This window comes from Pseudomonas amygdali, from assembly GCF_002699855.1.
In the GTDB taxonomy this organism is placed as follows: Bacteria; Pseudomonadota; Gammaproteobacteria; order Pseudomonadales; family Pseudomonadaceae; genus Aquipseudomonas; species Aquipseudomonas amygdali.
In genome coordinates this window covers 1-44639 of the sequence record NZ_LKBW01000260.1, presented here as the reverse complement: position 1 = coordinate 44639, position 44639 = coordinate 1, and the positions used below count along the sequence as shown (strand labels likewise).

Below are 44639 nucleotides of genomic sequence, written 5' to 3'. Positions count from 1 at the left end.
CCGAGCTGGTAAAACAAGGGCCTGCCTGACGGCAGGCCCTAACCAGCCCGAACACAAAAAAACTGATACTCCCGCGTTCGACCAATCCACTGTCCTCTCAGCTTACTCTTGCAAGTCCAACCATCGCCTCTGCTCTATGCTCTAAGTGGAGCTCAGCGCCTCGTTCGTACCCTGTGAGGGCTTGCTTTGGCCCTTTGGCTAAAAATACGTAACACCGCTCATACGCCTCCGGCGTTAGATCCAATCAGGTCAATACGTTGGTTTCGTGCATTTCCTGCCACTGCTCTGACGCGGCACCATTTGAACTACCGATAGGCTTACAGCTGTCATAGGCTACACCTGTAGCGCGTGTCGGCGTGTCAAAATGTAGCCCGCTCGCCGATCTGCATCAGCACGAAGGCCAGCGTTTACCATTTGAGATATCGAGCAGAATTTGACTTCTATCCCACTGGCCCTTGACCTAAGCCACCTACTGCACTCCACAGCCTGCCTTCCTGTTAAACTGCCGCGCATTCCTGACAATCCGTATCTGCGCCGTGAGACCAGTGGTTTTACCTTCGCGTTTACGTGCTGTGATCGTACCCATCTCAAATTGCAACATTTCCAGCGTCGATTGCTACATTGTGACGACCGCTTGCTGAAAATGAATCAACCCGGGTAGAAGCGGCTGCATAAAAGATCAATTCACATGACAACTGAAAACCACGAAACCCCTACAACCATTAGCCAATCAGCCACCACACTGTCCCGCCGCTTCTCCATCGCCCCGATGATGGACTGGACCGACCACCATTGCCGCTACTTCATGCGCAAGCTCTCAAAGCATGCCTTGCTCTACACCGAAATGGTCACCACCGGTGCCTTGCTGCACGGCGACCGCGAGCGGTTCTTGCGTCATGACGAGACCGAGCACCCGCTGGCGTTGCAGTTGGGCGGTAGCACGGCGGCGGACCTGGCTGCCTGTTCCCGGCTGGCTGAAGAGGCGGGCTACGACGAGGTCAATCTGAACGTCGGTTGCCCGAGTGATCGGGTGCAGAACAACATGATCGGCGCGTGCCTGATGGCGCATCCTGAGTTGGTGGCGGATTGCGTGAAGGCGATGCGCGATGCGGTTGGTATTCCGGTTACGGTCAAGCACCGGATAGGTATCAATGGCCGCGACAGCTACGCCGAGTTGTGTGATTTCGTTGGCAAGGTTCAGGAGGCGGGTTGCGGGAGTTTTACGGTTCACGCCCGTATCGCGATTCTCGAAGGACTGTCTCCCAAGGAAAACCGCGATATTCCGCCGCTGCGTTATGACGTGGTCGCGCAACTGAAGTCTGACTTTCCTGACCTGGAGATTGTACTCAACGGTGGCATCAAGACGCTGGAGCAGTGCAGCGAACATTTGCAGACCTTCGACGGCGTCATGCTGGGCCGTGAGGCTTATCACAACCCGTATCTGTTGGCGCATGTTGATCAGCAGTTGTTCGACAGCACTGCGCCGGTTATCAGTCGTTACGATGCGTTGGAGTCGATGCGGCCGTACATTGCGGCGCATATTGCCAGCGGTGGCAACATGCACCATGTCACTCGGCACATGCTCGGGCTTGGTTTGGGTTTCCCCGGCGCACGGCTTTTCCGTCAGTTGCTGTCGGTTGATATACACAAGGCCGAAAATCCCATGCTGTTGCTGGATCAGGCAGCGGCGTTCCTTGAGGGGCATTGAGTTAATCGGACGAGCTGAACGGGTGTATTTGGCGGACTGATCTATGCTCAGGTCTACCGCCCACCAGATCTACCCCCACCAGGTCACTTCCCACCATGTTGAATCGACGAAACTTTCTCGAGTTTTCTTCGATATCTGCTCTGTTGTTCGTATCAGGTATCCCTTCTTCCTCACAGGCTGACGAGCCGCTGAAAATGGGCGATAGCGAGCCCTTTTCGTTTGATCTTTTAGTGCAGCGCGCAAAAGAGGCCGCCTCACAGCCGTACATTGTGCCGTCAACTCTTTCGGCGGAGGTACTGGCGAAACTGGACTACGACGCTCACGGCAAGATTCGCTTCAAGCCGGAGTACGCATTGTTCGCGGAGGGACCGGGCCAGTTTCCTATCACTTTTTTTCACCCGGGGAAGTTTTTCCCCAAGCTGGTGCGGCTCTATGTCGTCGATAAGGGTGCTGCCAAGGAAATTCTCTACGATCAGGCGTATTTCGACATGCCCGAAGACAGCCCTGCGCGTCAGTTGACTCAGGGTGTTGGCTTTGCCGGGTTTCGCTTTCAGGAAAGTCGAACAGGCGATCAGCAAAAACTGGATTGGCGTAATAACGATTGGACGGCTTTTCTCGGCGCTGCGTACTTTCGTGCCATTGGCGAGCTGTATCAATATGGACTTTCCGCACGTGGTATCGCGCTGGATGTCGCCCAGCCCGAGCGTGCGGAAGAATTTCCCGACTTCACTCACTTCTGGTTTGAATCGCCGGACAGCAATACATCCGACTCAGTCGTTGTCTATGCACTGCTTTACGGGCCGAGCATCTGTGGGGCGTATCGCTTTGCCATACAGCGGGGCAAAGGGGTGGTCATGGAGGTCGAGGCCGCACTGTTCATGCGCGGCGAAGTGCAAAGGTTCGGCATCGCGCCGATCAGCTCAATGTACTGGTTCAGTGAACAGACCAAGAAAACAGCTGCTGACTGGCGGCCCGAGGTGCATGACTCCGACGGACTGGCGATCTGGACCGGTGCAGGCGAGCGAATATGGCGACCGTTGAACAACCCGCCGAGAACCATGGCATCTGCCTTCAGCGACAATAACCCGCGAGGTTTCGGTCTGCTGCAGCGGGATCGCGAATTCAGCCATTACCTGGATGGCGTGCATTATGAACGGCGGCCGAGCCTGTGGGTCGAGCCCTTGGGCGATTGGGGGAAAGGCGCCGTACAGTTGGTTGAAATTCCTACAGACGATGAGATCCACGACAATATCGTCGCCATGTGGGTACCTGAAAAACCGGCAGGCCCTGGAACAGATTACCGGCTGCGTTATCGTCTGCACTGGCTGGCGGACGAGCCATGCCCCGGTGAGTTGGCTCATTGCGTAGCGACTCGTTTCGGTAATGGTGGCCGGCCAGGACAGACGCGGCCGCAAGGCGTGCGAAAATTTGTCATCGAATTGTCTGGCGACCTCACCAAATCGCTTGAGGTGCATATCCTCAATGTGCAGGCCAGCCCCATTGATTACAGCCTTTATCTGGCCCCCGACATGATTGATGGTGTGAAGGCCGGGCTGACCAATGAAGGCAAGCGGGTGCTCGATGATGCGATTGCGCTGCTGACCGCAGCGGGCGTGCCGTTCCAGGCCCATGTCGAGCTGGGCAACGTCGCCGAGCAGGTAGAAGCCGAGGTTCAGCGATTGGGGTGTGATGCTGTGGTCATGGGCACCCGCGGGCTAGGCAACTTTGGCGGCCTGCTACTGGGCTCGGTAGCCACGCGGGTGATCCATGAAGTGTCAGTGCCGGTGACGCTCATCAAGTAAAGACGCCTCACTGCTGCGCCAGCGTCCGTGGCTGGCGCAACAGCTCGATGTTTTCCGGCGGCACCAGCTTGCGCAGCGATTTATACAGCGCGCGGGTTTCCAGCAGGTTCCAGATACGCAGCATGGTTTCCAGCGCATCCAGCGGCTTGCTGATGAAATCCCGTGCGCCCAGCGCCAGTGCGCGTAGTCGGGTATCGCGTGTCGCGTCGGCGGTCAGCACCATGATCGGCAGATAGTCATTGGCCGGAATGCGCCGGTTGAGCTGTTCCAGAACCGCAAAACCATCGAATTCGGGCATGTGTAGATCAAGCACCACCAGGTCCGGCTCAAAGCTGTTGAACAGGTCCAGCGTGCGCAACGGCTCGGTGCTGCTCAGCACATTGGTCAAGCCCTCGCGGGCAAGCAGTTGCTCCATCAGATCAAGGTTGGGCCGCTGGTCGTCAATGATCAGAATGCGAAAATCTCCGGTCATGTTGGCTCCGGTAAATACTGGTCCAGGAGGGCAAGAAACACCGGCACCTGAATGGGTTTGGTCAGAATGGCCGTTGCACCGGCCTGTTTCAGTTCGCAACTGGCTTTATCACTGGTGTCAGCTGTAATCATCAGGACGGGGGTATTGGCCGTAGCCGGCAAGCGCCGCAGACGATGCAGCACCTCAAGGCCTTTGATGTCCGGCAGGTTCAGGTCCAGCAGAATCAGCTGAGGAGCATGCTGGCGGGCCAGATCCAGCCCCAGCTGCCCCTGCATGCTCGACAGCAGCTGGATACCGGGCCTGCGCTGCATCAGCGTCTCGATCAAGGCCATGCTCGAAAGGTTGTCTTCGATGCACAGCAGCTTGCCGTGATAAGCAGGGCGAGCAGGCAGGCGGGCGACAGGGGCGGCGTCAGCAGGCATGCCAGTCTGTGGCAGGGGAGCTGTGGGGGCGTGCACCAGAACAAGTGGCAGCTCGAGTATGAAGCGGCAGCCTTCAGCCGGTGTGTTCTGCACTGACAGGGTACCGTGCATCATTTCCAGCATGCTTTTGCTCAGCGCCAGCCCCAGCCCGGTGCCCTCGACGCTCGGGTTGGCATCCAGTCGTTCGAACGGTTTGAACAACTGCCCGATACGCTCTGGCGCAATTCCGTAGCCTGTATCGATTACGCTCACGGTAACGCGCTCGTCCGACTGCTCGACTTCAATCCGCACCTGACCTTTGGGACGGTTGTATTTGATGGCGTTGGACAGCAGGTTGAGCAACACCTGAATCAAGCGCTGGCGGTCCGCGACCACGCCAAGCTTGTCAGGCAATTGCGGCAACGCCTTCAATTCGATGTTGGCATCAGCCGCCATCGGCGAGACCAGCACCAGCGCTTCTTCAAGTACGCTCGACAGTGATACCGGTTCCAGGCTCAGGGACACATGCCCGGCTTCGATTCTGGCGATGTCGAGCACTTCATTGATCAGTTTCAGCAGGTGCTGGCCGGCTCTCAGGATATGGCCGATTTGCGGTCGCTGGCTTGCAGGCGAGTCCATGTCCAGCAACTGGGCAAAGCCCAGAATCGAGTTCAGGGGCGTGCGCAACTCGTGGCTCATGCGCGAGAGAAACTCGCTTTTCGCCCGGCTGGCCCGCTCGGCTTCCTCGCGGGCCGTACCCAGGGCTATTTCGGCGACACGACGATCACTGATGTCACGGGTGATCTTGGAAAAGCCGCGCAGTTCATCATTGCCATCGTATTGGGCGGTAATCACCACGCTGGCCCAAAAACGGCTGCCGTCCTTGCGTCTGCGCCAGCTTTCTTCTGTGTAGCGGCCGTTGACCGTTGCTTCACGCAATGCCATGTCAGGGTGTTGCGGACATTCCTCCGGCAGGTAGAAAACAGAGAAGTGCTTACCGATGATCTCTTGCTCTGTGTAGCCCTTGATGCGCTCGGCACCTGCGTTCCAGGTGGTGACATAGCCGTTGCGGTCCAACGCAAATATGCCGTAGTCCTTCACGCCTTCGATGATCAGCCGCAAACGTTCTTCATTGTCGCGCAGCGCGCGTTCGCGTTCGGCGAGCAATTGACCGGCTTCGACCAGTCGGGTGCCGAGCTGGCCTATTTCGTCCTTTTCCGGGGGTTGGGGCAGCAACGGGTGCCCGAGCGCCAGCCGCTGAGCATTGCGTTGCACCTGATGCACCCTGGCCACGATGCCTTTGGACAGCATCAGCACGGCAAGAATGGCTCCGAATATTCCGCAGGCGGCTGCCAGCAGGGTCGAGAGCAGCAGGCGTTCGCGGGTGGCGGCCGCGGCTTCGGTACGCTCGGCGAGCAAGGCGTCTTCGCGCTCGCGCATGATGCCGATCCGTTCGCGCAACTGGTCGAGCACGTACTTGTTTTCGACCAGAATGCGGGCAACGGTTTGTTGATCTTCCATGCTCATCGAGCGCAGCTTTTCCAGGCCGTCGACCTTGGTGTCGATCAGCGGCTCGATGGCTTTGAGGTGTTCGCGCATCTGCTCATCGCGCACATTGTCGTTGAGTCGCGCCAATGCCGCCCCGATCAGCGGCTGTGCATTGATGTAGCCGGGCAGGAAGTCTTCCTGATGAGTCAGCAGGTAGCCACGCACACTGGCCGCACCTTCTGCGATCTGGGTATGCAGTGTCTGGATGTCGCCTTGCACCAGCAGCACCCGACGTACATCTTCCTCTGCCTGAGCGGTCTGGCGTTCAGCGATATAGATGAGCACCAGCGAGAACATGAGAATCGCCAGCGGCAAAGAAATGGCCACCAGCGCCTTGCCGCGTAACGGAAGGTCTTCCCAGCGACTGCTTCCGGCTGTCGTCATCGCCACTCGCTCGTCGACTGGCTCACCAGGCCCAGCGCCACGCCACGCACGGCGGCCTGAGTACGGTCCGAGGCACCCAGTTTGCCGATGACCTTTTCCACGTGTGCCTTGGCGGTGCCGGTAGTAATACCGAGTTTTTCGCCGATTTCACGATTGCTGAAGCCGCCCGCCACCAGTCCCAGTACCTGACGTTCGCGAGGTGTGAGGGATTCCGGCAGGGCTGCGCCACTGGTGTTGCGCTCGGTCATGCGCCGCAGCAGGCGCGCACTGACGGTGCTGTTCAAGGCTTCTTCGCCACGGGCCACACGTTGCAAGCCGGCAATTACTTCGTCGCGACTGGCGTCCTTGAGCAGATAGCCCACCGCCCCCGCGCTGATCGCGGCTTCCAGATGATCAGTGCTGTCGTCCATGGTGAAAATCACCACTTTCAGGTCCGGCATGCGCTGCTGGAGAATTCGCGCAGCGCCCAGTCCGTTGAGCACTGGCATGCGAATGTCGAGAATTGCGATGTCCGGTTGCAGTTCCTGGCACAGGTCGATGGCTTGCTGGCCGTCTGCGGCCTGGCCGACCACTTCGAATTCCGGATGCCCCGCCAGCAGCGAGACGAACCCGGTGCGGGTCACTTCATGATCGTCCGCCAAAACCAGTCGCACAGTGTCAGTCATGTTGTTGCCTTGTCTGCGGTAAAAGGGACGATGGCGCGCAGCCGGGTGCCGCGCTCAAGGCGGCTGAAGCAGGTCAGGCGACCGCCCAGAAGGCTGGCGCGTTCCTGCATGGCCACCAGGCCCAGCTTTTGAACGCTACTGCCGTTACGCGGCTTTTCGGTGATGAAGCCCCGGCCGTTGTCTTCCAGGCTTAGTGAAACATTGTCGTTACTCAGTTCCAGCGCCAATTCTACGCGGCTGGCACCGGCGTGTTTGAAGACATTGTTGATGCCTTCCTGAGCGATGCGGAATAACGCAATTTCCAGGTGGCTGGGCAAGCGTGCCTGGGAACGCGACGTCCACTGCACGGCAATGCCCGCTTCACGCAGCCGGTCGGCTTCCTTGTCGACTGCCTGCAACAGCCCGAAATCATCCAGCACGCTGGGTCGCAGACCGCTGATCAACTGCCGACCTTCACCGACGCAGTGCTGCGCCAGCTTGAGAATGGCTTGCAGGTCGGCATCCAGCGGCTCAGGCAGTTCCGGACAGCGACCGGCAAAACCCTGCAGTCGCTGGTGCAGACCGGCGAGTGTCTGGGCCAGCCCGTCGTGCAGGTCGTAGGCCATGCGTTTGCGTTCGTCTTCCTGAGCGGTGAACAACTGGCGGACCAGTTCGGACATGGTGCGCTCTCTGACGACCAGTGCTTCAAGCAGTCGATTGTTTTCCAGATGTGCCGCCAGCAACGTTGCCAGCAGTTGCAGGGACTCGATGTCCTCATTGTCCGGGGCATTGATGCCTACGCTGTTGGCCAGCATCAAGGTGCCGAAACAGCCTTCGTCGGCACCACGCAACGGCAATAACAGCACACAAGGCAAGTCGGGACCGCTGCGCTCCAGCCATTGCGGGCCGATGGCCAGCGGGTCGGCAACTGTTTCAATGGTACTCAGGCGGTCGGCATTGCCATGGCTGGCGGTGGTCTGCACATTGTTGTCGGTGCCCCATTCCAGCAGCAGGCCATGGTCCATGGCGACGAATGCGCAGGCGCGCTGCAGCACTCTCTGGCGCATGGCCTCGGGAGGTAATTGGGTCAGCTCCTGACCGGTATCCACTAACAGACGCAGGCGAGCAGCGCGGCTTTGCGACTGGCGATACTGATTGCGGATTGCCAGCGCGCTTGCCGGGTCATGGGGGGGGCTTTGCATGGGGAGCTCCAGCGAGGGTGGATGCCCGCGCGGGCATAACGGAAGTGACGCTATTAGAACTTTATCAGGAGATAAAGCCTATCTGCCGATTGGCATACACAGTTAACCCCGGTTGGCCGATGGCGCGCAGTGGCGGGGAGGGCAAAGTGGCACTCACTGAATCCCTGAACAGATACCCCGTAGGAGAGTAGCGATGAAAACTAAATTGACCGCCCTGGCCCTGTTGCTGGCTGTGAGTGCACCGATGGTTCAGGCTGCTGCCGAGCCGTCCGGCTACACCTACCGCATGGTGGCCGAGACGCCAAGCAATGTGAATGACAAGGAAATCGCCGGTCTGTTTGACCGTTGGAACAAGGCCCTGCAGACCGGTAACTCGAAGACAGTCGCCTCGTTGTATGCGCAGGACGCAGTCTTGCAGCCTACGGTCTCCAACAAGGTGCGTGCTACTCCGGCAGAGATCACCGACTACTTCGATCACTTCCTGGCGCTTAAACCGGTTGGCGAGATCAACTACCGTGAGATTCGTCGTCTGGGGCCTGATGCCGCTGCGGACAACGGTGTCTACACCTTCACTCTGACGGCTGCAGGCGGCAAGAAAACCAAGGTACAGGCGCGTTATTCGTTCCTTTACCACCGCATCGGCAACGAGTGGAAGATTCTCAACCACCACTCTTCGGCCATGCCGGAAGTACAGCCTGAATATCAGGTCAGCCGCTGATCGACTGTCTATTCAAGGCAGAAACAAAAAATCCGGAGCCAGTGCTCCGGATTTTTTTGTCTTTCTGAATTATCACGCTTCAGCGTTGGCACCGTTGACCTTGCGGCAATGAACAAGCGCATCGCGGATCATGAAGTTGACCAGCGTCGGCGACACACCCAGTTCCTTGGCGATGTCCTTTTGTGGCACGTCGTGCAGACGGTACATCTCGAACGCGTAGCGGGTGCGGGGCGGCAGTTCGGTCAGGGCATCGGCAATTTTCTCCAGGCTGGAGAAGTTGATGTGCGAGGTTTCCGGCGATGCACCCTGAATGACCACATTCAGCCCCTCGGCCTCGGGGCCGGTGTATTTCTGTTCCAGCGCCTGTTTGCGGTAATGATCGATGGCCAGATTGCGCACGATCTGAAACAGGTAACTGAGCTGGGCCTTGAAAGTCAGCGTGGCTTGAGGTGCCGAGCGCAGTCTGAAAAAGGCGTCCTGCACTACGTCCTCGGCCCGGGACCGGCAACCCACGATGCGCGCCGCGATTTTGACCAGCAGCAAGTAGTTGTCGACGAATGCCTGGAGTAATGGTGAGTCGCACTTACTTGTGATTACGTGTTCCGTCATGGAATTCACCTTGCTGCTTGAACAATTGAGGGGGAGGGCCGCAGGAGGGGCAGCGCCGTCACATGGGGCAACAAATTAGCCTTAATGATAATTATTGTCAAATGCGAAAGCCAATCAGCGCACTTTAACAGTGCGGCCTCTTCAGGCGCGCTCTCGCGACGCGCATCTCCACTAATTATTTGCAGACGCCATCCGTTCTCATTGGTGACAGGCCCGACCACGGTTGCGGCCAGGGAATACCTCAGGAGAACCCCATGCGCTTCGATCACGCGCAACGCCGCTTTCACATCCGCGCCAACAGACGGACGGTTCAGATATGAGTACGTCCGTGAGCCTGACGCTGTTCTGCCTGCCTTTTTCCGGCGCCAGCGCGATGTTCTACAGCCCCTGGCGGCGCAAATTGCCGGAGTGGCTGAACGTACGGCCTCTGGAGCTTCCCGGCCGCGGTATGCGTATGGACGAGGCGTTGCAGACCGATATCGTGCAAATGGCCAACCGTCTGGCCGACGAAATCAGCGCCGAGCTGGACAAGCCCTATGCGTTGTTTGGCCACAGTCTGGGCGGGCTGCTGGCCTTTGAGCTGGCGCACGCCTTGCGCGAGCGCGGTCTGCCCGCACCGCTGGCGCTGTTCGCATCAGCGACTGCCGGTCCGGTGCGCCGCGATGTCAGCGAATACGTCGCCGCCAAGACCGATGCGCAACTGATCGACCGGCTGCGCACGCTCAAGGGCACCAGCGAAAACGTCATCGCCAATCAGGAGCTCATGCAGTTGATGCTGCCGATCCTGCGCGCCGATTTTCTGCTCTGCGGCAGCTTTGTGTATGGCGTGCGCGAGCCACTCAGCGTGCCGATCCATGTATTTGGCGGCAAGCAGGACAGCATCAGCGTCGAGGAACTGCTCGACTGGCAGGAAGAGACCCGCACCGGATTCTCTTTGGACATGTTCGAGGGCCATCACTTTTATCTGGTCGACGAGCAAACACAGCTGCTCCGTCTGCTGCGGCGCTATTGCGAACAGCACCTGGCCCGCTGGCGCAACAGCACCTCACGGCAAATGAACCGGGCCGCCGGTTGACCCTGTTTGCCTTGCGCGCGGCCTCTCTGCAGGGCGCGTGTCTTTTTTTGAAATTCAGATCTTATCTGGCACGCCGAATCTAGCAGGAACTCCATCATGGATGCGTTTGAACTCCCCGACACTCTGGCCCAGGCTCTTCAGCGTCGCGCCTTGCACACGCCGGATCGGCTGGCGCTGCGTTTCCTCACCGACGAGAAAGACCAGGGGCTGGTGTTGACCTACCGTGACCTGGACCTGCGCGCGCGGACCATCGCTGCTGCGCTGCAACGTCAAGCCGTGCCGGGTGATCGGGCAATTCTGCTGTTTCACAGTGGGCCGGACTATGTCGCTGCGTTTTTCGGCTGCCTGTACGCCGGGGTCATTGCGGTGCCTGCTTACCCGCCGGAATCCAATCGTCGTCATCATCAGGAACGGCTGCTGTCGATCATCGCCGATGCCGAGCCACGGCTGGTACTGACCGGTTCCGACCTGCAGCCCGCCTTGCTGCAGATGGATGAGCTGGCTGCTGCCGATGCCCCGCAACTGCTCTGCGTCGATACGCTGAACAGTGCGTCTGCCGACAATTGGCAGGGGCCACAATTGCAGGCCGACGACATCGCGTTCCTGCAATACACCTCGGGCTCGACCGCCTTGCCCAAGGGCGTGCAGGTCAGCCATGGCAACCTGGTTGCCAACGAACTGTTGATTCGTCATGGCTTTGGCATCGACGTCAATCCGGACGACGTGATCGTCAGCTGGCTGCCGCTGTACCACGACATGGGCCTGATCGGCGGCTTGTTGCAGCCGATTTTCAGCGGCGTTCCGTGCATCCTGATGGCCCCGGCTTACTTCCTCACGCGGCCATTGCGCTGGCTGGAAGCTATCAGCGAATACGGCGGCACCATCAGCGGCGGGCCCGACTTTGCCTACCAGCTGTGCAGCGCGCGGGTCAGTGATTCGGCGCTGGAGCGGCTCGACCTGAGTCGCTGGCGCGTGGCGTATTCCGGCTCCGAGCCTATCCGCGAAGACAGCCTGAATGCGTTTGCCGATAAGTTCGCCAGTTGCGGCTTCACGCCGGACAGCTTCATGGCCTCCTACGGGCTGGCCGAAGCCACGCTGTACGTGGCGGGTGGCAAGCGCGGCAAGGGGATTCCTTCGCTGCGTTTGAATGCGCAGGCGCTGGCGCGCAATGTGGCAGAGTTGGGCGACGGTCAGCCGGTCATGAGTTGCGGCACCGGCCAGCCGGGGCATGGCGTATTGATTGCCGACCCCGCCACCCTGCAAGTGCTGGACGAAAACCGTATTGGCGAAGTGTGGGCCAGCGGGCCGAGCATCGCCCACGGTTACTGGCGCAACCCTGAAGCCACCGCCAAGGCGTTCGTCAAGCATGACGGCCAGACCTGGCTGCGCACCGGCGATCTGGGCTTTCAGCGGCATGGCGAGTTGTACATCACCGGTCGTTTGAAAGACATGCTGATCGTCCGTGGCCACAACCTGTACCCGCAGGACATCGAGAAAGTCGTCGAGCGCGAGGTCGATGTAGTACGCAAAGGCCGTATTGCGGCCTTCGCAGTCAATCAGGACGGTAGCGAAGGCATTGGGATCGCTGCCGAAGTGAGCCGCAGCGTGCAGAAAATGCTGTCCGCCGAGGCGCTGATAAAGATCATTCGCCAGGCCGTTGCCGAGGCGTTTCAAGAAGCGCCGAGCGTTGTGGTGTTGCTCAATCCGGGCGCTCTGCCCAAAACCTCCAGCGGCAAGTTGCAGCGCTCGGCCTGCCGCACGCGTCTGGCCGATGGCAGCCTGGACAGCTACGCGGTGTTTCCCGCGAACGATACGACGCTTCAAAACCGGACCCTGAGCACAGGATCGGACCTGCAAGCGCAGATCGCCAGCGTCTGGTGCGAGCATTTGCAATGTGAGCAGGTCAGCGCCGACGATCATTTCTTCCTGCTGGGCGGCAACTCCATCGTCGCCACCCAGGTAGTGGCCCGTTTGCGTGAAACACTGGGCATTGACCTTAACCTGCGCCTGCTGTTTGAAGCGCCGACGCTGGCCGCCTTTGCGGCGCAGATCGAAGCGCTTCAAATCGCCGCATCGCAAGGCGACAGCCAGACGCAGAACGCTATCGTCCGCCTGCCGGGCAACGAGCATCTGCCACAATCGCTGGCACAGAACCGCCTGTGGTTCCTTTGGCAACTTGGCCCGCAAAGCAGCGCCTACAACATTCCCGGTGGTCTGTACCTGCGTGGCGAACTGGACACCACGGCGTTGCGTACCAGCTTCCAGCGCCTGATCGAGCGCCATGAATCGCTGCGTACGCGCTTCTACGAGCATGACGGTGTCGCCCAGCAGCGCATCGACGCGCCCGGTGAGTTCCATTTCGACACTCTGGATATCAGCGACCTGCCGAGCGACGAACGCCAGACGCGTGCGCTGGCGATCCGTGAAGAGCAGGCGCGTCTGCCATTCGATCTGCAAAACGGCCCGTTGCTGCGCGTTACGCTGCTGCGACTGGACGAGGAAGAGCATCAGTTGCTGGTCACGCTGCACCACATCATTGCCGATGGCTGGTCGCTGAATGTGCTGATCGACGAATTCTCGCGGCTCTATGCGTCGGCTGTTCAGGGGCAGCCACTGGAACTGGCACCTCTGCCACTGCGTTACGCCGACTATGGCCAATGGCAGCGCGAATGGCTGGCAAACGGCGAGGCCGAGCGCCAGCTCGACTACTGGAAGCAGCAACTGGGCAATGAGCAGCCAACCCTTGAATTGAGCACTGATCGTCCGCGCTCGGCACATCAGCAGCACAGCGCTTCGCGTTACAGCCTGCGCCTGAGTGCCGAGCTGAGCGCCGCCGTACGCAACACCGCGCAAGCCTGGCAATCGACGTCGTTCATGCTCTTGCTGGCGGGCTTCCAGGCCTTGTTGCATCGCTACAGCGGGCAGACCGACATTCGCATCGGCGTGCCCGGTGCCAACCGTCCTCGTCATGAAACCCAGGGCCTGACCGGCCACGCCCAGCGGTACAGAGTCATCAGGGCGAACTGTACCGTTTCGACCTGAATCCCGAGCTGGCCTCTAAAGTCCGTGCGTTCAATGCGCGCAATGGCTTGACCCTGTTCATGACCATGACCGCCACACTGGCGGTGCTGCTCTACCGTTACAGCGGCCAGAATGACCTGCGCATCGGTGCTCCGGTGGCCAACCGCATCCGTCCGGAAAGCGAAGGGCTGATCGGCGCGTTTCTCAACACCCAGGTGCTGCGCGTGCAGCTTGACGGGCAAATGAGCGTTGCGCAGCTGTTTGAACAGGTTCGTCACACCGTCATTGAAGGCCAGTCGCATCAGGACCTGCCGTTCGATCATCTGGTCGAAGCCCTGCAACCGCCACGCAGCGCGGCCTACAACCCGCTGTTCCAGGTGATGTGCAACGTGCAGCGCTGGGAATTCCAGCAAAGTCGCGAGCTGGCGGGCATGACCGTTGACTATCTGGTCAACGATGCGCGTGCCACTAAATTCGACCTCAACCTGGAGGTCACTGAGCTGGATCACCGCTTGGGTTGCTGCCTGACCTACAGCACCGATCTGTTCGACGAGCCGCGCATCGCGCAAATGGCCGGGCACTGGCTGAACCTGCTACAAGCACTGCTCGCCGACCCGCAACAGCGCCTGAGTGAACTGCCGCTGCTGCAGGACGACGAGCGTCAGCAGTTGCTCGACAGCCTGGGCGTCGAAGCCGGCGAACAACGACTTGATCAGTGCATTCACAGCCTGTTCGCCGAGCAGGCCCGGCTGCGCGCAGATGCGCCTGCGTTGACCTTTGCCGGGGAAACCCTGAGCTACGCCGAGCTGGACGCCCGCGCCAACCAACTGGCCGGAATGCTGCGCCAGCGCGGCGTCGGCCCGCAGGTTCGCGTCGGCCTGGCGCTGCCGCGTTCGCTGGATATGGTTGTCGGCCTGCTGGCGATCCTCAAGGCCGGTGGTGCCTACGTGCCACTGGACCCGGAATATCCGTTGGAACGCCTGCACTACATGATCGAAGACAGCGGCGTCGGCCTGCTGTTGAGCGACCGTGCGCTGTTTGCCGCGCTGGGCGAGCTGCCTGCCGGTGTGGCCCGCTGGTGCCTGGAAGACGATCAGCCGCTGCTGGCGTCTTTCTCAACCGATGAACTGCCGTTTATCAGCCTGCCGCAGCATCAGGCGTACCTGATTTACACCTCCGGCTCTACCGGCAAGCCCAAGGGGGTGGTGGTGTCCCACGGTGAAGTCGCCATGCATTGTCAGGCGGTGATTCGTCGCTTCGACATGCAGCCCGATGACTGCGAACTGCATTTCTATTCGATCAATTTCGATGCCGCCACTGAGCGTCTGCTGGTGCCGCTGCTCAGTGGTGCGCGCGTGGTATTGCGCGCCCAAGGCCAGTGGGACGCCGAAGAAATCTGCACGCTGATTCGCCAGCAGCAGGTCAATATTCTCGGCTTCACCCCCAGCTATGGCAGCCAGTTGGCGCAGTGGCTGGCCACTCATGGCCAGACCTTGCCGGTGCGCATGTGCATCACCGGCGGTGAAGCGCTGACCGGTGAACACTTGCAGCGTATTCGCGCAGTCTTCCAGCCGGAACTGTTGTTCAACGCCTATGGCCCGACCGAAACCGTGGTCATGCCGTTGGCCAGCCTGGCCCCGCAGCAATTGGAAGAGGGCGAAGCCAGCGTACCGATCGGTCGTGTGGTCGGGGCGCGGGTTGCCTATATTCTCGACGCCGATCTGGCCCTGGTGCCACAGGGCGCGAGCGGCGAACTGTATATCGGCGGTGCCGGTCTGGCGCAGGGCTACCATCAGCGTCCCGGCATGAGCGCCGAGCGCTTCGTGGCCGACCCGTTTGCCAGCAACGGCGGGCGTCTGTATCGCACCGGTGACCTGGTGCGCCAGCGCGCCGACGGGCTGGTGGAGTACCTGGGGCGTATCGACCATCAGGTGAAGATCCGCGGCTTCCGTATCGAACTGGGGGAAATCGAAACCCGTTTGCTGGAACACGAGGCCATCCGCGAAACCGTGGTGCTGGCGCTGGACACGCCGTCGGGCAAGCAACTGGCGGGTTATCTGGTCAGTGATGTGGCCGGGCAGGGCGACGAGCAGCAGGCGCAATTGCGTGAATCGCTCAAGTCGCACCTCAAGGCGCAATTGCCGGATTACATGGTGCCAACCCACCTGATTCTGCTCGACAGCATGCCGCTGACCGCCAACGGCAAGCTCGATCGACGCGCATTGCCTGCACCGGACCCGGAACTCAATCGTCAGCATTACGTAGCCCCGGCCAGTGAACTGGAGCAACAGCTGGCAGCGATCTGGTGTGCGGTGCTGAACGTGGAGAAAGTCGGCCTCAACGACAACTTCTTCGAACTGGGCGGCGATTCGATCCTGTCGATTCAGGTGGTCAGCCGGGCGCGTCAGGTGGGTATTCATTTCAGCCCGCGTGATCTGTTCCAGCACCAGAGCGTGCAGACCCTGGCCGCCGTGGCGACCGCCAGCGAACTGATTCAGGCTGAACAGGGCCTACTGCAAGGCGCATCCGCGCTGACGCCGATCCAGCACTGGTTCTTCGACACGCCGATTCCCGAGCGTCAGCACTGGAACCAGTCGCTGGTGCTGGAGCCGCTCACTGCACTCGACCCGCGTCTGCTGGAGCAGGCATTGCGTGCACTGCTCGAACAGCATGACGCCCTGCGCCTGAGCTTCACCGGGCAAAACGGCAAATGGCAGGCTGAACACCGTGCAGTGACGGCAGAAACCCTGTTGATACAGGCGCAGGTCGCCGACATGGCCGAATGTGCCGCGCTGTACGCCGACACCCAGCGCAGCCTCGACCTGCAAAACGGCCCGCTGTTGCGCGCCTTGCTGGTCGATGGTCCGCAGGGTCAGCAACGTCTGCTGATGGTCATTCACCACCTGGTGGTCGATGGCGTTTCGTGGCGGGTGCTGCTCGACGATTTGCAAACTGCCTATCGACAGTTGAGCGAAGCAACGCCAGTGCGCTTTGCCGCCAAGACCAGTGCGTTCCGTGATTGGGCCGCACGTTTGCAGGCCTACGCGGGTAACGAATCGTTACGTGAAGAGCTGCACGTATGGCAGCGTCAGCTTGGCGGTCCTGTGGCGCAGTTGCCGTGCCACAACCCGCAGGGCGGCCAGCAGAATCGTCATGCGCAAACCGTCAGCGTGCGGCTGGATGCTGAACGTACCCGACAACTGCTGCAACAGGCACCCAGCGCATACCGCACTCAGGTCAACGACCTGTTGCTGACGGCGTTGGCGCAAGTGGTCTGCCGCTGGAGCGGGCAACCATCGACGCTGGTCCAGCTGGAAGGGCACGGCCGCGAAACCCTGTTTGACGACATCGACCTGACCCGCACGGTCGGCTGGTTCACCAGCGCTTATCCGCTGCGCCTCACGCCAGCAGTGGCTGGCGATGCAGCGCCGGGGGAGTCGATCAAGGCGATCAAGGAGCAGCTGCGTCAGGTGCCGCACAAAGGCCTGGGCTATGGCGTGCTGCGCTATCTGGCCGACAGTGCCAGCAAAGCCGCCATGCAGGCGCTGCCGGTGGCACCGATCACCTTCAACTACCTCGGTCAGTTCGACCAGAGCTTCGCCAGCGATGCGTTGTTCCGTCCGCTGGAAGAGTCAGCGGGCGCGGCCCACGATCCGCATGCGCCGCTGCCCAACGAGCTGAGCATCGACAGCCAGGTGTATGGCGGCGAACTGCTGCTGCGCTGGACTTTCAGTGCCGAGCGTTATCAACCCGCCGCCATCGAAGCGCTGGCGCAGGATTACCTGGCCCGGTTGCAGGCGCTGATTGCCCATTGCCTGAGCGATGGCAGCGGTGGCCTGACGCCTTCGGACTTCCCGCTGGCCGATCTGGATCAGGCGCAACTCGACGCACTGCCGGTCGCTGCGACGCACATCGAGGACGTCTACCCGCTGACACCAATGCAGGAGGGCATGCTGCTGCACACCCTGCTGGAACCGGGCACCGGCCTGTATTACATGCAGGACCGCTATCGCATCAACAGCGCGCTCGACCCGGAGCGTTTCGCCCAGGCCTGGCAGGCGGTGATCGCCCGTCATGAAGCGCTGCGTGCGTCGTTCTGCTGGGACATTGGCGAAACCATGCTGCAGGTCATCCACAAGCCGGGTAGCACGCCGATTGATTATCTGGACTGGCGTGATGTGCCGCAGGACCAGCAGGAGCCGCGTTTGCAGGCCTTGCTCAAGTCCGAGCGCGAGGCCGGTTTCAATCTGCTCGATCAGCCGCCGTTCCACCTGCGCCTGATTCGCGTCGATGAAGCGCGCTACTGGTTCATGATGAGCAACCACCACATCCTCATCGATGCCTGGTGTCGTTCGCTGCTGATGAATGACTTCTTCGATATCTACACTGCGCTGGGCGAAGGTCGTGAAGCACAACTGACGCCTGCACCGCGTTATCGCGACTACATCGGCTGGCTGCAACGCCGTGGCCTGACGCAGGCGCGTGACTGGTGGCAAGACAACCTGCGCGGCTTCGAACGACCGACGCCGATCCCCAGCGACCGGCCGTTCCTGCGTGAACATGCGGGCGACAGCGGCGGCATGGTCGTGGGCGATTGCTACACCCGCCTCGATGAGCGCGACGGCGCACGACTGCGCGAGCTGGCGCAGCAGCATCAACTGACCGTCAACACCTTCGCCCAGGCAGCGTGGGCATTGACCCTGCGGCGTATGAGCGGTGATCGCGACGTGGTGTTCGGCGTCACGGTGGCCGGTCGTCCGGTGGAACTGCCGCAAATGCAGCGCACCGTTGGGCTGTTCATCAACACCATCGCGCTGCGCGTCGGCATGCCCGGCGACGATCAGCGTTGCAGCGTGCGCCAGTGGCTGAGTCAGTTGCTGGACAGCAACATGCAACTGCGCGAGTACGAATACCTGCCGCTGGTGACCATTCAGGAAAACAGCGAACTACCCAAAGGCCAGCCGCTGTTCGACAGCCTGTTCGTGTTCGAGAACGCACCGGTGGAAGTCTCGGTGCTCGACCGTGCGCAAAGCCTCAACGCCACGTCGGATTCCGGTCGCACCCACACCAACTATCCGCTGACGGCCGTCTGCTATCCGGGCGATGATCTGGGCCTGCATCTGTCTTACGACCAGCGTTATTTCGATGAGTCCACCGTGCAGAACATGCTCGGCGAGTTCAAGCGTCTGCTGCTGGCGCTGATCGAGGGCTTCCACGGCGACATGAGCGAACTGGCACTGGTCAGCGAGCAGGAACGCACGTTCCTGATCGAGGGCTGCAACCAGAGCGAGCACGCGTACCCGCTGGATAAAAGCTATGTCGAACTGTTCGAAGCACAGGTCGTGGAGCATCCCGAGCGCATTGCGGTCAGTTGCCTGGATCGCCAGCTCAGTTATGCCGAGCTGAATATTGCCAGCAACCGTCTGGGCCATGCCCTGATCGAGGCCGGTGTCAGTTTCGATCAGCCGGTTGCCTTGCTCGCCGAGCGTGGCGTTGAACTGCCGGGCATGATCATCGGCAGCTTCAAGGCCGGTGGCGGTTACCTGCCGCTGGACCCGGCGCTGCCCGATTCGCGACTGAGCGGCATCATCGGCCAGAGCGGCACGCCGCTGCTGGTGTGCAGCGCGCAATGTCTGGAACAGGGCAGGGCGCTACTTGAAGCGCTGCCCGAGCCCACTCGTCCGCAGTTGCTGGTCTGGGAAATTGTGCAGCAGAGCGAATCAGCGCAGCACAACCCCGGCCGCTACAGCGCACCGGAAAACCTCGCTTACGTGATTTTCACCTCCGGCTCCACCGGGCTGCCGAAGGGCGTGATGGTCGAGCAGCGCGGCATGCTCAACAACCAGTTGAGCAAGGTGCCATACCTGAACCTGAGCGAAAGAGATGTCATCGCCCAGACCGCTTCGCAAAGTTTCGACATCTCGGTCTGGCAGTTCCTCGCTGCGCCGCTGTTTGGCGCGCGGGTGGACATTGTGCCGAACGACATCGCCCGCGACCCGCAGGCCTTGTTGGCGCATGTGCAGGCCCAGCGCATCAGCGTGCTGGAAAGCGTGCCGTCGCTGATAACCGGCCTGCTCGCCGAGCAGCAGGCAACGCTCGACAGCCTGCGCTGGATGCTGCCTACCGGCGAAGCCATGCCGCCCGAGCTGGCCAGCCAGTGGCTGCAACGCTACCCGCAGATTGGGCTGGTAAATGCCTATGGCCCGGCTAAGTGTTCCGACGACGTGGCGTTCTTCCGCGTTGATGCAGCGTCCACACGCAGCGCTTATCTGCCGATCGGTTCGCCGACCGACAACAACCGCCTGTACCTGCTCGACGAAGCGCTGGACCTCGTGCCGCTGGGCGCAGTGGGTGAGCTGTGCGTGGCCGGGGCCGGGGTCGGCCGTGGTTATGTCGCTGATCCCTCGCGCAGCGTGCCGGTGTTCGTGCCGCATCCGTTCGGTGCACCGGGCGAGCGTCTATACCGCACCGGTGACCTGGCGCGGCGGCGCAAGGACGGCGTGCTGGAATACGTCGGCCGGGTCGACCATCAGGTGAAGATTCGCGGTTATCGCATCGAGCTGGGCGAAATCGAAACCCGCTTGCTGGAGCATTCGGCGATCCGCGAGACGGTGTTGCTGGACGTCGACGGTCCGCTGGGCAAAGTGCTGGCGGCCTATCTGGTGCCAAGCGCTGCCACGCAGGATCCCGATGCGCTACGAGACGAGCTGAAAAACCACCTCAAAGCCAGCCTGCCGGACTACATGGTGCCTGCGCATCTGGTGATTCTGGAGGCCATGCCACTGACGCCGAACGGCAAGCTTGACCGCAAGGCCTTGCCTGCGCCGGACGTCAGTCAGGCGCAGCAGGAATACCTCGCGCCGCAGACCGAGATGGAGCAGCAACTGGCGACCATCTGGGCCGATGTGCTCAAGGTCGAGCGGGTGGGCATTACCGACAACTTCTTCGAGTTGGGAGGGCACTCGCTGCTCGCTACCCAGGTCGTTACCCGTGCGCAGAAGCTGTTGCAGCGCAACGTGCCATTGCGGGCGATGTTCGAATTCAACACCGTTCAGGCGTTGGCCGAGCATCTGCAAAGCCTTGGCGGAGCGCAGGTTGACGAGCAGAAATTCGACCGTCTGGCGGACTTGATGGCGGAACTGGAAGGGCTCTGATCGGCCTCTCGTCGGCGCGCTGGCGTTGCGGATAAAAAACTCGTTACCGGGTGTAAATCCGCAGCTCGCTGGCGCGTTTTCAAGGGAAGGAATAAACGCCTGAACCCGCATGGCCAACCGTCATGCATCAGGTCATTCAACCAGCGTATTGAGGGTTGCACAGATGTCAGTTGCTACCAGGCTTATCGATGATCAGTTGACACGGGTTGCCCCGGCAGCGGCTGAAACGCTCTATCAATTCGAAGAGTCGCCATTGCTGGCCCGGCAAAATCGCCAGGAATCCAATGCGCGCAGTTACCCGCGGCGCATCCCGCTGGCGCTCAAGCGAGCCAAGGGCATTCACGTCGAGGACGTCGAAGGGCGGCGCTTCATCGATTGCCTGGCAGGTGCGGGCACGCTGGCATTGGGGCATAACCATCCTGTGATCATCGAAGCGATTCAGCAGGTGATCAGCGATGAGTTGCCGCTGCACACCCTGGACCTGACCACGCCAGTCAAAGACCAGTTCGTTCAGGACCTTTTCGGTCTGTTGCCCCCAGCGCTGGCCGATGACGCGAAGATTCAGTTCTGTGGCCCGACCGGCACCGATGCGGTGGAAGCCGCGTTGAAACTGGTACGCACTGCCACGGGACGCAGTACGGTACTGTCGTTTCAGGGCGGTTATCACGGCATGAGCCAGGGCGCGTTGAGCCTGATGGGCAGCCTGGGGCCGAAAAAGCCGCTCGGCGCGTTGCTCGGTACAGGCGTGCAGTTTCTGCCGTACCCCTATGATTACCGCTGCCCGTTCGGGCTTGGCGGCGAACAGGGCGTGCGTGCCAACCTGCATTATCTGGAGAACCTGCTCAACGACCCGGAAGCCGGTGTGCAGTTGCCTGCAGCAGTCATTCTTGAAGTGGTGCAGGGCGAAGGCGGAGTCATTCCTGCTGACCTTGACTGGTTGCGCGGCGTACGGCGTATTACTGAAAAAGCCGGTGTGGCGCTGATTGTCGATGAAATCCAGAGCGGTTTTGCCCGCACCGGCAAGATGTTCGCCTTCGAACACGCCAGGATCATCCCGGACGTCGTGGTCATGTCCAAAGCGATCGGCGGCAGCCTGCCGCTGGCGATGGTGGTTTATCGGTCATGGCTCGACACCTGGCTGCCGGGCGCCCACGCCGGAACTTTCCGTGGCAACCAGATGGCGATGGCTACCGGTTCGGCGGTAATGCGCTATCTTCAGGAACACAATATTTGCGAGCATGCGACGGCGATGGGCGCGCGTCTGTCCAGGCACTTGCATGCCTTGCAGCGTGACTTCCCGCAACTGGGCGATATTCGCGGGCGCGGGCTGATGCTGGGTGTGGAGCTGGTCGATCCGGCCGGTGTGCGCGATGCGCAGGGTCATCCGCCGGTATTTGCTCGTCTGGCCCCGCTGGTCCAGCGCGAATGCCTCAAGCGCGGGCTGATTCTGGAACTGGGTGGTCGACACGGCAGCGTGGTGCGCTTTCTGCCACCGCTGGTGATCACCGCCGAGCAGGTCGACGAAGTGGCCGAAATCTTTGGCCGCGCACTCAACGCCGCTGTCGCACAGCTTTAATTTTTCGACGTAGCGATACGTTCAATCCCTATAGCTGCTATGAATTGGCACAGCAGCACTGAACCAACACGGAGAGCAGCAATGACTTCAGTATTCGATCGGGAAGACATCGTCTTTCAAGTTGTGGTCAACCACGAAGAACAGTATTCGATCTGGCCCGACTACAAAGCCATCCCCACCGGCTGGCGCACCGTTGGCAAAAGCGGCTTCAAGAAAGAGTGCCTGGCCTACATCGAAGAAGTCTGGACCGACATGCGCCCCCTGAGCCTGCGCCAGAAAATGGAAGCGCAGACGGCCTGATTGAGTGTTATACACAAGTCTTGTGGGAGCGGGCTTGCTCGCGAAGAGGCCGGTACAGCCTTGACTGCCGTGCGACGCTGCGCAACTGGCTATCGTGCGACGCTCCGCGTCGTCATGCCGTTCTGGACGCTCCGCGTCCTCTTTGCGAAGCAGAGCGTCGCAACCTGCATTCCCACGCTGGAGCGTGCGGAACGATAATCTCAACTATCGTGCCGATGCTCCGCGCGGCTATCGTGCGACGCAGAGCGTCGCGACCTGCATTCCCCACGCTGGAGCGTGAGCAACGATAAGCTCACCCCTTGCCAGCCAGCACCTCGATAACCCCCTGAATATCCCCTTGCAACTCCGCCAGCGGATCAGCGCCATCAATCCCCAGCACCAGCAACGTGCTGCCTGCCGCTTCAATTGCAGACTTCACCGCTTCTGGCGGCTGACGATGATCAAGCACCAGCGCCACGTCGTTATCCTTGAGGGTCGTGCTCAGTTTGCTCAATGCCTCGGGCGTCCACTGTTCGTCGGTCAGCACCTGAGTGTCGATCCGCTCCAGATTCAGCCCGCTGATCAGGTAGCCGAAGCGGTCTGACAAACTCACCACACTTAAATTGTCGGCACCGGCCAGTGCCGCTTCGCTGCTGGCACTCAGCTTGAGCAGTTGCTGCTTGAGCGCCGCCAGATTGGACTCGATCTTCGGCTTTGCGCTCGGCGCCAGGCGCACAAGGTCCGCCGCCAGCACATCGGCCATGCGCCCCATGTTGTTGCTCGCCAGCCACGGCTGACTGTTCAGCCCGTCAGTGCCCTGACCCGACTGCACAGCAATCCCCGGCAAACCACCGTCCACCGGCCGCGCCGCATCAATCTCGACGATGCGAATATTGCTGCGGCGCGCATTAGGGTAAAGCGGGTCATCGGCCCAGATCGAACGCAAGCCGATTACCGCGTCGGCATTGCTCGCCAGCCCGCGCAATGCATCGGCCCCACGCCCGTTGAAATACGCCGTCTGACGCGAGCCGGGCAGGTTGGCCGCGGCAGCGCGTTCCAGCATGACACCGCTGTCCTTGAGCAGAATTTCCCCCAGCCCGTAGGTAATCGGCAGGCTGGCCAGCACCCGTACCGGTTGAGCGCTGTCGGCTTTGGCGTCGGCGGCATACAGGCTGTTGCTGAACAGGCCGGTCATGGCCAGCGCCAGGGTCAATGTACGTAAAGTAGGCATTTATCCAATATTCCCTTTCAGGGCGGGCAGCGTGCCGCGGGCGATGGCGGCCAGGGCAAAGGCAACGCCAGCCACCAGAATGATCGCCGCGCCGGACGGCACAGGCAGGTCGAAGACGATAGGCCGCAGAATGCCGCACAGGGTGCTGACGGTTGCGATGGCCACTGAAATCCAGAAAAAGCCTTTCAGCGACTGGCTCAACAGGCGTGCCGCCGCCGCTGGAATCACCAGCAACGCACCGACCAGAATCGCGCCGATGACTTTCACGGCGGCAACGGTGATCAGTGTGACCAGAATCACGAACAGGTAATCCAGCGCCTTCACTGCCACGCCGCGTACCGCAGCCAGTTGCGGATTGAAGCTGGCCAGCATGATGCGGTTGTACAACGGCAGGCTCAGGCCCATGACCAGCGAACCAACGATCAGCAACACCAGCAGGTCATTACCGTTGACAGTCAGTACCGAGCCGAACAGCACGTTTTCCAGAATGTGCACGTTGATTTTGCCGGCCAGCACCAGCAGCAGGCTTGCGCCGAGCGCCAGGGACACCGAGAGGAACACGCCAATCAGTGTGTCCGGTGCCAGTCCGGTGCGGTTGCGCAGGTAGTTGAGGACGATACCGAACAGCAGGCAATAGCCGAACAGCGCGCCATAAGGCCCGGTGTACGGCTCGCCGAGCAGAATGCCGATGGCCACGCCGGTCAGTGCCGCATGGCCCACCGCTTCGGAGAAGAACGCAAAGCGCTTGACCACTACCAGCGTGCCCAGACCGCCCAGCACCGGGCCGATCAACAGGCCCGCAAGCAGGGCGTTGACCACAAAGCCATAGGCCAGCGCTTCGGGCAGATAGCCGGATGAGGCGAGGCCCTGAATGAACAGACGAAACGTTTCGTAATCCATCACGCGGCGCTCCCGTTAACAGCATCGGCAGTGCGCGGATGAGCAGAAAACAACGTCAGCAGGCGTTCCGGTGTCAGTGCTGTGGCGGCAGGCTCGTCGAACAATACGCGGCGATTGAGCCCGGTCACCTGATCCGCCAGACGCCGCACCGCATCCAGATCGTGCTCGATCCACAGCACGGTGATACCGCTTCGGCGCCAGTCACCGCAGGCGCTCGAAAACTTGAATCCCTGCCTCATCCAGAGCCGACATCGGCTCATCCAGCACCAGCAATTGCGGCGCAGGAATCAGCCCCTGCGCCAGCAGCACACGCTGCCGCTCACCACCGGACAACGCGCCCATCCGCCGCTTGCGCTTGTCCTGCATGCCGACCCGTTCCAGCGCATCGCCGATTGCTGCCGCGTAGTGTTTCGACAAGCCCATAAACGCCGGTCGTCGTTGGCACATGGCAGCCATGAAATCGTCGACGGTCATCGGCAGGCCGCGGTCGAACTCCAGTGCCTGCGGCACATAGCCAATCAGGCCCGGCGCGGCAGACCATTGCAGGCTCAATTGGCCTTGATGCGGTGTCTGCCCGAGCAGGGTCTTGATCAGCGAGCTTTTGCCGCCGCCGTTCGGCCCGACCAGCGCGTGTACGCTGCCAGCGCGCACGTTGAAATGCACGCGGTCGAGAATCGTTGTGCGGCCCAGGGTCAGGCTCACCTGGTTGAACTCGATGCCTGGCCCCTGGCTGACGATGTCGAGGTTCTGCGCGACAGTCATGTGCCCGACTCCTGAATGGCCCGCACCACGGTGTCGAGGTTGCCGGCCATTTCCTTCTCGTACTTGTCGGCGGTGTATTCGCCATAGGAAATGTGTGACAGCGGGTACAGCTTGACCCCGGATTCACGCTGGATGGTGTCGACGTAAGTGGACGGGAAATCCATCTCCGAGAAGATCACCTTCACATCCAGTTCGCGCAGTTGGTCGATGGTCTTTTTCAACTGGCTCGGGCTGGGCTCGATGCCATGTGCCGGTTCCACCACTGCTGTCACTTCCAGGCCGAATTCACGCAGCAGGTAGTCGTAGGCGGCGTGTACCGTGGCCACGCGCAGGTCGGCGTTGGGGGCCTTGGTCAGTTTGGCGAGGGCGTCGGCGCGCATCTGCCGCAGTCGCTTGCCATAGGCGCGGGCGTTGGCGGTGTAGGTTTTGGCGTTGTCCGGGTCCAGCTTGCCCAGCTCGCGGGCGATGTTGTTGACCTGGGCGATGGACGCGCTGATCGACAGAAAGGTGTGCGGGTTGACCACCTTGCCTGCGCCGCGTGCTGCAACTCCGGTGGCAGCCAGCAACGGTACGTCGGCGTTGGCTTCGATGGTCTTGATGTTCGGCGTTTCGCTCGCCGCGATCATGCGGTCGGCGAAATCGTCGTGGCCGACGCCATTGAGCACGATCACGTCCAGCGAACCGATGCGCTTGATGTCCTCGGCGCGCGGTTCGTAGGCATGCGGGTTGAAACCGGCCGGGATCAGCGGCACGACGTCGGCCTTGTCACCGACAATATTGCTCACGTAGCTGTAATACGGGTGCAGGGTGATGCCGATGCGCAGGCGCTTGGCCGGGTCGGCGGCGTAGCTGGACGGTGCCAGCAGGGCGGCAAACAACCCTGCCAACAGGACGCGCAGCAAGGGACGGCGTTTGAATGAAATAGGCATGGGCAAGCGGTCTTCTTTCAAAGGAATGCGAAGTTTCAGTGTGGGTGCTGACGGGTTACGCCAGCATCGAATTGCGCGACGACCTGTTTCCAGCCCGCGTCGACCAGGGCTTTGTCGTCGAGGTCGCTGACAGGTGCGATCGAGGCGCTGCGGTTGATCCAGATGTCAGGCTGGTTGTCCGAATCGACGCGCATCAGAAACGAGCCGGCCACGTTCGGCGCCTGGCTCAGGCCCAGATAGGACTGCTCGACCATTTGCCACGCGTGACCGCCACGGCTCACCGAACTGGCGTCCTGGGAGAACGGCGCAAAGCCCTCGTCACCCAGTTGTTGCGGGGTAACAGGGGTTTGCTGTTCGGTTGCCAGCAGGCGAATTTCGTCGAGAGTCACGCGCAGGTCGGCGTAGATGCCTTGTTCGGCAGCGGTCAGGTCTCGTCGCGCATCAAGTTGATGGCTGGCAAGGCTGTGTGTTTCCTGAGTATCACGGTGCAGGCTGACGACTCCGGCCGCGACACCGAGGATCAGCAGGCACAGTAGCAGGACGTACAGGGTTTCATGCCCGGCGCCGGCCGGCCGGACGATTTGTCGGGTTGGCGCACTCATGGGCTGGGGATGTCCGCCTGATCGATTTCCACCACATGACCGGGGCCGGCATCGAACAGCACATAGAACTCGGAAGCCGGGCGCTTGAAGGTCACGGTCGAATCCTCACCCAGCTTGCCGGGCACCAGAATGGTTTCGTCGTAGCCGATTACATCCAGGGTCACGCCCGGCGCACCACTGCCGTCGGAAAAACCGCCGGTGCAGCGAATCTGCTCGTTGTCGATCTGTTTGCATTCGCACATCGGGTTGTGCGCCAGTGCGTTGCCGCTCAAGCCAAGCAGGCACAGGGCGCTGGCCGTCAGCCAGCGCAGGGAAGGGCGGGCACTCATGGTTTGGCTCCTTGTTTTTTCAGCCACGCCACGGTGGTGGGCGAAGCCTGTTGCAGCGGGATGGAAGTCTGATGCACGGCGCCGTCCCAGCCTTCCATGGTGATCCACAGGTCTGAGTCGGGGCTGGTGTTTTCGGGAATCTGCATGAACGCACTCATGCGGTAGCCACCGCCAAAGAAAATAACCCCGGCGGTGCGCAGGCTGCGTGGTTTGCCGATGCGCAGGTAAGTGGCCTTGACCCGGTCGATGCAGGCGTTGCACAGCGCGGCATTGAAGCTTTTCATGTAGCCCGACGGGCCGGACAGGCGCGGGGCTTCGTTACGGTCTTCGGCCAGACGCAGGCTCCACGGGCCGACCTGAATCTCGCCGACGTCGCGTTGGCCAAGGCCCTGATCGCCGCGATCCAGCGCGTTGTCGGAGAAGTACTTGGGCATGAAGCCCAGCGGAATCAGCACCAGCAGCACGTTGATGTGGAAGCGCCACTTGTACCAGAAACGACTCAGCGACGATGCAGGTTGTGCAACAGCGGCCTTGCTCACAGGCTGTTCTCCGGGGTGCGGGTCGCCAGTGGCGAGCGGGTGGTGTCCGGAGTCGATGCCGGGGTGAAGGTGGCCGGGCTGGTTCTGGACTCACGCTTGAGGGCATTGAGCGTCGCCAGCGCGGTGCGCTTGCTCCAGATCAGCAACCCGCTGAGCACCATCATGCTCAACAGCAGGCCGAAGAACGCCCAGATCAGCTTGATCCAGATACCGCCGAAGTCGCCGGTGTGCAGTGGGCGCATGGATTCGGTGACGAACTCCAGCTTGTTGCGGTCCGACAACAGGTGTGACGCTGCGATTTCGCCACTGTACGGCTTGATTTCGGCGGTCTGAAACATCAGCGGATACCAGCTGCGCCCGCCAACCTGCATGTTGCTGTAGGCATTGAAGGGCGGAGTGATGAAGCTTGCTTCAAGACCTGGAATTCGCTCCTTGGCGATTTCCACGGCCTTTTCCAGACTGATGGTCGGTGCCGGGCGGCCGTCGGCAGTCAGCGGCACGGCGCTGTGTGGAATGATCGAGGCAACCTGGGATTTGCTCGAGATACTGATCTGGTTATCGCCAAGAATCGCCTGAATCAGAAACCACGTGCCGGTGATGGAAATCACCGCAATGAACCAGATCGACCACACGCCGCTGAGGCGGTGCAGGTCGCCCCAGAAAATTCGCGGGCCCTGGCTGAAGCGTACCGGCTTGAAAAAACCGCGCCAGAATTTCTTGTAGACCACCAGCCCGGTCACCAGCGACGCGAGCAGGGGCAGGCCGAGAATCGACACCAGGTACCAGCCCCACGAATAGCCATTGGTGAACGGCACCAGCCACCAGCCGTGCAGCGCGCGGGTGAAGCGGCGGAAGTCGAACGACGGCGTGAGGCCCTGAATCACCCCGGTGTAAGGGTTGACGTAAGCCGGCACCGAGCGGCCGTCCGGGTAGGTGACGAACACGCTCAGGGCGAAGTAATCGCCGTCAGGCTGCATGATCGTACCGACGATGAGGTCCGGCTCGTTGCGCTCGATGGTTGCGCGAATCTGCTCGAAGCTCATGCGTTGGGCGTCGTCGGAGGGGCGGTTGTCACGCATCTCCGGGTTGGCCAGCCACATGATTTCCTTGCTGATGACCGCCAGCGTGCCGGTCACACAGACGATCAGCACAAAAAACCAGATGGGCAGGGCAAGCCAGCTGTGGACGAGAAACCAGATTTTTGAACGGGACTTCTTCGACATGGATAAACAATCTCGATTCACGATGTAAAGCAGCCGCAAAGCGACTCCTTCTGTCTGTACGCGCGGGCGATATAAAGCCTCGCATTCAATTAAAGACGAATGAGAATGAGGTTCCTGTAGGAATATTTTGCGTTTAAATGAAAAAAATTGTTTCAGAGCTATCTGAAACCCCCACATGGCGCAGGAAAAGGGGCTGGGCGGCTAATTTTCTCGTGGCGAAGTACGTTCAATCTGGACATTGGTGTTGCGCCAGGCCGCAGGGGCTCGGGCGCTTTTGCCATCAAGGGAGAGACATCATGAGTCATGCGTTGAGTTTGGATATCCGGCCGCTGCTTGCAGGGGCGGGCAGCTTGCCCATGCTGGTACAGGCACCCGAGCCCGGTCTGGACTTGATGGACGCGCTGGGCGAACTCAAGCCACTGGTGGCCGCGCACCTGTACAGCGCGGGCGGTATTCTGTTTCGCGGCTTCGACGTCGGCGGTGCGGAAGCGTTTCGTGAGTTCGCTGCCGGTTTCGGCGATCCGCTGCTCAACTACGAGTTTGGCTCCACGCCGCGTAGTAACGTGACCAAGGGTGTGTACACCTCCACCGAATACCCGGCGCATCAGAGCATCCCGTTGCACAACGAGCAGGCCTACACGCTGGACTGGCCGATGAAGATCTGGTTCTACAGCATGATCGCGGCGCAGACCGGTGGCGAAACGCCGATTGCCGACAGCCGTGAGATCTACCGGCGCATTCCGGCGCGTATTCGTGATCGCTTCATCGAAAAGAAGCTGATGTACGTGCGTAACTACGGCAACGGGCTCGATGTGGAATGGAGTCAGGTATTCAATACCGAAGATGAGTCCGTGGTCGAAGCCTACTGCCGGGCGCACAACATCGAGTGCGAATGGAAAGACGACGGCGAACTGCGCACCCGCCAGATCTGCCAGGCAATATCGCGCCACCCGGTGACCCACGACACCGTCTGGTTCAACCAGGCGCACCTGTTTCACATCTCCAACCTGCAACCGGAAGTGCGCGAAACCCTGCTGGATGTCGTGGATGAAGAAGACCTGCCGCGCAATGTTTACTACGGCGACGGCTCACCCCTCGAAGAAAGCCTGCTGGACGAGATTCGTGGCGTGCTCGACGACTGCACCGTCAGCTTTCCATGGCTGGAAAACGACGTACTGATGCTCGACAACATGCTCACCGCCCACTCCCGCGCACCGTTCACCGGCAAACGCAAAGTGGTGGTGGCCATGGCGCAGGGGCATTCGGATAAGTAGTTGTTTATTGATTTCCGTGCCAACGCTCCGCGCCAGCGTTATACCCCGGTCCTGCAGAACTCAAGTAATCGTGCTTTTGTGGGAGCGGACTTGTCCGCGAAGACGGTAGTTCAGCCGGTACATTTTTGGAGAATGTACCGGCCCTTTCGCGAACAAGTTCGCTCCCACAAGATTTCAACTACCGTGCGATGCTCCGCTTAGGCATGCAGTTCTGGACGCTCTGCGTCATCGCTTGAGTGTGCGATGCAATGCAGAGCGCCAGCCTCGAGAAACCTTTCTAAATATTTCTCCGCCAATTCGTTCTTGTTGATACGACCCCGCCCGACGGTCAGCCCCATTCAGCAAGGATCGACCCATGAACCCCGAACACGCCCAGAAACTCGCTCGTCGTTTTGTCGAGTTGCCCCTTGAAAAGCGTCGTCTGTTTCTCGATGGCATGCGCAAGGAGAACATGGATTTCTCGCTGTTCCCGATCCCTTCCTGCGCAGGGCTGGCCGAGCGTGACGGGCTGTCTTATGCCCAGCAACGCATGTGGTTTCTCTGGCAACTGGACCCGCACAGCGCAGCCTACAATCTGCCGATGTCGGTGTGCCTGAATGGCCCGCTGGAGCTACCGTTGCTGGAGCGAGCCTTCAGTGCGCTGGTCGAGCGGCATGAAAGCCTGCGCACCACCTTCGGTCAGGAAGGCGACCGGGCGTTTCAACGTGTTGCGTCGCCGACACCCGTCAGCATCCGCCTGATCGACCTGAGCCAGCAGCCTTGCGAACAGCGCTGGGCGAGTGCGCGGCAGGCGATGGCCGAACAGTCGGCGCAGACCTTCGACCTGCAGCGCGGGCCATTGTTTACCGTGCAGGTATTGCGCCTCGCCGAACAGGAACACCTACTGCTGCTCAACCTGCACCACATGATCACCGACGGTTGGTCGATGAACGTGCTGATCGACGAATGGCTGCGCGGCTATGACGCGCTGCTGGCTGGTAAACCGCTGCCTTTTCAGCCGCTGCCCGTGCAGTACCGCGACTACGCGCTGTGGCAACGCAGCTGGCTGGAGGCTGGCGAACAGGAACGTCAGCTGGATTACTGGCGCAGCCATCTGGGCGAAGAGCACCCGGTACTGGAGCTGCCCACAGATCGCCCGTACCCGGCGCTGCCCAGCCATGATGGCGCGCGTCTGGAACTGGCGCTGGAGCCCGAGCTGCTGCGTAACCTGAAAACCCTCGCGCAACGTCAGGGCGTGACCCTTTTCGTAGTCCTGCTGGCAACCTTCAAAAGCCTGCTGCACCGCTACAGCGGGCAGACCGACATTCGTGTCGGCGGCCTGATCGCCAACCGCACCCGCAGCGAAACCGAAGGGCTGATCGGCTGTTTTATCAACACCCAAGTGCTGCGCAGTGAAGTGACGGCGCAGACGCGCTTTGTCGATTTGCTGCACACCGTGCGCAATGCCTCGACCGGTGCTCAGGCGCATCAGGAGTTGCCGTTCGACGCGATCATCGACGCCTTGCAACCCGAGCGCAGCCAGAGCCACAACCCGCTGTTTCAAGTGATGTTCACCCACCAGCCGGTGGTTGCCGACCTGCTGGACAAACAATTGAGCGGCGGCCTGCGCGTGGCCAATCTGCCTGCCGAGCAACAGGCACTTGCCCAGCGTTCGCACGCCGCGGCCAGTGATCTGATGCTTGCCACCAGCGGCGAAGGTGAGCAGCTGAACGCCGCTTTCACCTACGCCACCGATATTTTCGACCAGGCGACCATCGCTCGTCTGGCCGCACATTGGCGCAACCTGCTGGCGTCGGTCTGTGCCGATCCGCTGCAAACCGTTGCCGAACTGTCGATGCTGTCGACCGATGAGCGCGCTCAGTTGCTGGATATCGACAGCGCAGCCAAAGCCGACACCACAACCCCCGCGCATCGCCAGTTCGAAGCGCAAGTGCAGCGCACACCGAGCGCCCCGGCATTGATCCTCGCCCGTGAAGGCCAGGCGCCCAGCCTGAGTTACACCGAACTGAATGAGCGCAGCAACCGTCTGGCCTGGCAACTGCGTGAGCAAGGCGTCGGCCCGGACGTGCTGGTCGGCGTGGCGCTGGGCCGTTCGCTGGACATGCCCGTCGCGCTGCTGGCGGTGCTCAAGGCAGGCGGTGCCTATGTGCCGCTGGACCTGAGCGCGCCGAGCGAGCGTCTACGTCATGTGCTGCAGGACAGCGGCCTGAAACTGCTGCTGACCCACAGCCAGCAAAAGACGACGCTGCCTGAGCTGGCGGGTATTCAGTACCTGTGCATCGATCAGATGAGCAGTGCGGCAGCCAGCCCGCAAAACCCGGACATTGCCGTTGATCCGGCCAATCTGGCCTACGTGATCTACACCTCGGGCTCGACCGGTCGGCGCAAAAGGCGTGGCGATCAGTCATGGTGCGCTGGCCGAATTTGTAACGTTGGGCGCGAACTACAGCGACCTGCGCGAAAGCGACCGGGTCCTGCAATTTGCCACCCATAGCTTCGACGGCTTCGTCGAGCAGTTCTACCCACCGCTGTGTCGCGGCGCGGCCGTGGTCTTGCGTGACAAGCGTTTGTGGGACAGCACCACCTTCCATCAAGCCATCGTCGAGCACGGCGTAACCCTGGCTGACCTGCCTGCGGCCTACTGGCTGACACTGGTTCAGGATTTTGCCGCCAGCCCGCCTGCGCACTATGGCGCGCTGCGGCAGATTCACGTCGGCGGCGAGGCGATGGCTGTCGAAGGTCTGCGCCTGTGGCACAAGGCCGGGCTCGGGCACGTGCGCCTGCTCAACACCTATGGGCCGACCGAAGCTACGGTGGTATAGAGCATTCACGATTGCAGTGCACTGACTGCGGAACAGGTGTCGTGGCGCGGTGTGCCGATTGGCAGAGCTCTGGCGGGACGACGGCTGTACGTGCTCGACGATCAACTGAATCTGCTGCCGCAGGGCGCGGTGGGCGAGTTGTATATCGGCGGTCCAGGCCTGGCGCGGGGCTATCACGCCCAGCCCGGCCTTAGCGCCGAGCGTTTCGTGGCTGATCCGTTCGTGCCCGGTGAGCGCCTGTATCGCACCGGTGACCGCGCCAGGCTGCGCGCTGACGGCGCTGTCGAGTACATCGGACGGGTCGACCATCAAGTGAAAATCCGCGGTTTCCGTATTGAACTGGGCGAAATCGAATCGCGCCAGCAGCAATGCACAGGCGTGCGCGAAGCGGTGGTACTGGCTGTCGAGCTGGCGGGCAGCACGCAACTGGTCGCTTACGTGGTGCCGCAGGTCATGGCGAACGGCGATGCCGAGCAACTGGCGCTGCGCCAGGGCATCAAGAGCCAGTTGCAATCCAGTCTGCCGGATTACATGGTGCCGACGCATTTATTGCTGCTGCCGGAACTGCCACTCACGCCCAGCGGCAAACTGGACCGCAAGGCACTGCCAGCGCCCGACGCAAGCCAGTTGCAGGCGCGTTATCGCGCGCCGCACAGCGAAGTGGAAATCTGCCTCGCTGCTATCTGGCAAGAAGTCCTGCACGCACCGCAGGTCGGCCTCGACGATCACTTTTTCGAGCTGGGCGGCCATTCGTTGCTGGCCGCGCAAGTCATAGCCCGGATCAAGACGCGACTGGGCATCAGCCTGCCGTTGCGCACCCTGTTTGAAAAACCGCTGCTCAGCGACCTTGCCGTCGAAGTGGCCGCGCTGACCGACAACACTACGGATAACGACTGGAGCGACATGGACCAGTTCATGGACTCACTGGAGGAATTTGGCGCATGACCGGGACCACTGTTGCACGTATCGCGAAACGATTTGTCGGCCTGCCGCTGGAACAACGCCAACAGTTCCTCGCCCGCTTGCGCCAGGAAGGCAAGGATTTCAGCCTGTTGCCAGTGCCGGTCAGTCGTCATGATTTCAGCACGATTCCGCTGTCGTTCGCCCAGCAACGCCTGCTGTTCCTCTGGCAGCTCGACCCGCTGAGCGACGCCTACAAGATGACCACCGGCCTGCGTCTGCAAGGCCCGCTGAACGAGCCGGCCTTGCGCCGCGCCTTTGATCATCTGATCGAACGCCATGAAGTGCTGCGTACCGTGTTCCACACCGACGGTGATCAGGCGCAGCAAGTGCTGCTGCATGATCAGACCGTGGCACTGGGCAGCATTGATTTGTCCGGTCTGGCTGATGTCGAACTGCGCGATGCCGAACTGGCGTTGCGAGTTGCCACAGTCACCAGCCAGCCGTTTGATTTGCGCACAGGCCCGTTGCTACGTGCGCACCTGTTCCGTCTTGCCAGCGACGAGCATGTGCTGGTGGTGAGCATGCACCACATCGTCTCCGACGGCTGGTCGATGGACGTGATGATTCAGGAGTTCGTGCACTGCTATCAGGCGTATTGCGAAGGTCGAGAACCTGCGCTGCCGGAGCTGCCGCTGCAATACGCCGACTACGCTATCTGGCAACGCAGCTGGCTGGAGGCGGGCGAGGGCGCGCGGCAACTGGATTACTGGCGCAGCCAGTTGGGTGACGAACAACCTTTGCTGGACGCCGCGCAGGATTTCCCACGCCCGGTGACACAAAGCTATCAGGGCGAGCACCTGCGCTTTGATTTCGGTGCTGATTTGTCGCGCCAGCTCAACGCCTTTGCGCGCACGCAGGGCATGACCCTGTTCATGCTGGTGCTGGCCGGTTTTTCGCTGTTTCTGTCGCGCAAGGCCGGGCAACGCGATATCCGCATCGGTGTGCCTAACGCCAACCGCGGTCGCGCTGAAACCGAAGGGTTGATCGGCTTCTTCATCAATACTCAGGTCTTGCGCTGCCAGGTGGACGAGCGCCTCAGCTACCTTGACCTGCTGGCGCAGATCCGTAACACCTCGTTCGGCGCGCAGGCGCATCAGGACGTACCGTTCGAGCAACTGGTCGATCAACTGGCACCCGAGCGCAGCCTGGGCCACAACCCTTTGTTTCAGGCCAAGTTCAACCAGAACGTAATCCTCAAACAGAAAACCGCGCTCAAGCTGGCCGGGCTGGAAGTCAGCGAGTACGCCTTCGACAAGCAGGGCGCGCATTTCGATCTGGCGCTGGATATCACCGACGACGGCACGCTGATTCACGGCGACATGGCCTACGCCAGCGACCTGTATCGACGCGCCACCGTCGAAGGGTTCATTCCCGAAATGCTTGCGCTGTTCAAAACCCTGCTCGATGCGCCGCAGGCGCCGTTGTTCAGCCTCGGTGCACTGGCAATCGAGCCACCGCGCCAAGTGCGCGAACCCGCGCCGCACATGCTGCAGCTCTGGGGCCAACAAGTTGAACACCAGCCGCATGCACTGGCTGCCCGGTGTCTGGATCGCAGCCTGACGACGCTGGAACTGGATCAGGGCGCCAATCAGCTGGCTCATCATCTGATCCGGATGGGTATTGGCGAAGGCCAGCCGGTTGCAGTGTTGATGGAGCGTTCGCTGGACTGGCTCACGGCGGTGCTGGCGATCTTCAAGGCCGGTGGTGTGTACATGCCGCTGGACGTCAAAGCCCCCGATGTGCGCCTGCAACAGATGCTCAGCAACGCCCAGGCCAAAGTGCTGCTGTGTGCCGAGGGCGATGTGCGTCAGACGTCAATGGATGTTGCCGGCTGTAAGGGCCTGGCCTGGACACCAGCGCTGTGGCAGGACTTGCCGGTCAGTCGTCCTGATATCGCGCTGTCAGCCGATTCAGCGGCTTACGTTATTCATACCTCCGGCTCCACCGGTCAGCCCAAGGGCGTATTGGTCAGCCAGGGCGCGCTGGCCTCTTACGTGCGTGGTCTGCTGGAGCAGTTGCAACTGGCTCCCCAGGCGAGCATGGCGCTGGTCTCGACCATCGCCGCCGACCTTGGTCATACCGTGCTGTTCGGCGCGCTGTGTTCGGGGCGCACGCTGCATGTGCTGACCGAGGCGCTGGGTTTCGACCCTGATGCCTTCGCGGCTTACATGGCCGAGCATCAGGTTGGCGTGCTGAAGATCGTGCCCGGTCATCTGGCCGCGCTTTTACAGGCCAGCCAGCCTGCCGATGTGTTGCCGCAGCATGCACTGATCGTCGGCGGCGAAGCCTGTTCGCCTGCGCTGGTCGAGCAGGTGCGTCAGCTCAAACCGGATTGCCGGGTGATCAACCACTACGGCCCGAGCGAAACCACAGTTGGCGTACTGACCCATGAATTGAAAGTGGACACGATTCCCTGTGGGAGCGAACTTGTTCGCGAAGAGGCCAGCACAGGCTTGCAAAAGGCTGAGGCTCTACTACCGCTTTCGCGAGCAAGCGAAGCTTCGCCCGGCTCGCTCCCACAAGGTTTATATCTATCCACTAAGGTGCCGGTCGGTAAGCCGTTGCCGGGGGCCAGTGCTTATGTGCTGGATGATGTGCTGAACCCCGTTGGCACTCAGGTGGCGGGCGAGCTGTACATCGGTGGCGACAGTGTCGCGCTGTGCTACATCGGTCAGCCTGCGCTGACCGCCGAGCGTTTCGTGCCGGACCCGTTTGCAGAGAATGGTGCACGCGCCTATCGCAGCGGCGACCGTATGCGGCGCAATCATCAGGGCCTGCTGGAATTCATCGGCCGTGCCGACGATCAAGTGAAAGTGCGCGGTTATTGTGTCGAGCCTGCCGAAGTGGCGCGGGTGCTGCTGAACCTGCCTTCGGTTGCGCAAGCCAGCGTGCTGGCATTGCCTGTCGATGAAGACGAATCGCGCCTGCAACTGGTGGCCTATTGCGTCGCGGCAGCCGGTGCCAGCCTGACCGTCGACAACCTGCGCGAGCAATTGGCTGCACGCTTGCCCGACTACATGGTGCCCGCACAGATCATGCTGCTGGACAGCCTGCCGCTGACCGCCAACGGCAAGCTCGACAAGCGCGCCTTGCCCAAGCCGGGCGTGGTCAAACAGCGTTACACCGCGCCGGTCGGCGAGATCGAGGAAAAGCTCGCCGCCGTATGGGCTGACGTACTGAAACTGGAACAAGTCGGCAGCACCGACAACTTCTTCGAACTGGGCGGCGACTCGATCTTCAGCCTGCAGATCATCGCCCGCGCCAAGCGCCAGGGCATCAAGCTCAGCCCCAAGCAGTTGTTCGAAAAACAGACCATCAGCCAGTTGGCCTCGGTGGCAAAGCTGATCCAGAAAAAGCCTGCTGCGCCGGTCGAACAGATCAGTGGTTCGCTGCCGTTGCTGCCGATTCAGGCGCGCTTCTTCGAACTGGACATCCCCGAGCGTCAGCACTGGAATCAGGCGCTGATGCTCAAGCCCCTGCAAACGCTGGATGCAATCCACCTTCAAGCTGCACTGACCGCGCTGGTCGAACAGCACGACGCGCTGCGTCTGGGTTTCACCCAGCAAGACGGCCAATGGCAAGCCACATTCGGCGCGCTGAACACTCGCGACCTGCTGTGGATTCATGAGCTGGACAGCATCGAGCGCTTGCCTGAACTGGCCGACGAGGCGCAGCGCAGTCTTGACCTGAAAAACGGTCCGCTGCTGCGGGCGCTGTTGGTCAACCTGCCGCAGGGCGATCAGCGTTTGTTGCTGGTGATTCATCATTTGGCCGTCGACGGCGTGTCGTGGCGGGTGCTGCTGGAAGACTTGCAACAGGCTTACGTCGCCCTGACTAAGGGCCAGCTTGTGGAGTTGGCAGCGAAAACCACGTCGCTCAAGCATTGGGCCGAGCAATTGCAACAGTATGCGACCGGCGAAACGCTGACCGCCGAGCGCGATTACTGGCTGCACGCTTTACAGGGCACAGATCAACCGTTGCCACGCGACAAGCCCGAAGGTTCGATGCGCAATCGCGATGCGGCCCATGCCTCATCCTGGTTGAGCAAGGACCTGACCCACAAGCTGCTGAAAGTTGCACCTGCCGCGTACCGCACGCAAGTCAACGACCTGCTGTTGACCGCGCTGGCGCAAGTGTTGTGCGAGTGGAGTCAGCAGCCATCGGTGCTGATCCAGCTGGAAGGGCATGGCCGCGAAGACTTGTTTGACGACACCGATCTCAGCCGTACCGTCGGCTGGTTCAGCAGCCTGTTTCCGGTTCGCCTCACGCCACACATTGCTCCGGGTGCGAGCCTGTGCGGCATCAAGGAACAACTGCGTGCTGTGCCGAACAAAGGTATTGGTTACGGGGTATTGCGTTATCTCGGCGAGCCGTCGTTTACGCAACAATTGGCCGCCTTGCCGCAGGCACGGGTCACGTTCAATTACCTGGGCCAGTTCGACGGCAGCTTCAACGAACAACAAGGCGCATTGTTCGTGCCAAGTGCCGACAAAACTGGCACTGCGCTGTGCGAAGACGGCCCGCTGGGCAACTGGCTGAGCCTCAACGGTCAGGTGTTCGATGGCCAGTTGCAACTGGACTGGAGCTTCAGCCGTGAGGTGTACCACGCCTCGACCATCGATACCCTGGCGCGCCGCTACGAGCAGGCGCTGACCACGCTGATCGACCACTGCACCGCCGGGCATCAGGGCGTCACACCGTCGGACTTTCCGCTGGCGCGCCTCACTCAAACGCAACTCGACGGCTTGCCGATTGCTGCGGGCGAGATCGAAGACATCTACCCGCTGTCGCCGATGCAGCAGGGCATGCTGTTCCACTCGCTGTTCGATGAGGGCGCGGGCAACTACATCAACCAGATGCGCGTGAGCATCAGCGGGCTGGATGTGCCGCGTTTCCATAACGCGTGGCAATCAGCGGTCAACAACCACGAAGTGCTGCGCAGCTGCTTTGTCAGCCAGAGCGAACAGTCGCTGCAAGTCGTGCAACGTCAGATCACACTGCCTTTTGTCGAGCTGGATGCGCGTGGCAAGCCGCAAAACTGGCTCGACGACTGGGCGCAGGCCGACCGTCAGCAGGGTTTTGATCTGGCGCACGGCCCGCTGTTGCGCCTGGCGGTAGTGCGCACTGGCGACGACGCGTGGCAGCTGGTCTACACCAGTCACCATATTTTGATGGACGGCTGGAGCAGCTCGCGGCTGCTGGGCGAAGTGCTGCAACGCTACAGCGGTCAGACGCCGCCGAAACAGGCGGGACGTTATCGCGATTACATCCAGTGGCTGCAGGATCAGGACGCTGATGTCAGCGAGCGCTTCTGGACCGCAGAGCTGGCTGAACTGGATGAGCCGACCCGCTTGCTGCAAGCCTTCAAAACATCAACCGATCAGCAGGGCTATGGCGATTACATTCAACTGATCGACGCCGACGGCACCCGGCGCTTGAGCGAGTTTGCCCGCGAGCAGCACGTGACCCTCAATACGCTGGTGCAATCCGCCTGGCTGTTGCTGCTGCAACGCTATACCGGTCAGTCCAGAGTGACCTTTGGTGCGACGGTGGCCGGGCGTCCGGCTGAATTGCCGGGCGTCGAGGAGCAACTGGGCCTGTTCATCAACACCTTGCCGGTGATCGCCAGCCCGCGTTCGGAACAGACCGTCGGCGACTGGGTGCAGCAGGTGCAGGCGAAGAACATTGCCCTGCGCGAGCATGAGCACGCGCCGCTGTTTGACATCCAGCGCTGGGCACGCAACAGTGGCGAGGCGCTGTTCGACAACATACTGGTATTCGAAAACTACCCGGTGTCTGAAGCCTTGCAGCGCGCGCCGGACGGTCTGACGTTCAGCGACCTGCGCAATCAGGAGCAAGCGCATTACCCGCTGACCCTGGTGGTCGAGGCCAACGACGTGCTGTCGGTACGTTTCAGTTACGACCGGCAACACTTCAGTGCAGAAGGCATTCTGCAACTGGCAGCGCATTTCGAACAATTGCTGCAAAGCCTCAGTGCGTCCGCAACGGCGCGTCTCGGCGAGCTGACCCTGCCGACTGCCTGGACGCAAAGCGTGCAGTATTACCCGACCGGGCAGTGCGCCCATCAACGCATTGAAACCCAGGCCGAGCGCACGCCGCTGGCCATCGCCCTGACTTTTGCTGGCGAGCAATTGAGCTATCAACAGCTCAACAGCCGCGCCAACCAACTGGCCCATAAACTGCGCGAGCAGGGCGTTGGCCCGGATGTTCGCGTGGGGCTGGCCGCTGAACGCAGTCTGGACATTATCGTAGGGATGCTGGCGATCCTCAAGGCCGGTGGTGCATACGTGCCGCTGGACCCGGATTATCCGCAGGATCGCCTTAGCTTTCTGATGCAGGACAGCGGTATCGAATTGTTGCTGACCCAGGCGCATTTGCTTGGGCACCTGCCGATTCCTGCACATGTTCAGACACTGGATCTGGCGGATGCGCTGGACAGTTACAGCACGGAAAACCCGGTCAACCAGACCTCGCCGGACAACCTGGCCTACGTGATCTACACCTCCGGCTCGACTGGCAAGCCGAAAGGCACCTTGCTCGCCCATCACAATCTGATGCGCCTGTTTGCTGCCACGGATGACTGGTTCACATTCAACGAAAAAGACGTGTGGACGCTATTCCATTCCTTCGCCTTCGACTTCTCGGTGTGGGAGATTTTCGGCGCGCTGCTGCATGGCGGCCGACTGGTGATCGTGCCGCGCGAAGTGACCCGTTCGACTTCTCGGTGTGGGAGATTTTCGGCGCGCTGCTGCATGGCGGCCGACTGGTGATCGTGCCGCGCGAAGTGACCCGCTCGCCGGAAGACTTTCATGCGCTGCTGGTGGAACAGCGCGTCACAGTGCTTAACCAGACGCCGTCGGCGTTCAAGCAGTTGATGCGTGTGGCATGTGATTCGCCTGCGCCGATGTCGCTGGAAAAAGTCATCTTCGGCGGCGAAGCGCTGGACGTGGCCAGCCTGAAGCCGTGGTTCGACCGTTTCGGCGATCAGGCAGCGCAGTTGATCAACATGTACGGCATTACCGAAACCACCGTGCATGTCACTTATCGACCAATCACCGAGGCCGACACGCAAAACCCGGCCAGCCCGATTGGCGAGGCGATTCCAGACCTCTCTTGGTATGTGCTGGACGCTGATTTCAATCCGGTCGCCCAAGGTTGCAGCGGCGAACTGCACATTGGCCATGCGGGTCTGGCGCGGGGTTATCACAACCGCGCGGCGCTGACTGCCGAACGCTTCGTGCCGGACCCGTTCTCCAGCGACGGCGGTCGCCTGTACCGCACCGGCGACCTGGCCCGTTATCGCGCTGCCGGAGTGATCGAATACGCCGGGCGTATCGACCATCAGGTGAAGATCCGTGGTTTCCGCATTGAACTGGGTGAAATCGAAGCGCGGCTGCAAGCGCACCCGACCGTGCGCGAAGTGATCGTGCTGGCCGTGGAATGAAATCGAAGCGCGGCTGCAAGCGCACCCGACCGTGCGCGAAGTGATCGTGCTGGCCGTGGATGGGCAATTGGCAGCGTATCTAGTGCCAGCCCAGCCTGATCACGATCAGCAAAGCCTGCGCGAAACCCTGAAGACCGAACTCCGGTCGCATCTGCCGGATTACATGGTGCCGACGCATTTCATCGTCCTCGACAATATGCCGCTGACCGCCAACGGCAAGCTGGACCGCAAGGCGCTGCCCGCGCCGGATGCCAGCCGGTTGCAAGCGGCCTATATCGCTCCGCACCGCTGACCGCCAACGGCAAGCTGGACCGCAAGGCGCTGCCCGCGCCGGATGCCAGCCGGTTGCAAGCGGCCTATATCGCTCCGCAAGGCGAGCTTGAGCAGCAACTGGCGGCGATCTGGGCCGATGTGCTGAAGGTCGAGCAGGTCGGGCGTAGCGACAACTTCTTCGAACTCGGCGGCCACTCGCTGCTGGCGGTACAGATACTGGTGCGAGTGCGTGAGCAGTTGCAGCGCGAGGTCGGCCTCAAGGACCTGTTCGAACAGCCGGTGCTGGCGGACTTCTGCGCCACTCTGCACGAAAAAAATGGCGAAAGTGACCATGCGCTGGACGAATTGACTAAATCACTGGAGGCACTCAAACGTTTATCAGCGGAGGAAATTGATAATTTGATTGCTTAGCAGGAGAGACCCCAGTGCAACAGTTGCTTGACTCCGTTAAATCGCTGTCCGCCCGTGAACGCAAGGCGCTGGCGGTCCTGCTCAAGCGTCAGGGGGTGAATCTCTACGGGGTCACGCCGATCGCTGTGCGGGAGACGCAGACCCCGTCTGCGCTCTCCTATGCGCAGCAGCGGCAATGGATCATCTGGCAACTGGAACCGCACAGCGCGGCCTACAACATTCCGCTGGCACTGCGCCTGCATGGCGCGCTGGATGTCGAGGCATTACGGCGTAGCGTCGAACACCTGATCGAGCGTCACGAAACCCTGCGCACCACGTTTGAACAGCAGGGCGACGAGGCGTTGCAGGTGGTGCATCCGGCGTCGTCGTTTGCGCTCGAAGTTGATCAACTGGCGGCTGGCGAAACGGTCGAGCGTTATGTCGATCAGGAAGTGCAACAGCACTTCGATCTGCAACACGGGCCGCTGTTGCGGGTCAGGCTGCTCAAACTGAGCGAGCAGGAGCACGTACTGGTGCTGACCCAGCACCACATCGTCTCCGATGGCTGGTCGATGCCGATCATGGTCGACGAGCTGATGCAGTGCTATCAGGCCGCCACACTGGGCCGCAAGGCCGAATTGACGCCGTTGCCGATTCAGTACGCCGACTATGCCCTCTGGCAGCGCAACTGGCTGGAAATGGGCGAGCAGGAACGCCAGCTTGCGTACTGGAAGCAACAGCTGGGCGAGCAGCAGCCGATTCTGGAGCTGCCCACCGATCGACCGCGCCCGGCGCTGCGCAGCTACGACGGAGCGCGACTGAATGTCGAGCTGGATGCCGCGCTGCTCAACGACCTCAAGACTCTGGCGCGGCAGCAGGGCATCACCCTGTTCATGCTGTTGCTGGCGTCGTTGCAGACCTTGTTGCACCGCTACAGCGGTCAGGCCGATATACGCGTCGGCGTGCCCGTCGCCAACCGCACCCGCAGCGAAACCCAGGGGCTGATCGGCTTCTTTGTCAACACTCAGGTGCTCAAGGCCGACTTCGATACGCAAACCACCGTGGCCGGGTTGCTGCAGCAGATCAAACACACGGCTGTGCAGGCCCAGGCCCATCAAGACCTGCCGTTCGAACAACTGGTCGAAGCCCTGCAACCGCAGCGCGATCTGAGCCGCAGCCCACTGTTTCAGGTGGCCTACAACCACCAGAGCGAAGGCCACAACGAGGCCCGCGAACTGGCCGGTCTGCGCCTGGAATATCAGGTGTCCGACAAACACACCGCGCAGTTCGACCTGACCCTGGACACCTGCGAACGCCCGAACGGCCTGGCCGCTTCGTTGACCTACGCCACCGACCTGTTTGACGCCGCAACCATCGAGCGCATGGCCGGGCATTGGCGCAACCTGCTGACCGGCATGTGCCGCGACGTCAACCAGCGCATCGCTGATCTGCCGCTGTTGAGCGTCGATGAGCGGCAAGACACCCTGCGCGACTGGAACCGCGACCTTGCGGTTTATCCAAGTGAATATTGCGCCCATCAACGTATCGAAACCCAGGCCGGGCGCACGCCGCTCGCCATTGCCCTGAACTTCGGCGCCGAGCAATTGAGCTATCAACAGCTCAATAGCCGTGCCAACCAGCTGGCCCATAAACTGCGCGAGCAGGGCGTCGGCCCGGATGTTCGCGTGGGGCTGGCCGCTGAACGCAGCCTGGACATGATCGTGGGAATGCTGGCGATCCTCAAGGCCGGTGGCGCATACGTGCCACTGGACCCGGATTACCCGCAGGATCGCCTGAGCTTTCTGATGCACGACAGCGGCATCGAACTGTTGCTGACTCAAGCACATTTGTTGGGCCAGTTACCGATTCCTGCACATGTTCAGAAACTGGATCTGGCGGATGCGCTGGACGGTTACAGCACCGAAAACCCGGTCAACCAGACCACGCCGGACAATCTGGCCTACGTGATCTACACCTCGGGCTCGACCGGCAAGCCAAAAGGTACCTTGCTCGCTCATCACAACCTGATGCGCCTGTTTGCTGCCACGGATGACTGGTTCACATTCAACGAAAAGGACGTGTGGACGCTACTGATGCGCCTGTTTGCTGCCACGGATGACTGGTTCACATTCAACGAAAAGGACGTGTGGACGCTGTTCCATTCGTTCGCCTTCGACTTCTCGGTATGGGAAATCTTCGGCGCGCTGCTGCATGGCGGCCGACTGGTGATCGTGCCGCGCGAAGTGACCCGTTCGCCGGAAGACTTCCATGCGCTGCTGGTGGAACAGCGCGTCACAGTGCTTAACCAGACGCCGTCGGCGTTCAAGCAGTTGATGCGTGTGGC

At 61.1% G+C, this 44639-nt stretch carries 20 protein-coding genes and 6 pseudogenes; 13 read left to right on the top strand and 13 right to left on the bottom strand.

Annotation, left to right across the window (positions count from 1 at the left end):
• Positions 1 to 688: 688 nt before the first annotated feature.
• Entirely contained in the window at positions 689 to 1708 is a 1020-nt protein-coding gene (gene dusA, locus AO277_RS16060; RefSeq protein WP_044318521.1) for a tRNA dihydrouridine(20/20a) synthase DusA, read from the top strand.
• Between the two features lie 194 nt (positions 1709 to 1902).
• A complete protein-coding gene (locus tag AO277_RS16055; RefSeq protein ID WP_080899228.1) occupies positions 1903 to 3510 on the top strand; it encodes a glucan biosynthesis protein in 1608 nt (535 codons plus the stop codon).
• 7 nt (positions 3511 to 3517) lie between these two features.
• On the opposite strand, the gene AO277_RS16050 is transcribed toward AO277_RS16055, so the two are convergent.
• Genes AO277_RS16050 through AO277_RS16035 form a run of 4 tightly spaced genes read right to left on the bottom strand, consistent with a single transcriptional unit; the run spans position 3518 to position 8161 of the window.
• Entirely contained in the window at positions 3518 to 3982 is a 465-nt protein-coding gene (locus tag AO277_RS16050) for a response regulator (protein WP_002552910.1), read from the bottom strand.
• Complete coding sequence (locus AO277_RS16045) at positions 3979 to 6315, bottom strand: ATP-binding protein (protein ID WP_044318520.1); 2337 nt, start codon at positions 6313 to 6315, stop codon at positions 3979 to 3981. Before AO277_RS16045 ends, AO277_RS16050 begins: the two co-directional genes overlap by 4 nt.
• Positions 6312 to 6980, bottom strand: coding sequence for a response regulator (locus tag AO277_RS16040; RefSeq protein ID WP_002552911.1), 669 nt, complete (start codon positions 6978 to 6980; stop codon positions 6312 to 6314). Before AO277_RS16040 ends, AO277_RS16045 begins: the two co-directional genes overlap by 4 nt.
• On the bottom strand, positions 6977 to 8161 hold the full coding sequence (locus AO277_RS16035; protein ID WP_044318519.1) for a sensor histidine kinase: 1185 nt from the start codon (positions 8159 to 8161) through the stop codon (positions 6977 to 6979). The genes AO277_RS16040 and AO277_RS16035 overlap by 4 nt, the downstream gene beginning before the upstream one ends.
• A gap of 193 nt (positions 8162 to 8354) precedes the next feature.
• On the opposite strand from AO277_RS16035, the gene AO277_RS16030 reads away from it, so the two are divergent.
• Positions 8355 to 8879, top strand: coding sequence for an SgcJ/EcaC family oxidoreductase (locus AO277_RS16030; RefSeq protein ID WP_044318518.1), 525 nt, complete (start codon positions 8355 to 8357; stop codon positions 8877 to 8879).
• 72 nt (positions 8880 to 8951) lie between these two features.
• Here AO277_RS16030 and AO277_RS16025 read toward each other — a convergent pair whose 3' ends face one another.
• Positions 8952 to 9488 (bottom strand): RNA polymerase factor sigma-70, encoded by a 537-nt coding sequence (locus AO277_RS16025; RefSeq protein ID WP_044318517.1) that lies wholly within the window; start codon positions 9486 to 9488, stop codon positions 8952 to 8954.
• Positions 9489 to 9804: 316 nt separating this feature from the next.
• Between AO277_RS16025 and AO277_RS16020 the strand changes: the two genes are divergently transcribed.
• From AO277_RS16020 to AO277_RS16005, 6 genes and pseudogenes are all read left to right on the top strand, one after another.
• The gene (locus AO277_RS16020) at positions 9805 to 10563 is read left to right on the top strand and encodes a thioesterase II family protein (RefSeq protein ID WP_002552914.1); all 759 of its coding nucleotides are present in this window, start codon (positions 9805 to 9807) and stop codon (positions 10561 to 10563) included.
• Positions 10564 to 10659: 96 nt separating this feature from the next.
• A pseudogene (locus AO277_RS29900) lies at positions 10660 to 12600 on the top strand (AMP-binding protein); the annotation flags it as partial.
• A pseudogene (locus AO277_RS29895) lies at positions 12574 to 13539 on the top strand (condensation domain-containing protein); the annotation flags it as partial. The pseudogenes AO277_RS29900 and AO277_RS29895, both read left to right, overlap by 27 nt.
• Before the next feature lie 8 nt (positions 13540 to 13547).
• Positions 13548 to 20738 (top strand): annotated as a pseudogene (locus AO277_RS16015) (non-ribosomal peptide synthase/polyketide synthase); the annotation flags it as partial.
• Between the two features lie 163 nt (positions 20739 to 20901).
• The gene (locus tag AO277_RS16010) at positions 20902 to 22314 is read left to right on the top strand and encodes an aspartate aminotransferase family protein (protein WP_044318523.1); all 1413 of its coding nucleotides are present in this window, start codon (positions 20902 to 20904) and stop codon (positions 22312 to 22314) included.
• A gap of 81 nt (positions 22315 to 22395) precedes the next feature.
• Positions 22396 to 22614 (top strand): MbtH family protein, encoded by a 219-nt coding sequence (locus tag AO277_RS16005; protein ID WP_002552917.1) that lies wholly within the window; start codon positions 22396 to 22398, stop codon positions 22612 to 22614.
• A 292-nt stretch (positions 22615 to 22906) separates the two neighbouring features.
• On the opposite strand, the gene AO277_RS16000 is transcribed toward AO277_RS16005, so the two are convergent.
• The 8 genes and pseudogenes from AO277_RS16000 to AO277_RS15965 form a co-directional block, all read right to left on the bottom strand.
• A complete protein-coding gene (locus AO277_RS16000) occupies positions 22907 to 23824 on the bottom strand; it encodes a metal ABC transporter substrate-binding protein (protein WP_044318516.1) in 918 nt (305 codons plus the stop codon).
• Entirely contained in the window at positions 23825 to 24724 is a 900-nt protein-coding gene (locus tag AO277_RS15995; protein WP_044318515.1) for a metal ABC transporter permease, read from the bottom strand. It lies immediately after the preceding gene.
• Positions 24724 to 25486: pseudogene (locus AO277_RS15990) on the bottom strand (metal ABC transporter ATP-binding protein). The gene AO277_RS15995 and the pseudogene AO277_RS15990 overlap by 1 nt, the downstream one beginning before the upstream one ends.
• The gene (locus tag AO277_RS15985; protein WP_004660181.1) at positions 25483 to 26415 is read right to left on the bottom strand and encodes a metal ABC transporter substrate-binding protein; all 933 of its coding nucleotides are present in this window, start codon (positions 26413 to 26415) and stop codon (positions 25483 to 25485) included. The pseudogene AO277_RS15990 and the gene AO277_RS15985 overlap by 4 nt, the downstream one beginning before the upstream one ends.
• Before the next feature lie 35 nt (positions 26416 to 26450).
• Complete coding sequence (locus AO277_RS15980) at positions 26451 to 27017, bottom strand: DUF6162 family protein (RefSeq protein WP_044318514.1); 567 nt, start codon at positions 27015 to 27017, stop codon at positions 26451 to 26453.
• Positions 27014 to 27346: a hypothetical protein gene (locus AO277_RS15975; protein ID WP_004664615.1), complete on the bottom strand. Its 333-nt coding sequence runs from the start codon at positions 27344 to 27346 to the stop codon at positions 27014 to 27016. Before AO277_RS15975 ends, AO277_RS15980 begins: the two co-directional genes overlap by 4 nt.
• Positions 27343 to 27885: a PA2404 family protein gene (locus AO277_RS15970; protein ID WP_005734059.1), complete on the bottom strand. Its 543-nt coding sequence runs from the start codon at positions 27883 to 27885 to the stop codon at positions 27343 to 27345. The genes AO277_RS15975 and AO277_RS15970 overlap by 4 nt, the downstream gene beginning before the upstream one ends.
• The gene (locus AO277_RS15965) at positions 27882 to 29108 is read right to left on the bottom strand and encodes a PepSY-associated TM helix domain-containing protein (protein ID WP_044318522.1); all 1227 of its coding nucleotides are present in this window, start codon (positions 29106 to 29108) and stop codon (positions 27882 to 27884) included. The genes AO277_RS15970 and AO277_RS15965 overlap by 4 nt, the downstream gene beginning before the upstream one ends.
• Positions 29109 to 29404: 296 nt before the next feature.
• Between AO277_RS15965 and AO277_RS15960 the strand changes: the two genes are divergently transcribed.
• From AO277_RS15960 to AO277_RS15940, 4 genes and pseudogenes are all read left to right on the top strand, one after another.
• Positions 29405 to 30382: a TauD/TfdA family dioxygenase gene (locus AO277_RS15960; RefSeq protein WP_004664616.1), complete on the top strand. Its 978-nt coding sequence runs from the start codon at positions 29405 to 29407 to the stop codon at positions 30380 to 30382.
• A 355-nt stretch (positions 30383 to 30737) separates the two neighbouring features.
• Positions 30738 to 34149, top strand: a pseudogene (locus AO277_RS15950) (amino acid adenylation domain-containing protein).
• Positions 34146 to 42316 (top strand): annotated as a pseudogene (dltA, locus tag AO277_RS15945) (D-alanine--poly(phosphoribitol) ligase subunit DltA). The pseudogenes AO277_RS15950 and dltA overlap by 4 nt, the downstream one beginning before the upstream one ends.
• Before the next feature lie 14 nt (positions 42317 to 42330).
• The coding region (locus AO277_RS15940) for a condensation domain-containing protein (protein ID WP_143492806.1) at positions 42331 to 44639 on the top strand (2309 nt) is incomplete at its 3' end.

Excerpts from the sequence above, each read along its gene's own strand:
- dusA (WP_044318521.1), top strand. The coding sequence starts at position 689 with ATGACAACTGAAAACCACGAAACCCCTACAACCATTAGCCAATCAGCC.
- AO277_RS16055 (WP_080899228.1), top strand. The coding sequence starts at position 1,903 with ATGGGCGATAGCGAGCCCTTTTCGTTTGATCTTTTAGTGCAGCGCGCA.
- AO277_RS16050 (WP_002552910.1), bottom strand. The coding sequence starts at position 3,982 with ATGACCGGAGATTTTCGCATTCTGATCATTGACGACCAGCGGCCCAAC.
- AO277_RS16045 (WP_044318520.1), bottom strand. The coding sequence starts at position 6,315 with ATGACGACAGCCGGAAGCAGTCGCTGGGAAGACCTTCCGTTACGCGGC.
- AO277_RS16040 (WP_002552911.1), bottom strand. The coding sequence starts at position 6,980 with ATGACTGACACTGTGCGACTGGTTTTGGCGGACGATCATGAAGTGACC.
- AO277_RS16035 (WP_044318519.1), bottom strand. The coding sequence starts at position 8,161 with ATGCAAAGCCCCCCCCATGACCCGGCAAGCGCGCTGGCAATCCGCAAT.
- AO277_RS16030 (WP_044318518.1), top strand. The coding sequence starts at position 8,355 with ATGAAAACTAAATTGACCGCCCTGGCCCTGTTGCTGGCTGTGAGTGCA.
- AO277_RS16025 (WP_044318517.1), bottom strand. The coding sequence starts at position 9,488 with ATGACGGAACACGTAATCACAAGTAAGTGCGACTCACCATTACTCCAG.
- AO277_RS16020 (WP_002552914.1), top strand. The coding sequence starts at position 9,805 with ATGAGTACGTCCGTGAGCCTGACGCTGTTCTGCCTGCCTTTTTCCGGC.
- AO277_RS16010 (WP_044318523.1), top strand. The coding sequence starts at position 20,902 with ATGTCAGTTGCTACCAGGCTTATCGATGATCAGTTGACACGGGTTGCC.
- AO277_RS16005 (WP_002552917.1), top strand. The coding sequence starts at position 22,396 with ATGACTTCAGTATTCGATCGGGAAGACATCGTCTTTCAAGTTGTGGTC.
- AO277_RS16000 (WP_044318516.1), bottom strand. The coding sequence starts at position 23,824 with ATGCCTACTTTACGTACATTGACCCTGGCGCTGGCCATGACCGGCCTG.
- AO277_RS15995 (WP_044318515.1), bottom strand. The coding sequence starts at position 24,724 with ATGGATTACGAAACGTTTCGTCTGTTCATTCAGGGCCTCGCCTCATCC.
- AO277_RS15985 (WP_004660181.1), bottom strand. The coding sequence starts at position 26,415 with ATGCCTATTTCATTCAAACGCCGTCCCTTGCTGCGCGTCCTGTTGGCA.
- AO277_RS15980 (WP_044318514.1), bottom strand. The coding sequence starts at position 27,017 with ATGAGTGCGCCAACCCGACAAATCGTCCGGCCGGCCGGCGCCGGGCAT.
- AO277_RS15975 (WP_004664615.1), bottom strand. The coding sequence starts at position 27,346 with ATGAGTGCCCGCCCTTCCCTGCGCTGGCTGACGGCCAGCGCCCTGTGC.
- AO277_RS15965 (WP_044318522.1), bottom strand. The coding sequence starts at position 29,108 with ATGTCGAAGAAGTCCCGTTCAAAAATCTGGTTTCTCGTCCACAGCTGG.
- AO277_RS15960 (WP_004664616.1), top strand. The coding sequence starts at position 29,405 with ATGAGTCATGCGTTGAGTTTGGATATCCGGCCGCTGCTTGCAGGGGCG.